This window comes from Hymenobacter sp. 15J16-1T3B (assembly GCF_020711235.1).
GTDB lineage: Bacteria > Bacteroidota > Bacteroidia > Cytophagales > Hymenobacteraceae > Solirubrum.
In genome coordinates this window covers 1-57,671 of record NZ_JAJFAV010000011.1, presented here as the reverse complement: position 1 = coordinate 57,671, position 57,671 = coordinate 1, and the positions used below count along the sequence as shown (strand labels likewise).

Below are 57,671 nucleotides of genomic sequence, written 5' to 3'. Positions count from 1 at the left end.
CTCGCTGCTCACTGACCCCACCACCGGCGGCGTGACGGCCTCCTACGCCATGCTCGGCGACTTCAACATCTCGGAGCCCGGTGCCCTCATCGGCTTTGCCGGTCCCCGCGTGATTAAAGAAACCATCGGCAAAGACCTGCCCAAGGGCTTCCAAAGCGCCGAGTTCGTGTTGGAGCACGGCTTCCTCGATTTCATCGTCGACCGCAAAGAGCTGAAACAGAAGCTCACCGACCTGCTGCACATGCTGCGCCCGGCCACCGTGCCGGCCGAGCCGGCGGCGCGCTAAGCCGGTTCGGCATACTTGTTGGATAACCCCGCTTGGCTGCTTCTCCGGCAGCCGGGCGGGGTTTGTCGTTTTCGGCCCTGCGCCGAGCGAACTGGAAAGGCTAGAGTATTAAGCGCTTTCTATGTTAGCCCAACCTTTTCGGCCCGGACCGGGTAAAGGCCAACTAAGTTCTCTCTCCAACCTCCCACTTTTCACTGACACCATGAAATCATTCAATTCATTGCTTGCCTTGCTCCTGATGTTCACGCTGGCCTTCAGCTCCTGCAAATCGTCGCAGACGGCGGGCGGAGGCAGCTTGCCGGACTCCAACGGCACGGGCCAGCGCAAAGACGGCATGAGCCGCACGGCCAAAGGCGGCGTCATCGGCGCCGGCGCCGGTGCTGCAGCGGGCGCCGTACTGGGCCGCGTCATCGGCGGCAAATCGGGTACGGCCATCGGGGCCATTACGGGCGCGGCCGTGGGCGGCGCCACCGGGGCCGTCATCGGCCGCAAAATGGACAAGCAGGCCGAAGAGCTGCAGCGCGACATGAAAAACGCTCGCGTGGAGCGCGTGGGTGAAGGCATCAAAATCACCTTCGACTCGGGCATTCTGTTCGACACCAACAAATCGGACCTGCGCCCGGCGTCGATGACCGAAATCCAGAACATGGCCGCCGTGCTCAAGAAGTACCCCGATACCAACGTACTGGTGGAAGGCCACACGGACAACACCGGTTCGGACGCCATCAACCAGCCGCTGTCGGAGCGTCGCGCCCAGGCCGTGGCCAACTACACCATTCAGCAGGGCGTGGAGTCCTCGCGCATCACCACGCAGGGCTACGGCTCGTCGCAGCCGGTAGCCGACAACGCTACGGCGGAGGGCAAGCAGGCCAACCGCCGCGTGGAAATTGCCATCTACGCCAACGAGAAAATGAAGAAAGCAGCCGAGAAGGGTCAGCTGTAAAGCGCCCGACATTCAGCTTCTTATGGCAAGAGCCGCCCCGCTGGGGCGGCTCTTTTGTTGTGGCGTTACTTGATGAAGCCGAAATACCGTTGGGGTTGTAACCCTGGCCCCGGTGCCTTGCGTTTTAAGTCCAAACAGCCCGCTATTTCCCCATTCGACGGCGGGCCCTAACTCTGAAACGCCATGAACTTGCATAAAGGAATCGTTGCTGCCGTGCTGTCGGTAGCCCTACTGGGCGGCGCCTCGTCGGCCCAGGCCCAATCGAAAGTAACCAAGCCCGGTACCTGGAGCGGCAAAGCCAAGGGTGCCGCCATCGGTGCCGGTGCCGGCGCGGCCACCGGCGCGGTGGTTGGCGGCGGCAAGGGCGCCTTGATCGGGGCCGCGGCAGGCACCGTGGGCGGGGCCGTTATTGGCCGCAAGCGCGACAAAAAGAAAGACCCGGTGCGCTACCAAGCGTACAAGAAATAAGCTGCTAGCGGGACGAAACCGCGTAAATCATAGCTGAGGGCATGATAATTGGATGCATCTCAGTTAGTTACTCCAGAAAAGGCCGTTCTGCAATCAGAACGGCCTTTTTTAGTTTCGCCCAATTAGTACAACATTTAGTAACGCCCCGGCGTTGAAGGGCACGCCTAACGGCTGGCGGCGGAGTCAATTCCGGTGTTATATTTGGCCGACTAAGGGCCGGCGAAACGCGCTGGATTGTCGAAAAACAGAAAATTATTGGCCAGATAATCAGCGTAATGCGCGCTTTCTGGCGTGGCGTCGTCCGCTTTGGCAAGGTGGTTGCAAAACCCCGGTCAGCGAGAGACGCTCCACACTTCCTTTTTCCACTTGCTTCTCTCACCTCACCAACCAGAAAACCACAATACAATGAACAAGCTTCGTTCCTCGCTCGCCTTCCTGCTGGCCTTCGTGCTGCTGCTGACCTCGGCCGTATCGGAAGCCCAGACGACGACCACCCAGAAGAAGGGTATGAGCAAAACCGCTAAGGGCGGTATCATCGGGGGCTTGGGCGGGGCCGCCGGCGGCGCCGTGTTGGGCCGCGTAATCGGTGGCAAGAAAGGCACGGCCGTAGGCGCCGTCATTGGGGCCGCCGTGGGCGGTGGCGCTGGTGCCCTCATCGGCCGCCGCATGGACAAGCAAGCCGAAGAGCTGCGCCGCGACATGGCCGGCGCCAAAGTAGAGCGCGTGGGTGAAGGCATCAAAATCACCTTCGCTTCGGGCATCCTGTTCGCCAAGAACTCCTCGGAGCTGACCGCTGCCGCCCAGGAAAACATCGGGACGCTGGCCACTACGCTGAAGAAGTACGGTGACACCAACGTGCTGATCGAAGGCCACACCGACAACACCGGCACCGACGCCATCAACGACCCGCTGTCGGTGCGCCGCGCCCAGGCCGTGGCCAACTACGCCATCAACCAAGGCGTGGAGTCCTCGCGCTTCGAAGTGAAAGGCTACGGCTCGAAGCAGCCGGTGGCTGACAACTCGACCGAAGCCGGCCGCTCGCAGAACCGCCGCGTGGAAGTAGCCATCTACGCCAACGAAAAGCTGAAGAAAGCTGCCGAGAAAGGCACCATCTAAGCCGGGCCGGCCAACGCCGTAGTCCCGCTGCTGTCCGGCGGCTCCCCATCAGGTGGAGCCGCCGGATTTTTTTTGGCCGGCCGCGCACCCTCGGCCCCGTGCAACCCCGGCCGCGCCGCGGCGGTACACCGGCGTATGCCCATCACCGCCCTCACCGCCGCCTATACCCTGCCGCCCGCCGCCAAAACACTAGAAGACCACCGCATCCTGCACGCCTTTTACGGGCCGGTGCCGCCCGGGCAGCGCCGCACGCCCATGCGCGAGCTAATCAGTACCGTTCTCTCGCACCGCACCACGCACCGCGACGAAGAGCTGGCCTACGACCGAATGCTGGAGGCTTTTGGCGACTGGCAGGGCGTGGTGGAGGCGCCCACCGCGGAGCTGGCTCGCGCCATCCGCACCACGCGCTGGCCCGACACGCAGGCGCCGCGCATCCAGGAAATTTTGCGCCGCATTCACGCCGAGTTCGGGGAATATTCCCTGGACGCGCTGGCCGGTTGGCCGGTGGAGCGCGGCCTGACTTGGCTGACCGACATGCCCGGCATCGGGCTGAAAACGGCGTCGTTGGTGCTGCTCTTCAATTTTCAGAAGCCGGTGTTGCCCGTCGATACGCACGTGCACCGCGTGGCCCAGCGCGTGGGCCTGATCGGGCCCAAAGTGTCGGTGGAAAAGGCGCATCAGGTGCTGCTGGCCCAGTTGCCGCCCGACGCCGAGGTGCTGCTGAACTTTCACAAGCACAACTACTGGCTGGGCCAACACATCTGCTTTTTCAGCAAACCCAACTGCTCGGCCTGCCCGCTCAAGGGCATCTGCAACTACTACCTGGAGCACTACGGCCCCGCCACGGCGGCTGACCTGGCCGCCGTGGCGCCGGAATGGACGGGGGAGAAGCTGCACTAAATGGGCAGGGCGCCGAGCGTAGTACCCTGCCGCAGCCGTCCACCTGGTAGTCATTGCGAGGCGTCACGACGAAGCAATCCTTCCTCTCGCGGCACGACGCCGCTACTGGCAGAAGTCGGAATGCCACCAGAACAAGAAGGCCCGAACCCCTTGCGTCTGCATATTTCGGGCGGTGCTGCTTTCGGGTAGCAAGTATTGTAACTACGGTGCTGCTGGAGGAAGGATTGCCGCGCTTCGCTCACAATGACGGCCGGTGCGGCCGTGGTTGGCAAACAAACGCGCGGGGAAAAGCTTGTAGCTTGCAAGTCCTGAAGCCGCCAATCAGCCCATGCGCCTCGTTCGTCACCCGGTTCTGTGCAACTACTACGTCACCTACCGGTGCAATGCGAAGTGCTCGTTCTGCGACATCTGGGAGAAACCCTCGCCCTACATTCAGCTGGCCGACGTCGAGCAGAACCTGCGCGACCTGAAGCGCCTGGGCGTATCGGTGGTGGATTTTACCGGGGGCGAGCCGCTGCTGCACCGGCAGTTGCCGGAGTTTTTGGGCCTGGCCCGCGAGCTGGGCTTTATCACCACCGTCACCACCAACGGCCTGCTGTACCCGAAATACGCCGAGCGGCTGCGCGGCAAGGTCGACATGCTGCACTTTTCGCTCGATTCGGCCGACCGGGAGCAGCACGACCGGGGCCGGGGCGTGGCCTGCTACGATTTCGTGCTCGAGAGCATCCGCGTGGCCAAGGAGCTGGGCGAGCGGCCGGACATTCTCTTCACCGTCTTTCGCCAGAACCTCGACCAGCTCGAAGCGGTGTACCGCGACATCACCCAGCCCAACGGCCTGATGCTGCTGCTCAACCCCGCCTTCGAGTACAACGCCGTGGACGCCGGGGAACGGCTGACCGAGGCCGAGCTGGATTACCTCTCGGCCTTCGGCAAGCGGCCGGGGGTGTACTTGAACGAAGCCTTCATCGAGCTGCGGCGCGACGGGGGCAACCACGTGGCCGCGCCGGTGTGCCGGGCCGCCAGCACCACCCTGGTTATTTCGCCCCAGAACGAGCTGGTGCTGCCGTGCTACCACCTCGGCGCCAAGAGCTTCCCCATCGAGGGCAAGCTGCACGAGCTGTACCGCTCCGAGCCGGTGCAGCAGCTGGCCGCGCTGGAAGGCCGTCTGCCCGAGTGCGAGGGCTGCACCATCAACTGCTACATGCAGCCCAGCTTCGCCGTGGAAACCAGCAAGTACTTCTGGCAGGCCCTGCCGAGTACGCTCAAATACAACTGGTACAAGGGGACCTGGAAACGAATGCTGACCCGTTAAGTGCCGGCCCGGTCGTACGGCTGGCGCAGAAGCCGGCCGACATTGTGGCTTGGCCCCGGCGCAACCCGCCACGTTCGGGTGGCCCGGAAACAACACCGCCGCACCGGCTTTCCGATGCGGCGGTGTTCTGTCAAGGCTCGATTACCAGGGGCTGATGCCGGTGTCCGGGGCGTTGTCGTCGCTGAAGAACTGGCCCGTCGGGCCGTCGGCGCCCAGCGTGGCGGCCTTCACCACCCGCGCCGCGGCGTCCGACACGGTGCCGGGGCCGGAGTGGTGGTTGAAGTCCGTGGCGGTGTAGCCCGGATCAACGGCGTTGACCTTGCAAGCCGTATCGCGCAGCTCGTGGGCCAGCACGATGGTGTAGGCGTTCAGGGCGGCTTTGGAGGCCACGTAGGCGGCGGGCTTCACGGCGTAGTACTTCCACGCCGGGTCGCTCTGAGCCGTGAGGGAGCCCAGGCCCGAGGTAACGTTGACGATGCGCGGGGCCGGCGCCGCCCGCAGCAGGTCGGCAAATGCCTGGGTAACTTCGATGACGCCGAAAAAATTGGTTTCGAACACCTGCTTAAATACGGCGGGGTCCGTACCCAGGGCCGGCTGCGGAGGCATGCCCCCGCTCATGCCGGCGTTGTTGATGAGCACGTCCAGCGTCTGGGTTTTGCGGCCCAGCGCGGCGCGGGCGGCGCGGACGGACGCCGGGTCGTCGACGTCAAGCAGCAGGGGTTCGACCTGAGCGAGGCCCTCGGCCCGGAGCTGCGCGGCGGCCTGCTCGCCTTTGCGCGCATCCCGGCAGCCCAGGTATACATAGTAGCCTTGCTGCAACAGCTGCTTGGCGGCTTCGAATCCGATGCTTTTGTTGGCGCCGGTAACTAGTGCGGTCTTCATGGAGGAGGGGTGTAAATGACCCTGCAAACCTAGAGCTGCCCCGCCGTCCAGGGCTTACACATTCGGCGGCATTACTGGTACATTTTCCGCACCTGGTCGCGGTACTCGGCGGGCGTGGCGCCGGTTTCGCGCTTGAAAAAGCGCGTGAAGTAGGAGGCATCCGAAAAGCCCAGGTCGAAGGCAATTTCCTTAAGCGAGTTGGAAGTGTGCACGAGCAGGCGCCGGGTTTCCAAGACCAGCCGCGCGTGGATGTGCTTGATGGCCGGGCGGCCGCTCTGCCGTTTCACCACTTCGCTCAGGTGTCCGGCCGACACGTGCAGCAGCGCGGCGTAGTCGCCGACTTCGTGCCGCTCCCGAAAGCACTCGTTGATTTTCGCCTGAAACGCCTTCAGCAGCGCTTGGTCGGCCGACACCGGCTGCGCCGGAAACTGCTGGGCGTAGAGGCGGCTCAGGTAGGTGAGCAGCACCGTGACGTGGGCCGCCAGCAGGCGCTGCTGCCATTCGCCGGGCGTACGGTATTCCGCCGCAATGCGGGCAAGGCTTTCCTCGACGAAGGCCACATCCGCGGGCGTGAGCAGCAGCTCGAAGCCGTTGTGCGGATTCAGCAGCAGCGGCAGCTGGCCCAAGGCCGCGTTTTCCTGCCAGGCGAGAAACTCGTCGGTAAACGCCAGGCCCGTGCTCCAGAGCTGCTTGAATTCCTCCTTGACGATAACCTGGCTGGGATTGGTGAAATAGACGGTGTTGTCTTGGAGCACGTACGGCGTCATATCGACCCATTGGCGGGTGCCCGCGCGCCGGATAAACACAATCAGGTAGTGGTCTTTGCGGTGCGGTACCAGCAATTCCGCTTGGTTCGGCAGCGTGCCCTCGTAGTGGTACAGCCGGAACTGGGCGTTGCCAACGACGGCGTCGGACTCCAGCGAATAAACCGGGACTTGTTGCATTTGGTGGGCGAGTTAGCGCGGGCGCGGGCCGTTGGGGCGCATATTTGTGGCCGGTACACCGGGATGGTCCGGCCGCGCCAGCCGCCGCAGCCGCCGCAAAAGTACGCTCATCCGGAAGCCGCCCCGGCGCGTTTCCTTTTTCCCATCCGCTTATGCCTGCGCTTATCCTGCCCGTCCGCGGCGTTCAGCCCGAAATCGGCCCCAACTGCTACGTGGCCGACAACGCCACCCTTATCGGCGACGTGGTGCTTGGCCCGGACTGCACCGTGTGGTTCAACGCCGTGGTGCGCGGCGACGTGAACCGCATCCGGATAGGGGAGAAGACCAACATTCAGGACGGGGCCATCATTCACTGTACCTACGAGCGGGCCGCCACCACCATCGGGGCGCGGGTGAGCATCGGGCACCGGGCCATCGTGCACGGCTGCACGGTAGACGACGACGTGCTGATTGGCATGGGCGCCATCGTGATGGACCACGCCGTCGTGGGCCGGGGCTGCATCATTGCGGCCGGGGCCGTGGTGCTCGAAAACACCCACTGCGAACCGGGTTACCTCTACGCCGGCGTACCCGCCAAAAAAGTCAAACCCGTCAGCGAGGCCCAGCTCGACACCATTGCCCGCACCGCCGACAACTACGTGATGTACGCCGGCTGGCTGCGCGAAAACCCGGCCTAAGGCCGGCAACGGGGCAAAATCATCGGGCGCCGAAACAACCTTTCCGCTGAGCCGCTACTCTCTCGGGCATGAACCACTTCTCCGCCCGTACGGCCGCTTTGCTACTGGCCGTAGCCACCTTCGCCTCGTGCAGCCGTGCGCAGTACGCCTTTACGCCCGCGCCTTCCGCTTATCACGCCGTAGCCGTCGAGGCTCCCGCACCGGCCACTATGGAGGCAATAGCGCCGCCGGCCCCCGCCGCCCCGGCCGCCGACCTCATGGCCTCTGCCGCCCCTGCTGCCCCCGCTGCACGCCCGGCCGCCGCGCCTAGCCGCCCGGCCGCTCCGGTGACGGTGCCAGGGGCCGCCAACGCCGTGGCGCCCGCCACCCGCAAGGCCCTGCACCGCGAGGTCCGGCAGGCTGTGAAGCAGGCGCGCCGCCAGGCGGCCGCGGCTCCGGCCGCCGAGGGCAAAAGCCAACTGACAGCCCTGCTGCTGGAAATCTTCCTGGGCATCTTCGGGGTGCACCGCTTCTACCTCGGCTACACCGGCCGCGGGTTGCTCTACATCGCCCTGCTGCTGACCAGCTGGCTGATTATTCCCTTCCTCGTGCTGGCCGTGCTGACCACCATCGACTTGGTGCTCATCATCACCGGCGACCTGAAGCCCAAGAACGGCGAGTACGCCAAGACCTTCGAGGACATGGGCAACAACAAAAAGAACAAGGAGTAACGCCTTGCCAACAAGCAAAACGCCCGCTTTAGCCTAGGCTAAAGCGGGCGTTTGTTGTTTCGGACCATTCCCGGGTTACTCTTCCAGGTCGGGCAGCTCGCCGGCGGCCTCGCGCTCGGCGGGCTCCAGCACGCGCAGCTGCACCAGCTCTACGGCCCGGCGCGAGCGGTTCAGGATGCGAAATTCGTAGTTCTCGAACACGGCCAGGTCGCCGATTTCGGGAATGGTGCCGTAAATCACGTTGACCAAGCCGCCCACGGTTTCGTAGTCGTCGCCTTCGGGCAGGGGGAAGGGCAGAAACTCGTTGGCGTCGGGAATGGCGGTGGAGGCGGCCACGCGGTACTCCAGCTCCGATACCTTTTCCACCACCGGCACCTCGTTGTCGTACTCGTCCTGGATTTCGCCCACCAGCTCCTCCATGATGTCCTCGATGGTGACAATGCCCGACACGCCGCCGAATTCGTCGGACACGATGGCCATGTGCAGGTGCTTGCGCTGGAACTGACGCAGCAGGCGGTTGATCTTCTTGGTTTCGGGTACGAAGAAGGCCGGGCGCATGATCTGAGCAATGTTGATTGGGTCGCCCCGCCGAATCAGGGCGAAGAGGTCCTTCACGTACAGAATGCCCACGATGTTGTCGATGTTGCTTTCGTAGACGGGAATGCGCGAGAAGCCCTCGTTGAAGGCCGCTTCCACAATTTCCTCTTCTGAGCAGCTCACGTCGATGGCCGAAATCCGGGTGCGCGGCACCATGATTTGCTTGACCATCCGGTCGTTGAACTGAAACACGTTTTCGATCAGCTCGTGCTGCGACTCCTGAATTTCGCCGCTTTGCTTGCTCTGGTCGATGAGCAGGCGCAGTTCCTCGGCCGTGTGCACCTCGTGCTCCGAAGCCGGCTGAATACCGAACAGGCGCAGGATGGCGTTGCTCAGCAGGTTCATTAGCCCAATGATGGGGGAGAAGACCTTGTAGAACACCTTCAGCGGCCCCGACACGACCATACTCACGGCCTCCGACCGCTGAATGGCCAGCGACTTGGGCACCAGCTCGCCCAGCACGATGTGCATAATGGTAATCAGGGCAAACGAAATCGGAATGGCAATGCGGTGGGCCAGCGCCTCGTTGAGGACGATGTCAAACTTGGCCAGCACGTGTTCCACGCCGAGGTAAGGCAGCACGGTCAGGACCAGCTCGGCCATGACTTCTTCGCCCACCCAGCCCAGGGCCAGCGAGGCCAGCGTGATGCCCAACTGCGTGGCCGATAAATAGGCGTCCAGCTTGTGGACGAGACCCAGCGTGAGCTTGGCCCAGCGGTTGCCCTCTTGCGCCCGCAGTTCTAGTTGAGACGTTCGAACCTTGACTAAGGCAAATTCGGCAGCAACGAAAAAACCGTTCGCGGCCACCAACAGAAGCGTCCAAAGTATGTTTAAGCCCATATAGTCAGCGGCGGCCGGCACCCGCGGGTCCGTCGCTGTATGCTACAAAAGTACGAGAATCCACCTAAGCGGTTCGGACAAGGTGTCCGGGGGCGGGATGCAACGGTTAGCGTAACTTTGTTTCTTCTGCGGAAATTCCGAATTCCCTATGTTTTTGCGAATCGTCTTGTGGCTGAGCTTGGTCCTACCGCTGCTGGTGGGCGGGCCCGCTACTGCCCAGGTGCTCACGCCCACCAAGCTGAGTACCACCGTCAGCCCCGCCACCGCCAACGTCGGCGACGAGGTGGAGCTCATTGTCAATGCCCGCATCGACCCGACCTGGCACCTCTACGCCACCGACTTCGACCCCGACCTCGGCCCCACGGTCTTTGCCTTCACCTGGGCCAAAAGTCCGGCCTACGAGGTCGTTGGCGCGCCCAAATCGGTGGGCACCAAGAAAAAGTACGACACCGTCTTCAAGGGCGACATTAGTTACTTCGAAACCACCGGCCAGATCCGCCAGCGCATCCGCGTGCTGCAGCCCGGCCCGCTGACCGTCAAGGCCACGGTGGAATACCAGACCTGCACCGACGTGGACGGCCGCTGCATCCCGGGCGAGGACGCGCTGAGCTTCGGCCCGGTAACGGTGAGTGGCAAGGCGGCCCCGGCCAAAGCAATTGCCGCGGCTCCGGGTGCGCCTGCGGCTACCACGGCCGCCCCCGTGGCTACCGCCGCCCCCGCCATGACTGCCGCCCCGGCCACCGCGCAGCCTGAAACGACGGCCGTGGCGGCGGCTCCCGCGGCCGCGACGACCAATTCAACCGATTCGACGGCGGCAGTGGCCGAGGCGGCACCGGTGGTAGTCGACCAGCCCGCACCGCCGGCCGCCGCGGCGGCGGTGCCGACCAGCGGCGGAAGCCTTTGGGGCTTTGCCCTGCTTGCGTTTATCTCGGGCTTGGGCGCGCTGCTCACGCCCTGCGTGTTCCCGCTGATTCCGATGACGGTGTCCATCTTCACCAAGGGTTCGGCCAGCCGGCAGCAGGGCATTCTGAAGGCGCTGTTCTACGGCTTCTCCATCATTTTCATTTACGTAGTGGTGGGCCTGCTGACCACCGTGCTGCTCGGCGCCGACGGGCTGAACCTCATCAGCACGCACTGGCTGCCCAACCTGATTTTCTTCGTGGTGTTCGTGGTGTTCGGACTGTCCTTCCTGGGCTTGTTCGAAATAACGCTGCCCCACGGCGTGGTCAACAAAATCGACGCGCAGGCCGACCGCGGCGGCTGGGCCGGTGTGTTCTTCATGGCCCTGACGCTGGTGGTGGTGTCGTTCAGCTGCACCGGGCCCATCGTGGCGTCCATTCTCACCATGGCGGCCCAAGGCGAACGGGTGCAGCCGGTGGTGGGCATGCTAGGCTTCTCCCTGGCCTTCGCGCTGCCGTTCATGCTGTTTGCCCTGTTCCCGACGTGGCTGAAAGGCCTGCCCAGCTCGGGCGGCTGGCTGAACACGGTGAAGGTGGTGCTAGGCTTCGTGGAGCTGATGCTGGCCCTGAAATTCCTGAGCATGGCCGACCTGGCCTACCACTGGCACCTGCTCCCCCGCGACCTGTACCTCGTGCTCTGGATTGCCTTATCCGGCCTGCTGGGGCTGTACCTGCTGGGCTTGTTCCGCCTGTCCCACGACTCCGACCTGACCCACCTAAGCGTGGGGCGCCTGCTGATGGCCGTGCTGGCTTTCGGCTTCATGACCTACCTGGTGCCCGGATTATTCGGGGCGCCGCTGCCGCTGCTGGCCGGCTACTTGCCGCCCCAGACGCGCCAGGACTTCACTCTGGCGGCCCCGGCTGCGCCCGTCGCTGCTACTGCTGCCCTGCCCACCGCCTGCGAGCCGGCCCGCTACGCCGACTTCCTGGAACTGCCGCACGGCCTACCCGGATACTTTGATTTGGCCCAGGCCCAGCGCTGCGCCCAGGCCCAGAACAAGCCCCTGTTCATCGACTTCACCGGCCACGCTTGCGTGAACTGCCGGAAGATGGAGGCCACCGTGTGGAGCGACCCGCAGGTACTGCAGCGCCTGCGCGACAATTTCGTGGTGGTAGCCCTGTACGTCGACGACAAAGCCGAACTGCCCCGGCCGGAGTGGTACACCTCCAAGTACGACGGCAAGCAGAAAACCACGCTCGGCAAGAAAAACGCCGACTTGCAGCTGGCCGGCTTCAACGTCAACGCCCAGCCCTACTACGTGCTGCTCGACCCCAGCGCCCCCGCCGACCTGGCCCACGTGCTGACGCCGCCCGTGGCCTACGAGCCCGACGTCGCCAGCTTCGTGAAGTTTCTCGACGCGGGCTTGGCCAATTACCGTCGGCAGCACCAGGCCGTGGCCAACCGCTAAGCCTGGGCGCTGGGCTCCCGGCTTCTGGGGCTTTCCTGTTATCTTTTGCCCGCCCCGCCTCCGGTTTGCCCGGTCGGCGGGGCGGACCTTTTTCGTTTCGCCATGCTCCACAAGCTCCTGCTGCTGGGTGCCGTCCTGCTCGCCCCCGTTTTGCCGGCCGCCGCCCAAACCTCTGCCGCGCCCGATCCGTCGCGCATTACTTTGGTCATTCACGGGGGGGCGGGCACCATCACGCGCCAAAACATGACCCCCGAGAAGGAAAAGGCCTACACCGAAGCCCTCAACCAAGCCCTGCAAACCGGGTATGCCGTGCTCAAACGAGGCGGTACCTCCCTCGACGCCGTCGAGGCGACGGTGCGGTTTATGGAAGATTCCCCGTTGTTCAATGCCGGCAAGGGCGCCGTGTTCACCCACGACGGCCGCAATGAGCTGGATGCCGCCATTATGGACGGCCAGACACTAAAGGCTGGGGCCGTGGCCGGCATCACGGTGGTGCGCAACCCCATTACGGCGGCGCGGACCGTAATGGAAAAGTCGGAACACGTGATGCTGATGGGCCCTGGGGCCGAGCAGTTTGCCCGCGAGAAGGGCCTGGACCTCGTGGATCCTAGCTACTTCCGCACCGAGGCCCGCTACCAGCAGCTGCAAAAAGCCTTGGCCGCAGAGAAAGGCGCAGTGCCCGACCAGTTGAACACGCCTACCCAGAAGCCGGCCGCGCCCGCGCCGGCCAAAAGCAAAGTGAAGCTAAAGGCCGGTAAGCCTGGCAGCTACGCCGAGCCGCCCATTTTTACCGAAGGCCGGAAGTACGGCACCGTCGGCGCCGTGGCCCTCGACCAGTACGGCAACCTCGCCGCCGCCACTAGCACCGGCGGCATGACCAACAAGCGCTACGGCCGCGTGGGCGACGCGCCCATTATAGGCGCGGGCACCTATGCCGACAACCAAACCTGCGCCGTTTCCTGCACCGGCTGGGGGGAGTATTTCATCCGCAGTACCGTGGCCCGTGACATCGCCGCCCGCATGGAGTACGGCCACGCGCCGCTGGCCGCGGCGGCGCAGGCAACCCTGGACAAAGTAGCCAAACTAGGCGGCGACGGCGGCCTCATCGGGCTGGACCGCCAAGGCAACTTTACGATGCCTTTCAACAGCGAAGGCATGTACCGCGGTTACATCAAAGCCGACGGCCAAACGCAAGTGCTGATCTATAAATGAGCCGGGCTGCCGCGGTAACAATTCCGTCATTTGAGCACCTCAAGTTGGGGTGCTCAATTTTTTTATTGGCGTCAGTAGGAAGTACTTACTGCTAAATTGATAGTCTTATAGGTATTTTAATATCAACCTAGGCAACGAAGGCCGGCTTTCAGCGTCATTACCGAAATGCTGCTGCTTGTGCCCCATTATCATTTTTGGTTGCGGACGTCCTTAAAATTGCCAACTTGCTGGCAAAAGGACACAAAAAAGGCGGCACCCACCCAGATGCCGCCTCTATTGAAGGACGCACCCACCCAGATACGTCCCGGTATTTCCCTCCTCACACGATCCACCCAAGTTGTAGATGAAGGAATCGAACCTCCCCAACCACTGGCCATCGGACGTCGCCTCCGAGTGCTGGTCAGCTGTCGAACCCAGTCCGGTAATCAGGTTACCGGATGTTCTACTACAAGTTTCGCAACGCCGACTGCGTTGTATTGAGACAAATGTAATAGCTTTATTTAAACGATAAAATATTTTCAGTGTAAATATCCGATAATTATAAACTTTCTTAAAACAGGCACTCCCTTTTGCAACTTCTCCAAGCAACGACTTCTAAAATGTCCCGGAATTACGAACTTGACGACACCGACCGGAAAATTCTGGCTTTGCTGCTCGACGACGCTAAGATGCCCTACACCGAAATAGCCCGGCGGGTGCACGTATCAGGTGGTACTGTACACGTGCGCATGGCGCGGCTGGAAGAACTCGGCATTGTCAAGGGCGCAACGCTGAAAATCGACTACGCCAAGCTCGGCTACGGGGTAAATGCGTTTCTGGGAATCTACTTGCTGAAAAGCTCCGTCTACGGCAGCGTAGCCGAGCAGTTGCGCGACATTCCGGAAGTGGTAAGCATTCACTTTACTACCGGCGCCTACGGGGTTTTCGCGCGGCTGGTGTGCCGCGACACCCAGCACCTGCGCGACGTGCTGCACGACCGCATTCAGCTCATCGAAGGCATTGAGCGTACTGAAACTCTCATTTCGCTGGAGGAAACGCTGAATCGGCCCATTCAGCTCATGTAGAGGTCCAAGCGAACTGCTGAATTTGAAAGCGCTGCCCTTCAAGGCAGCGCTTTTTGCATTTAGTTAATATGATTGAACATATAAAAATAATGTTATGATATTTAACTTTGTTTATTTGTTACGGAGAAATATGGTACTATTATTACATAGGATTGTTCTTTTGGGTATCGCCAATGCCCGCAATTCTTACTAGTGCCACATCTGACCTGCTGGCTGCTAGTTATCCTCCACCACTTTTTAAGGGTCATGTATTGCATTCTTACCTCCACTGGCTACCGGCGGCTGCGCTGGTGTGTCCACCTCAGTATGCTCTTGATGAGCCTAACCACTTACAAGCTCAGCGCCCAAGCCATCGGCGACTACCGGTCTACGGCGGGTGGCGTTGCCAATTTTAACAACCGTGGCAGCTGGGAACGATGGAACGGCAGCAACTGGGTGACCAACTCGAGTGCCCTCGACTACTCTAAAACGTTTACGGTGCTGCACAGCAAAAATATCCCGGCCGCCGGCGTCCCAACAACGGTGGGGCGCATTGTGCTGGCGGCCAATACCGCCGCTGGTACGGCCGGCGTGCTGAATGTCAATGGGCCGTTGGTATGCAGCCAGCTGGACGTCAGCGGGGTGGGGGCTTCCGCTGTGGTGAAGAACGACGACGTACTAGTGTACAACACGACCATTCGCAACCGGGGGGCGGTATCCCTGCTCAGCAACGCCAGCTTGCGCACCATTGCTGTTGATAGTAATGCGACGCTGGACTTGGGCACTGGCGTAAGCGCGGCCACCGCTATTGGACCGGTGACGGTGAGCAACGGGGGCGTGCTGAGCGTGACGGGCAACGGCGCCACCATCAAGGAACTAACCGTGCAGGCCAGCGGACAAGCGCTGATCAACGCCGTAGCCAAACTCATCAATTGCCGAGTAGAGCCCGGCGGCGTGCTGGTGCAACAAGCAGACGGGCAGATTCAAATTGTGCACGATGCAGCCCTCAGCGGGCCAGATCTGCTGATGCTCGGGCAACTGCGCAACGAAAGCAACAGCACCGGCTTGACCATGACCGGCGGCGCGCAGATGCAGGTGAAAGCCGGGGCGGTGTACACCCACACGGCCAACGGCGGCGTACTGCCCACGGGCACCTGGGACCCGGCCTCGACGCTGGAAATAACGGGCGTGGTGGATGCCTCGGGCTTTACCAACGACGCCCAAACGTTTGGCAACGTGGTGTGGGACACGCCGGACTACGGCACGTCCAGCACCGGCAGCAACGTGTTTTACCTCAACGGCAGCGGTAGCATGCAGATTGCGGGCAAGCTGACGGTGCGCAACACCGGCTTGGGCCGGCTGCAACTGACGCCCGCCACGAGCAGCGCCAGCAGCGTAGTAACGCAGGTAAGTGCCTACGAGCAACTGGGCGGACAGGTCTGCGTGGCCCGCTTTGGCTCGACCCTTACGCGTACCCTGAGCGTAACCGGTGACTTTACCTTAGGCAGCGGCCGCTTCGAGCTTAGCAACTCGTCGTCGGCGGGCCCCGGGGTGTTGAAGGTAGCGGGTACGCTGCAGCTGAGCGGGGGCACGCTGGTGCTGAGCGGCGGCGCTACTAACGGCACGGCCGACCTGAGCGGCAACCTGGTGCTGGACGCCGGCAGCGACCTGCGCCGCGAAGTGACGGGCGGCATCGGCTTGGTCAATTTCGTCGGGACGCAGCCCCAGTACTTCAGCCGGGCCAGCGGCACCAGCATTTCCGGCGCGGTTGACTTTCAAGTAATGAGCGGGGCCACGCTCGACGTGGGCAGCGCCGTGCTCGACGGAGAAGGGGACTTCACCTTGAATGCGGGCGCCACCTTGCGCATTGGGCACAGCCAAGGCATTGCGGCCAAAACCCCGGTGGGCACGGCTTACACCGGCAACGTGCAGGTCAGCGGAACGCGCAGCTTCAGCTCCGGCGGTATTTACTGGTACAACGGCGCCACCAGCCAAATCACCGGCTCCGGCTTGCCGACCTCGCTGGCAAGCGCCGGCGAACTGGTCATCGACAACTCCGGCGGCCCGGTGACGCTTAGCCGCGCCACCTCCTTGGCCGGCACGCTGCGCCTGCGCCGGGGACGCCTGCTCACGTCGTCGTTTTTGCTCACGCTGCAGCCCGCTGCCGCCTGGACCAATGCCAGCGACGCGAGCTACGTGGACGGGCCGCTGGCGCGGCAAACCAACAGCGCCACCCAGGTTTACACGTTTCCGGTGGGGGCTAACGGGCGACTAAAGGTGGGTGGCGTGCAGCCCAGCATTAGCAGCAGCGCCACGTTCCGCATGCTGGCGTACACCAACATTGCCCCAAACGCCACGACGTTGGCGCCGGGCTCGGGCCTCTTCACCGTGAGCCGCCGCGAGTATTGGGAGCTAACCCGGACCGCCGGCACGGCCAACGCCTATGTGCGCCTCTATTACACGCTGCCCTACAGCGACATTCAGGAAACCCCCGCCGGGCAGCAGGCCCTGCGCATCGCCGCGCTGGTGGGCGGGCAGTGGACTAACTACGGCCAGGCGTCCCTGCCCAACACTACCGACCGCTACCTCGACGCCGGGCAGGCACTGGCCCTCACCACCGGAACGGGCACTTTCGTAACCTTTGGCTCTTCCTCACCCGTCAATCCGTTGCCCGTGTCGCTGGTGGACTTTCGCGCCAAGGTGGTCGGCAAGGACGTGCAAATCACTTGGCGCACGGCCCAGGAAGTAAACTGTGCCGGGTTCGAGGTGCAGGCCTCGGTTAATGGGGTAGACTACCGGGTATTGGATTATTACAATGGCCAAGGTAGCGTAGGGGTGCCCACCAATTACGCCCACCTCGACGTTAACGCCTTTCTACACGGCGTCCCGGTCCGTTACTACCGGCTGCGCCAGCTCGACTTCGACGGCACCTTCACCATCTCGCCCGTGGTAGCCGTAGCCGCCCCGACGGGCAAAACCGAGCTCCTGCAGCTATGGCCTGTGCCGGCTATCGACTGGGTGAATATTAAGCTGACTGCCAACCCGCAAAGCGGCGTCAAGGTGCGGGTGCTCGACGCCCAAGGCAAAGTTTGCCGGGTGCAGCAGTTCAGTTCCGCGGAGGTGCCGGACGTAGTTCGCATCCCCATCAATCAATTGCACCGCGGCCTCTACTTCGTGCAGGTGGAGACGGAGTTGAGCCGTGTGCAGGTGCGCTTCCTAAAGGAGTGAGGCGCCCGACGCCGGCCGTGGGTGGCGCCACGGCCGGCGTTAATTTTTGTAAAAAACCGGGGAAGTTGACTTTCCTTTTTTTATCCTGACACGTATATTTCGGAACGGTTGTTATTCTCCGGCGCTCATGAAGGCTTGGCTGGCGGCATTTATAGTATTCGGCGGCGCACCGGCAGCGGTGGCCCAAAGCCTGCCGGCCGTGTACCTAAACGAGCAAAACCAAGCCACCGTACCCGATAGCGCCACGCATTACCGCGTGGTCGAACAACACCCGGAAGGCAGCTTGTACCCCATGCGCGAATACGCCATGAACGGTACGCTGCTGCTGCGCGGCTTTTTGACCAGCATCGACCCGCCGTTGCGCAGCGGCACGTTCGTCGGGTTTCACCCCAACGGGGCCAAAGCCAGCCAAGTGCATTTTCAAGACGACCGGCCCGAGGGCCTCTACGTGTCGTGGTACGAGGACGGGAAGGTGCAGGAGCGCGGCGAGTACCACCACGGGGAGCGAACCGGCCGCTGGCTGAGCGTGCACCGCAACGGGCAGCGCCGCTCGACCGGCAATTATACTTCCGACCGCCCAACCGGCGAGTGGCACTACTACTACAGCAACGGGCAACCCGCGGCCGTGGAAGTAATCCGGCCGGCCCAGCCCACGGCCCTGACGCTGTACAACGAAGACGGCAGCCGTTTCGACGGCCTGCCGCTGCGCCGACAGGCACCCGAGTTTCCGGGCGGTGAGCCAGCCTTGCTCGAATACCTGGCCCGGCACACCAACTACCCCCGCGAAGCCCGGCGCAAGGGCATCACCGGCAAGGTGTACGTGAGCTACACCGTAGGCGAAGACGGCCGGGTAGGGCAGGTGCGTGTGCTGCGCGGCCTCTCACCCGATGCCGACAACGAGGCCAAACGCGTGGTGGCCAGCCTGCCGCGCTTCCGCCCGGGCCGCGAGTACAACGTGCCGACGAGCTTCACCTACACCGTTCCAATCTATTTTGCCCCGCAGTTCAGCCTGTTTGGGGGGCCCAAGCCGCCCCCCTCGCCGCCGGTAGAGGCCCGGGCCAACTGGTAAGCCCCTAGACGCAATCGGCCCCGCTGTCTGGCTAGACAGCGGGGCCGATTGCGTTTGAAGCGTGGGCGGGTTAGACCGTCACCTGGGCGTCGAGCTTCTGGGCCAGTACGTGCTTGGGCACGGCACCCACTTGCTTGTCAACCACCTGGCCGTTCTTGAACACCAGCAGCGTGGGGATGCTGCGGATGCCGAACTTCATCGAGGTTTGCGGGTTGGCGTCCACGTCGACTTTGCCGATAACGGCCTTGCCTTCGTACTCGCCGGCCAGCTCTTCCACTACCGGGCCAACCATGCGGCACGGACCGCACCATTCGGCCCAAAAGTCCACCAGCACGGGCTTATCCGAGTTGATGATTTCGTCGAAGTTGGCGTCGGTGATTTCAATGGCTTTGTGTCCCATTGTCGTATGCAGTTTAAAGAAAGTGGGTGTCAGTGTTGAGTAACCTGCTTACGCAGATTGGTCGCGCAAGGTAGCAGATTGGATGTCAAACATGCACCGCACCGGAAAGTTCAAATATCTGGTTTGGGCTATGCAACAAGGCGATTCAGTAAGTCAAATCCGAGTCGTCTGCTGCGGTTGCGCCGATGGTTAATCAAGACGCGTACCGCAACCGCAAGCAAGACAAAACGGCAGCGCTACGCTTACGCGCAGAAACCAACGCAGCCCCCATTCCTCGATTGGAAGGAATAGGGGCTGCGTTATTTGGCTCGGATCAATTAGCACCTAGAAAGCTGCTTACGCCAGGATGGCAGATTCAGGGCGAATTAAATCAGCTGGCAGGCGTCGATTTCCATCTCGCGCATCTTGAAAATGAACGACTTGGGCTCGATGCGGTACTTGCGCGAGTAGGTATCCACGGTCAGATGTTCGTGGGGCTCGGCGAACTTGATTTCCAGCTTTTTCGAGCCCGCGCACTCCTCCACGGCCTCCATAAAGCGGTCCATGAAGGGCTCGGTGATGGTGCGCAAGTCGAGCTGCACGCGCACGCCGTTGGCCAGCTTTTCGGCCACGTTGATGAGCGGCTCCATGGTCATGATCTTAAACTCGAACTGGTCGGAGTCGCGGAAACGGGGGGCATACTTGCCGCGGATGAACATGGGCGGCACTTGCTCCTTGTCGTAGTTGCGCGGGTTGATCAGGGCCGAGAAACGGGTGTAGTCGTCGCGGAACAGCGCCAGGTTCAGCGAGGATTCGTAGTCTTCGATGTTGAAGGACACGAAGGGCTGCCCGGTCTTGGTGGTCTTGAACATCACGTTCGAGATGAGCCCGGCCACGTTGATGTCGCGGTTTTTGTACGTCTCGATTTTGTCGAGGGCACAAGTGCAGTACGAGTCGATTTCCAGCTTGAAGTCATCGAGCGGGTGACCCGAGAGGTAGAAGCCCACCACTTCCTTTTCGCGGCGCAGCTGCTCGGTGGCCGGCCAGGGCTCCATGTCGGGTACCTTGGGCAGGGGCATGGCCACGGCCCCGAACGCGCCGCCGCCGAACAGGCTCTGCTGGGCCGAGTCCTTGTCGGCCTGGTGCTGCTGGCCCAGCTTCACGGCCTTGTCGATGAGGTTCTGGTCGCCCGCGGGGGCCTCCACGAACTGCCGGCGGTGGTAGCGCTCAAACGAGTCGAAGGCGCCGGACAAAGCCAAGCTTTCGAAGGTCTTCTTGTTGACGGCGCGCAGGTTCACGCGCTTAGCGAAGTCGAAAATATCGGAGTAGTGGCCTTTTTTCTCCCGCTCGGCCACGATGTTCTCGATGGCCGCTTCGCCGGCGCCCTTCACGGCGGCCATACCGAAACGGATCTGGCCCTTCTCGTTCACGTTGAACTTCAAGACCGATTCGTTCACGTCGGGCCCGAGTACCTGCACGCCCTGCCGGCGCGCCTCCTCGATGAAGAAGGTCACCTTCTTGATGTCCGACATGTTGTTGGTCAGCACGGCGGCCATGTATTCGGCGGGGTAGTTAGCCTTCAGATAACCAGTCTGATACGCAACTACCGAGTAAGCGGCGGAGTGGGAGCGGTTGAAGCCGTAGGCCGCAAACTTCTCCATCACGTCGAAGACCTCGTTGGCCTTCTTTTCCTTGATGCCGTGCAGCTCCAGGGCGCCTTTGCAGAATTTTTCCCGCTCCAGCGCCATCTTCTTCATGTCCTTCTTGCCCATGGCGCGGCGCAGCAGGTCGGCGCCGCCGAGGGAGTAGCCGGCCAGGATCTGGGCCGTTTGCATGATCTGCTCCTGGTACACCATGATGCCCTGGGAGTAGTTCAGAATGGGCTCCAGCAACTCGTGCGGGTACTCGATTTCCTCCCGCCCGTGCTTGCGGTTGATGAAGTTCGGGATGAACTGCATCGGGCCCGGGCGGTAGAGGGCGTTCATGGCAATCAAGTCCTCGATGTTCGTCGGCTTGAGGTCCTTGAGGTACATGCGCATGCCCTCGGATTCGAACTGGAACGTGCCGATGGTGTCGCCGCGCTGGTACAGCTCGTAGGTCTTCGGGTCGTCGAGCGGAATGTCGTCGATGTTGATGTCGACGCCGTGGTTTTTCTTGATGAGCGTCAGCGCGTCCACGATAATGGTGAGCGTCTTCAGCCCCAGAAAGTCCATCTTCAGCATCCCGGCCGACTCGATGACCTTGCCGTCGAACTGCGTGACGAGCAGGTCCGAGTCCTTGGAGGTGCTGACCGGAATGTACTTCGTGATGTCGTCCGGGGCGATGATGACGCCGGCGGCGTGGATGCCGGTGTTGCGCACCGAGCCTTCGAGCTTGTGGGCCAGGCGCAGAATCTGCCCGCGCAAGTTGTCGGGCGCCTCGTCGCGCAGGATGTAGTCCAGTTCGGGGTTTTCGGCGAAGGCGTCGTTCAGGGTGGTGCCGGGCTTTTCGGGCACCATCTTGGTCAGCTCGTTGGTCTGCGGCAGGGGCAGTTCCATGGCCCGCGCCACGTCCTTGATCGAGGACTTCGCGGCCATCGTACCGAAGGTGATAATCTGGGCCACCTGGGTCTTGCCGTACTTGTCCACCACGTAGTCGATGACGCGCTGGCGGTTCACGTCGTCGAAGTCGATGTCGATATCGGGCATCGACACGCGTTCCGGGTTTAGGAAACGCTCGAAGAGCAGCGAGTACTTAATGGGGTCGATGTTGGTAATGCCCACGCAGTAGGCCACCGCCGAGCCGGCCGCCGAGCCGCGGCCCGGGCCCACGGCCACGCCCATGTCCCGGCCCTTGTTGATGAAGTCCTGGGTGATAAGGAAGTAGCCGGCAAAGCCCATTGTCTGGATGATGCGCAGCTCGTAGTTCAGGCGCTCCTCGATTTCGGGCGTGCGCTCTGAGTAACGGGGCGGCTTGGTCATCGTCACGATGCCCTTGCCCGCGCTCGGTCCGAAGGCCCCCACGAAAGTCAGCTCGCGCAGAAACTCATCGGCGTCGGCGAACGGCGCGGGGATGGGGAAGTTGGGCAGCAGGATGTCGCGCTGCAGCTTGGGCGGCGTGATTTTGTCGACGATTTCGTTCGTGTTGTCCAGCGACTCGGGCACATCGGCGAACAGGTTCGCCATTTCCGCCTGGGTCTTGAAGTAAAACTGGTCGTTGGGGAAGCCGAAGCGCGATTTGGGCTTGGGCATCTGCAGCTCCTCGTCGATGCGCATGAGCTGGCGGCGGATGGCGTCGTCCTTGGCTGCGAGCGGGCGCAGCTGGTCGAGGTGGTTGTAAATCACCTTGTTGTCGCCCGACACGAGGCGGAAGTACTTGGTCTGGAAGTCGCCCACCGGGATGCTGTGCTCCTCGCCGGTGTTCACGCACAAGAGCAGGTCATGCGGGGCGAAGTCGGTCTGGTCGACGTAGTGCGAGTCGTTGGTGGCAATGACCTTGACGTTGTACTTCTTGGCCCAGCGCAGCAGAATTTGGTTGAGGTCTTCCTGGCTTTTGCCGGTGTTGTCGATGTTCTCGATGCCGTGGCGCTGGATTTCGATGTAGTAATCCTCGCCGAACAGGTCGAGCCACCACTTCAGCTTTTCCTCGGCCTCGGCCTCCGTTTTCCACAGCAGCGCCTGCGGAATTTCCGCGCCGATGCAGCAGGACGTGGCAATCAGGCCCTCGTGGTACTGCAGCAGCAGCTCCTTGTCGATGCGCGGGTACTTCGAGTAGGTGCCCTCGATAAAGCTCATGGAGCAGAGCTTGGCCAAGTTGTGGTAGCCGGCCTGGTCCTTGGCCAGCAAGAGCTGGTGGAAGCGGTTGTCCCGCTCGCCTTTTTCCCGGCTAAAGGTTTTTTTGTGCCGGTCCTCCACCAAGTAAAACTCGCAGCCGACGATGGGCTTCACGTTGTACTTGTTGGCCTCGGCCACGAAGTTGAACGCCCCGAACATATTGCCGTGGTCGGTGAGGGCCACGGCAGGCATGCCGTCCTTCTGCGCTTTTTTCATCAGCGCCGAAATGCTGGCCTGGCCATCGAGCAGGGAGTATTGGGTGTGGCAGTGCAGGTGCGAGAACGTGGGCATCCGTCGGAGAATTAGGAATTCTGAATGCTGAATAATGAATGGGCGGACGCTGGCGACTTCCGCGTTCCGCATTCAAAATTCAGAATTTAACAGAGTAAAGTTACCGCCGGGGGAGGGGAAAGGAAACGTTGCGGCCGCGGTAGTTTTTGCGTATCGACGGCAACGACCCGGCCCCGCCGGCAGGGTGCTCCGCGGGGCAGCAACGCTTCCGGGTTGGGTAACCGTTCAAGTGCCGGGAGTCCGCCGGCGCCGCGCGCCCCCGCCAGTTCAGCTAGCCTCGGGCAGGGCTGCCTATATTGCTCTTCGATAACCGTGGCTGTAACATCTTATTCGTTCATGTTCTGATGAAATCAGTGACCATACGGCTGATGGCAGGCGGGCTGGTCCTGCTGGCCGGCTGCGTCGAGCCGTACGAGCCCAAAGTAGCGGCCAGCGACACCAACCTGCTGGTGGTCGACGGCTACATCAACCCCACGGGCGTCACCAGCATCCGCCTCTCGCGCACGGCGGCGCTGAGCAGCACGACCCTGCCGGCCGAAAAGCGCGCCCGTGTGTTCATTGAGGAAGAAGAGGGCACGCGCTACCCGCTCACGGAAACGACCACGGCCGGTACGTACGCCTCGGCGGCCTTGCAGCTGCCGGCCGGCCGTCGGGTGCGCCTGCGCCTGACCACGGCCGCCAACCGCGACTACGCCTCCGATTTTACGCCGGTGCAGCGCACGCCCGACATCGACTCCGTGTCGTGGCGGGTAGCCAACGATGAACTGCGGGTGTTCGTGAACACGCACAACACCGACGACGCGGCCCGCCACTACCGCTGGAGCTACGACGAAACGTGGGAATTTACCTCGCGGTACCCCTCGCTGCTGACCATTCGCAACGGGCAGTTCGTGACCCGGACCGACAACATTTACCGCTGCTGGGGCCGCGAGGCTCCCTCCACCATCCTGCTGGGGACGACCACGCGGCTGAGCCGGAACGTGGTGGCCGAGCAGGTCGTGACCAAGCTGCGGCCCGGATCCACCAAGTTGGTGCGCACATACAGCGTGCTGGTGCGGCAATACGCCGTCAGCCAAGACGAATACGAGTACTGGGAGAAGCTGCGCACCAACACCGAAAGCCTGGGCACCTTGTTTGATCCGTTGCCCTCGCAGCTCACGGGCAACGTGCACAGCCTGACCGACCCTGCCGAGCAGGTGCTGGGCTACGTCGGGGCGCAGTCGGTGACGGAAAAGCGGCTGTTTATCGACCGCACCCAGCTGCCCAGCGCGTGGCCCCTCGTCAGCGGCTACGAAGCTTGCATCCTCAAAATCATACCCGAGGGCGGCAACTTGATGCCACCGCTCAACGTGCTGGTGGAGTCGTTCCGCGACGGGAAGAACATTCCGCTCGAATTCGACCCCGGCACCGGACAGTTGTATTTTGCGACGGCTGAATGCGTAGATTGCCGGCTGCGCGGCACCAACGTCAAACCCAGTTTTTGGCCATAAGGCACAACCATCCCACCGGGCCGCGCCGCAAGGTCATTAGGTCGGCCGCCGCTTTATCTACCAGGATTCCCAATTACCCCGTTACCTAATGAAACTCTGGGCTACTCTATTGGTCGGTGCCGGTCTGCTGAGCACCACCGCTTGCGTCGACGCTTACCGCCCGGAAGCGGTATCCCAGCCCGTAAATTATTTGGTGGTGGACGGCTTCATCAACGCCGACGGCGTGACGACCATCCGCCTCTCGCGCACGGGCCTGCTCGACAGCAACAAGGAGTTGCCGGTAGAACGGCGGGCCACGCTCTACATCGAAGAGGACGGGGGCGCCCGGTACCCGCTCGCCGAGGCCAGCACGCCCGGCACCTACCGCTCGGCCAACCTGCGCCTGGCGGCGGGCCGGCGCGTGCGGCTGTACATCAAAACCAGCGGGCCCCAGGAATACGCCTCCGACTTCGTGCCCGTCAAGCTCACCCCGCCCATCGATTCCGTGTCGTGGCGGGCCAAGCCCGACGGCTTGCAAGTGTACGTAAGCACCCACGACGAAACGGACCAGGCCCGCTACTACCGCTGGGACTACGACCAGACCTGGGAGTTCACCTCGGCCTTGGTTTCCAACTACGAATACGTCAACCACCAAATGCTGCCGCGGCGGGACAACATCAACCGGTGCTGGCGCACGGAGCCGGCCGTCACGGTGAAGCTGGGCAACACGGCCCGCCTGAGCCACGACGTGCTGCGCGAAGCCCCGCTGCTGGCAGTGCCGCCGACCTCCGAGAAGCTGTTCATCAAGTATAGCGTGCTGGTGCGGCAATACGCCATTACCCCGGAGGAGTCGGCGTACTGGGAAATGCTCAACAAGAACACGGAAAGCATCGGCACCGTGTTCGGGCCGCTGCCCAGCCAGGAGCAAGGCAACGTGCACCGGCTCGGCGCCGACGAACCCGTGCTCGGCTACGTCGGCGCCTCGTCGGTTACCGAAAAACGTTTGTTTGTGCGGCGTTTGCAACTGCCCCATACCTGGTACCCGTCGGACGGCAACCCCGAATGCGTCTTTATTCAAACGGTGCCGGACCCGGAAGGCAAGGGGCCCACGATTGAGGAATACTTCGGCACCGGCATGCATTTGGCCCTGGATCAGCCGGCGATAGGCGTGTTTACCGGCGCCATGCGGGAGTGCGTGGATTGCCGCCTGCGCGGCAGCAACATCCGCCCCAGCTTCTGGCAGTAGGCGGCACGCAGGATAATTTTTTAATGCGGGCTACAACTTTTGCGGTGCATGAGTACTCAGCGCTACAAAGCAGCTCGGGATGCTGGTAGCGCCGGGTACGGAACCGAATTATGCCATGAAGAACTGGTTGATTGTTGCGCTTGGGCTCGGGCTTAGCTCGCTGGCCGGCTGCGTCGACACCTACAAGCCGGAGGCCATCAGCAAGCCCGTGAACTACCTGGTGGTAGACGGCTTCATCAACGCCAACGGTGTGACGACCATCCGCCTCTCGCGCACGGGCCTGCTCGACAGCAACAAGCCCATACCAGTTGAAACCCGCGCCAACGTATTCATTGAGGAGGAAGGCGGGGCCCGGTACCCGCTCGCCGAAGCCAGCACCGCGGGCACTTACCGCTCGGCCAGCCTGCGTCTAAGCCCGGGCCGGCGCGTGCGGCTGTACATCAAAACCAGCGGGCCCCAGGAATACGCCTCCGATTTTGTGCCTGTCAAGCTCACCCCGCCCATTGACTCGCTGACTTGGCGGGCCAAGCCCGACGGCGTGCAGCTGTACGTGAACACGCACGACGAAACGGACCAGGCCCGCTACTACCGCTGGGACTACGACCAGACCTGGGAGTTCACCTCGGCCTTGGTTTCCCGCTACGAATACGTGAACCACCAAATGCTGCCGCGCCGCGAAAACATCAACCGGTGCTGGCGGAGCGAGGTGGGCACCACGGTGAAGCTGGGCAACACAGCCCGCCTGAGCCACGACGTGCTGCGCGAAGCTTCGCTGTTTATGGTGCCGTCGACCTCCGAGAAATTGAATATCAAGTACAGTATTTTGGTGCGGCAGTATGCCATTACCCCGGAAGAGTCGGCGTACTGGGAAATGCTCAACAAGAACACGGAAAACATCGGCACCGTGTTCGGCCCGCTGCCCAGCCAGGAGCAAGGCAACGTGCACCGGCTCGGCGCCGACGAACCCGTGCTCGGCTACGTCGGCGCCTCGTCGGTTACCGAAAAGCGCTTGTTCGTCGCCCGCCCGCAGCTGCCTCGCACCTGGTACCCGTCGGCCGGCAACCCCGAATGCGTCTTCCTGCAAATTGTGCCGGACCCGGAAGGCAAGGGGCCCACGATTGAGGAATACTTCGGCACCGGCATGCACTTGCCGGTGGACGAGGTGGCGCCCGGGGTGTATTCTGGGGCCATGCGGGAGTGCGTGGATTGCCGCCTGCGCGGCAGCAACATCCGCCCCAGCTTCTGGCAGTAGAGGACATGCGGGCCCGCAGCAGCCGGGTGTTTGGGGGCGCGGGTACAACTTTGGCGGCGCTGATGTACTCTGGTTGGTAAAGCCCTTTGATGAACTAGCGCCATGCACGAAAAAAAATGAAGAACTGGCTAAAAGTTATTGTTTGTCTGTGGTTTGTCCCGCTGGCTGGCTGCGTCGAAACCTACAAGCCGGAGGCCATCAGCAAGCCCGTAAATTATTTGGTAGTAGACGGCTTCATCAACGCCAACGGCGTGACGACCATCCGTCTCTCGCGCACCACGGCGCTCGACAGCAACAAACCCGTGCCGGCCGAAACCCGCGCCAACGTATTCATTGAGGAGGAAGGCGGGGCCCGGTACCCGCTCAGCGAAGGCGTGGCCGGCACTTATACCTCGGCCGCGCTGCGCCTGGCGGCGGGCAGGCGCGTGCGGCTGTATATCAAAACCTCGGGTCCCAAGGAATACGCCTCCGATTTTGTGCCCGTCAAGCTCACCCCGCCCATCGATTCCGTGTCGTGGCGGACCGATGCGCGCGGCTTGCAGCTGTACGTAAACACGCACGACAACGCCGACCAGACGCGCTACTACCGCTGGGACTACGACGAAACTTGGGAGTTCACCTCGGCCCAAGGGGCGCTGTTTGAGTACCGCAACAACCAGATCCTGCCGCGCACCGAATCCATTTTCCGCTGCTGGCGCACCGAAAACTCGACCACCGTCAGAACCGGCAACACCCGGGGCTTGGCCCACGACGTGCTGGCCGAAGCGCCGCTGCTGCTCATTCCCAGCTCGGCGGAGCGGCTGCGCATCAAGTACAGCATTCTGGTGCGGCAGTACGCGCAGACGGAAGAAGAAAACGCGTACTGGGAAATGCTCAGCAAGAATTCCGAAAACCTGGGCACCGTGTTCGGCCCCCAACCGTCCGAGTTGAGCGGCAATCTGCACTGCCTCAGCAACGCCGCCGAGACGGTTATCGGCTATGTAAGCGCGCAGACGGTAACGCAGAAACGCATTTTCGTGGAGCGGCGCCAGCTGCCCAGCGCCTGGCAGGCCGTCACGCCCTACGACGACTGCACCGTTTTGGACACCATTCCGGACCCCAAGTCGGGGCTGCCGCGGCCGCTGGACCATTTCCGTTCGGGGCAATTTATTCCCGTCTCGCTCTTGTCAAACGGCTTTTCCTACCTCTCGTCCTCGGCCGAATGCGTGGACTGCCGCAAACGCGGCACCAACGTGCGCCCGAGCTTCTGGCAATAAACTTAGCGGGCGGCGGGCGGCTCCAGCACGGCTAGCTGGGCGTCGGTGAAGCGCTGAAAGGCCGTTTCCAGGGCCGGGTTGCGCCGGATGCGCTCGGTCAGCTTGGCGGCGGCCGGGCTGTTGAGCACGGCTTGCTGGGGCTGGGTCCAATCGGGGCGTTGCAAGCGGGCCGTCAGGGCTTGTCGTTCGGCTGGCTTGAGGGTGGTGCGCAGTTGCTGCAGCTCCTGGCGCAGGCCCCGGCGCCGGGCGCCAAATTCTTCGGTGGCGGTGCTCAGCAGCGTGATGGCGCGGCCGTCACTGGGCGCGAAGTAAATGTCGCGCAGGCGCTGGTTGAGGTCGGCGTAGTACTGCGCGAGGTGAGCCTCAAAAGCGCGCCCGGCCGCCGACGACGCCGCTGCTGGGGTGGTGGCTGGTGTTTGGGCCGGCAGCGGCGCTGCGGAAGGCGTGAGCAGCAGGCCGAGCACTAGCGGAACGTAGGTCATGGCAGAGGGCAGGTAGAAGCGGTGAAATAGTACAAACAAGCCGACAACTGCGCCGGGGCCGCGCGCAGCACGGGCCACCCGGCAGGCCGCAGCGCCCGGGCGGGCGTTTTATTATGGAGCAGGTCTGCACGAAAGCGGAGCCGCCGGCGTTGGCAACGGCAAGCAAGGGCCGCGCCGCCGTCCGTTGCAAAACGCGTACCTTGGGCGTAGGTTCCCCCTCCTATTGCTTTGCTTCAGGCGACGCCGGCTTACCTCACCTGCCTTTGCTTCGTGGTCCGTTTACTTGGGCACGAATCCGATGCACCTCCCCATCAGCTCATTGCTCACTGATGCCGGCTCGCTGATGCGTCCGAATTCTGCCCATGAAAACACTCCTTGCCCTCACGGACCCGACGTACCGGGAGCCGGCCCAGCGTTCCGCCGTCAACCAGTGGCTGCTGGGCCTTATCCAGGATAAGCGCGACCTGCCGTTCGTGCACCTCACCCTGCAAATCAGCGCCACGCTGCTGCCGCTGGCCGTGCTGCTGTTTGTACCGGGCCTGCCGAGCTGGGCGTGGTGGCCGGCCGCCGTGGCCTATCAGTTTCTGAACAACATCACCTTCAAAGGACCGTTCGGGCTGATGCTGCACTGCACCAGTCACCGCGCCTTATTCAAGAAGGAGTACGGCTTTCTGAACCACTACCTGCCGTGGGTTATCGGCCCGTTTTTCGGGCAGACGCCGGAAACCTACTACGCTCACCACCTCGGCATGCACCACGCCGAAAACAACCTGGAAGAAGACAAAAGCTCGACCATGCACTACCAGCGCGACTCGGTGCGCGGGTTTTTGCACTACCTCGGCACGTTCGTGATGCTGGGCATCTTCCACCTCGCGCACTACTTCATCAAGAAGCGCAAAATGAAGCTGCTGCTGCGCTCGGTGCGCGGCGAAGTGCTCTACGCGCTGTTGTGCGTAGGCCTGTGGCTCATCAACTGGCCCGCCACGCTGGTGGTGTTTGTGCTGCCCTTCCTGATTTCGCGCGTCATCATGATGCTCGGCAACTGGACCCAGCACGCCTTCATCGACGGCAACGACCCGGGCAACGACTACACCAACAGCATCACCTGCATCAACACCAAGTACAACCACAAGTGCTGGAACGACGGCTACCACGCCAGCCACCACATTCGGCCGGCCCGCCACTGGACCGAGCACCCAGCGGCGTTCCAGAAAGACCTGCCCAAGTACATCCAGAACGACGCCATCGTTTTCGACGGCATCCACTTCCTGCACGTGTTTGCCTGGCTGATGCTGAAGCGCTACGACCTGATGGCGAAGCATTTCGTGAACCTCGGCGACCGGTACCAGTCCGAGGCCGAGGTCATCGAGCTGCTCAAAAGCCGCACCCGCCGCATTGCCAAAGTGCAGCCGGAACTGGTGGCCGCCTAAGCCAATCCAGCCTACTCTGACCGGCGCTTCGGCCCGCCACGCAACGCGGCCGCCCTGGGAGGGCGGCCGCGTTGCGTGGCGGGCCGCTGGCTTAGCCGCCCACCCGGTCGAAGCCGAAGGTATCGTGGTAGCGGTGGCGGCGGCCGGTGAGGGCGTCGCGGATGATTTCGGCGGCCAGTAGGCTGTACGTGGTGCCGTTGCCGCCGTAGCCGAGGGCGAAGTAGGTGCGCGGGAAATCTTTGTGCGCCCCGATGTAGGGCAATCCGTCGCTGGTTTCGCCGTACACACCGGCCCACACAAAGTCGCGGGTAAAGGGTGTGGGCTGATCGAACAAGTCCTGAAACTGCTTTTCGAGCCGGTCGACTTTGTGTTCGAGCACGGTGTTCTGGAAGGCGGCGCTTTTCACGACTTCGTCGCGGCCGCCCACCATGATGCGGCCGTCGGCGGTGGTGCGGGTGTAGAGGTAGGGGCGGGCCGTTTCCCAGATTTGGGCGGTGCCGGTGGGCAGCGCGGTCATTTCGCCGGGCTGGCTGATAACCACGTAGGTGGAATGCAGGTTGACCAGGTCGCGGGGCACTAAGTTGTCGGCTTCGTAGCCGGTGCACACCACCACGTGCCGGGCCCGCACGCGGTGCGCGCCGGCGTACACGGTCACCGTCTCGCCGGCAGTTTCCGCCGCGCACTGCTGCACCGGGGTGCGCTCAAACACCTGCAGGCCCTGCTGACGGGCCTCGGCCAGCAGCGTGTGCGTGAGCCGGTACGGGTCGACCTGGGCCGTGTCGCCGGAGAGCAGGGCGGCGGGGGCCTGCAGGCGGTAGCGGCGCAACAGGTCGGCACGGTTCAGGTATTCCACGTCGATGCCGATGCCGCGGCGGGCTTCGCCTTCGTCGGCGAGGTGGCTCACGTCCCGCTCGCGGCTAGCCAGGTAAAAGCTGCGGCAGTCCTCGAAGCGGCAGGCGTCGGGCAGCTCTTCGCGGCAGAGGCGACCCAGCTCGTGCACGGCGTACACGTTGGCCAGGTAGGCATCGTTGGCGCGCTGCACGCCCAGCTTGTCGCGCAGGTCGATAAGGTCTTCGTCCAACTCGTACTGGCACATGGCGGTGCTGGCCGAGGTGCTGCCCCCGCCCACGTAGCGGCCTTCGAGCACGGCGGCGCGCAGCCCGGCGCGGGTGAGGTAGTAGCCCAGAAAAGCGCCGGTGATGCCGCCGCCGATGATGGCCACATCGCAGCTCAGGTCGTCGGCCAAGACGGGGTAACGGACAAGGCCTTGTTCGGTAAGCCAGAAAGGCTGGCCGGTAGTCAGAATCATGCAAGTAGAATAGCGAAGCGGGTGGCGGCGCGGCCGCGCCTGTGCTACCCTACGACGAAGCCGCCTCGGCCGTTGGCCGGCCGCGGAGGTGGGGCCCAACAAAAAAAGCCGCCCCTGGGGCGGCCTTTTTTGTTGGCGGGGCAATTACTTGGTGGCGGGCTGCACCGTAAGGACCTCGCCCAAGCGCACGGTCATGTCGGGTTTGGCGCTCCACTGCATGATCTGCTCGGGCTTCACGCCGTACTTGCGCGAGATGCTGTACATGGTTTCGCCGGCCACCACGGTGTGCTTGATGGTTGTTGCCGCGGCAGCCACCGGCGCGGCGGGTTTGGGAGCCGCCGCAGTAGGCTTAGCTGCCGGGGCGCTTGGTTTGGCCGCTGCAGTGGCCGGCTTGGCCGGGGCAGAGGCAGTGGCCGCAGCGCCGGAGGGCGGCGTCAGGCGCAGCACCTGTCCCAGCTTGAGGGAGGGGTTGGCCGGCAGCTCGTTCCACTGAATCAGGTCGGCCGGGCGCAGGTTGTAACGGCGGGCCACGGCGTAGAGGGTTTCTTTGGGTTGCACTGTGTGCAGGCCGTCGGCCGGCACGGGCCAGCCGGTGCCCGGCGTCATGGCCGGGTCGGCCGCGGCGGGTTTGGCGGCCGGAGCAGGGGCTGCGGCAACCGGAGTCGGGGTAGTGGGCTTGGGTCTGGCCGGAGCAGGTTTAGGCGCCGCGGCGGGCGTAGCCACCGGTGCCGTGGCTACGGGCTTAGGCTGGGCTGGGGCCGCCGAGGCCGGGGCTTTGGCCACCGGTTTCGGCGCGGCCGTCACGGGTTCCTCCTCGGCGTCGGCGCCGGAAGGCTCGTCGGCCAGGGGCGCCGAAGTCGGCAGCTTTTTCTGGGGCTCGGTGGCGCTGCCGTAGAGCGTGCGGCTAGGCTTGGGCGCGGGCGTCGGTACCGGGGCCGCGGCGGCGGGCTCGGCCGTGGTGGCCACTTCGTTGATGGTTTCCACGGCCACGTCGGCCGCGGCGCTGTCGGCGGGCTCGTCGGCCACGGCATCCGAGCTCGGGCGCTTGAGCTTGCCGAGCCAGCCGCCCACGCGGGTGCTGTCCTGGCCGGCTTCCGGCGCGTCGTCGATAACGCGCTGGGCCGCCGCGGTGCGGCCGGTGTACACTTCGGCTTCGGCTGGCTTGCGCTTGGCAGGGGCCGGGGCAGGCGTTGGAGCGGGCGCCGGTGTGCCGCTGGGGCGTTCCATGGCCGCGGCCACGGCACCGGTTTTATCCTGCACGTACTCCACGGCCACGGCGCGCGGGCGGGTGTGCTGCAGCCAGAGCACGCGGCCGGGCTGCAGGGGCTCGTTGCCGGCCATGCGGTTTTTGCTCCGGATAGCCTTGGCGCGCAGGCCGTACTTCTGCGACACCGTCACCACCGATTCGCCCGGCTGGGTCACGTGGTACTCCACGTCGGCCTTGTCGCGCTTTTTCTGGGTGAAGTAAGGCTGCCCGGCCACCACGTTGTCGAAGGGCATCAGGTCGTTGAACTGCATGAACTTGCGCAGCTTCACCCCGGCGCGGCGGGCCAGGTCCTCCTTGGTTTCGCCGGGCAGGGCCACCACGGCCCGCAGCCCGTTCACCGTCACGTAGGCGGCGTTGCGGGCGTCGGTCTGGGGCGCCACCACCAGCTTGGTGGCCGCCTGCCGCTGCTGCACCGACATGGCCAGCAGCTGCAAGGAATCCGTCACGGGCACCAGGGCAGTGTACACCTTGCCGGTGGCGGGCACGGCCGTGCCCAGCAGCCAGCGGTTGTACTTAGCCAGCTCGGCCGGCGAGGTCTGAATGGCCTGAGCCAGCACCGTTAGCGGCTGCCCGGCAATGGCCGGGTACTCGCGCAGCAACATAGCCGGCCGCGGGTTTGTGCCGATGGCCGGCTCGTAGGCGAGCTTGTGGGCCAGGAAGGTCAGTACGTAAGGGTGCGTCTGCTCGGTAATCTGCATTTCCGTCGCGTTGGCGTCGGTGGGCAGGGTGTAGGGCTTCACGCCCCCGGGGCCGAGGTTGTAGCTCAGCAGCGTGTGGAGCCAGTTTTGGTACATGCGCTGGCTGCGCAGCAGGTACTTGGCCGCGCCGTGCGTGGCCGCCACCAGGTGCTTCCGCTCGTCCACGTCGTCGCTGACTTCCAGCCCGAAATCGGTAGCGGCTTCGCGCTTGAACTGCCAGTAGCCGATGGCGTCGTGGATGCTCTGCGCGTCGCCCTGCAGGCCGCTTTCCTGGATGCACAGAAACCGGAAATCCAGCGGCACGCCTTCTTCCTGAAACACCCGCTCGATGATGGGAAACGCGGCGTCGGCGGCGGCTACGCGCTGCTGGTAGGAGCCCGGGTGGCGGCGCAAGGCATCGACTTTCTGCTGCACGGCGGCGCGGCCCCCGTCGGAGAGGCGCAGGCGCAGCCCGGCAAATTGCACTTCGGCGGGCACGGGCAAGGGCGGCAGCGAAGTCGGCGTGGCGGCGGGGGCGGGCTTGGCGGCAACGGGCGGCGCGGCGGGTTTGCGCTGGGCCGGGGCCACGAGCGGCAAGGCCACGAGCAGTACGGGCAGCAGTCGTTTCATAAGCAGGCGGAGCAGGTAAGGCCGGCCCGGCACTGCGCCGCTGCCAACCCCTCAGCCTACAAAGTAGGCGAAAAATTTGCGGCGTAAGGTGGTAAGTGGGATGAAATACAGGCCTTCGGGCGCTGCGTTGGTGCCGCCGTGGCGTGCCTGCAGCCGGCGCTTACCAATTCGGCCCCTGCCGCAAAACGTATGCTGAACCGCCCCGTCAACTGACTATTGAACTTTAGGCCGGGGGCTTTCACCCCACCTGCCGGCTTCCTCCGAGCTATGCTGCCGCTACCCGCTACCGCCGCAGCATTCTTAATGCGCCGGATAGGAAATAGCAACGCGTGACGCACGGTCGAGGCAAGGCCGTCGGGGTCAGGGCTGGTAAAACCGCGCGACGAAACGGCCGGTCGGCGTTTGCAGGCGCACCCAGTACCAGCCGGGGGCCAGGCCGGTAGCCGGCAATTCGCCGGCCGCGCTTACGCCCGTGGTGCGCAGCCACACCCGTTTGCCGTCGGCGCTGTGAAGCGACAGGGTAGCCGCCGGCCCGAGGGAGGCACCCGCGTAGGCGTAGCGCAGCGGCTGGGTGCCGGCTACGGTCGGGGCCACCGTCAGCAGCGGGGTGGTGGCCCGCGGCGAAAAAGTCGACGTCAGGGCGCCGGGGCCGTTCAGACGCACGCTGACGGTCCCGTTTTGGTTGTAATTGGCCGCGAGCAGGTCCAAGTCTCCGTCGCCGTCGACGTCGCCCAGGGCCAGGCGGCGGGAGTGCAGCCCGGCCACGGCTTCCAGCGTGCCGCTGAAGTTGCCGTTGCCGTCGTTCAGGCGGATGCTTACCGTGCTGACGCTGTTGAGCGCCCCGTTGGTGGTGAGCAAATCCAAGTCGCCGTCGGCATCGACGTCGCCCAGGGTCAAGGCCGCGTAATTGCTGCCCACGGCCACTTCCTGCGTGCCGCTGAAGACGCCCCGCCCGTTGTTGAGCCGCACGCTCACGCCCGTCGGATTGACGTTGGACGTGAGTACATCCAAGTCCCCGTCGCCGTCCACGTCGCCCACGGCTAGGCTGTTCGGACTGCCGCCCGCGCCCACGGGCACGCTCTGCAGGTTGCCGAAGTTGCCCGTGCCGTCGTTAAACAGCGTTTCCACTTTAGTACCCAGTGCTCCTTCCGTGGTCAGGAGCAGGTCCAGGTCGCCGTCGTTGTCCACGTCGCCCAGGCTCATGCCCATATGCGTGTACGACACGAAGGTCTGGCTGTACTGGGAAAACCCACCGCTGCCGTTGTTCAGGTCCACGCGCACCTCGCCGCCGTTAGCGGCCGCCATCACCAGGTCCAGGTCGCCGTCGGCGTCCACGTCGCCCACGGCCAGCAGGGGGCGCCAGTTGAACCGGATGTTTTGGCTCCCGCTGAACGTGCCGCTGCCGTCATTGAGCCGGATGCTCACCGAACTGTTGTCGTTGGCGGTGAGCAGGTCCAGGTCGCCGTCCGCGTCCACGTCGGCCAGCAGCACCTTGTTGGGCAGGTTGTCCACGCTCACGCTTTGGCCACCGCTGAACGTGCCGCTGCCGTCGTTGAGGCGGATGCTCACCGTGCCGGCCGTGGCGTTGTTGGCCGCGAGCAGGTCCAAGTCGCCGTCGCCGTCCACATCGCCCACGGCCACGTCGTAGGCAAAAGTGCCCACGGCCGGGTCGGCGCCGGGCTGGAAGTTGCCGTTGCCCGTTCCGCTCACGGCCGTCGTAAACTGCCCGACCCGGGGCCGAGCCAGCGCGCCGCTGCTGCTACTGGCTGCCGTCGTGATGGTGTAGTGCACCGTTTCGCCGGACTGAAAGGCGTACGGAGCCGGCGTAAAGCTAAGGGCATTGCCACTGACCGTCGCGGGGGTGGTGCCGCGCGTGCGCAGGCCGCCGCGCTGCCCGGAATAGACTTTCAGCGCGGCCGCCGAGGCGGCCGTCAGCGGCTGGCTGAACGTAGCCGTAACCGGGGCGGTGCGCGCCACCGACCGGGCGTTGGCCGCCGGCGTTATGGCGGTAATGGTTGGTTGAGCCTGCACCGGGCTGAGCCGGGCCATCAGGACCAGGAATAAGCTGCTGCCCAAGGCAAAAGGGCAGTTTGGGTACACGTATTTCATACGAAAACCATCGGCTATATAATTACGCTGTGCAGGAAGCAGCACTACGCAGCAAGCACTTGCTAAGCCGCGTTGCTTGCAATGTGCAAGGTAAATAGTCCAGCGAAGTTTGCTCGATGATTCCGGCACTCAGGCCCGAATGGCGGCGCTACACGGCTATGGCCAAAACCCAAGCGAGTCGGCAATACTGCCGACTCGCTTGAATTAGTAGGGTCCGCCACCGGGGCCGGGGCCACCGCCCGGAAAGCCACCGGGAGGGCCCCCGGGGTAGCCGCCCGGCCGGCCGCCGGGGAAGTTGCCGCGGCGCTCCTCCTGGGGCGCGTCCGGGGTGGGCGCCCCGCCGCTGCCGCCAAAGTTGCGGATGTTGTAGGTAAACATCAGCATCACGTAGCGCGTCAGGATGTTGGTGCGCACGTCCTCCACGTAGGCGGCCGTTTGGTTGGGCTGAATGCTGTTGTTCTGCTTCAGGATGTCGAAGGCGTAGAGCTTGATTTCGCCCTGCTGACGCGCAAACAGCTTCTTGCCCACCGAGGCGTTCCAGAGCACGTAGTTCTGGTTGTAGCCCGCCGAGAGGCCCGAGTACGCCACGTGGGCCACGTCCGACTGCACCGTCAGGCCCTTGATGATAATCCAGCTCAGGCGCAGGTTGGTGTTTTGGCGGAAGTACTGGCGGTTGGCCGTGGTCTGGGCCGTGTTGCGCACGTAGGTCTGCGAGGAGTTCGACGAGAGCGTGAAGTCCAGGTTCGGGCTGATGTTAGAACTGAGCACCGCCCCGAAGCCGAAGCTGGGCGTGCGGCTGTAGTTGAGCTGCTGCTCCTCGTCGCGGTTAATCGACACGAGGCCCGGCGTCTGCGCGAAGTTGGCGTTGGCGTTTAGGTTCAGGTTCGACTTGAGCAGGGTCAGCGGCACGGTGTAGTTGCCGAAGGTGCGCAAGGAGTACTGCCCGTCCAGGTTCACCGGCTCGGTCACCTGCCCGCCCGCCGGCACGATGACGCCCCGAAATTCCGTGGGCCGGCTGAAGATGCGGGTGCTGTTGGTGATGTTGTTGCTGGTGTAGGAGCCGCCGATGAGGGCGAAGAACGAGGTCGACTTCTCCACGTTGGCCGAGGAGTAGCGCACGAAGAGGTTGTGGGTGTTTTCCTGCCGCAGGTTGGCGTTGCCGGTCGTAATCTGCAGCGGGTTGGAGTTGTTGACCACCTCCTGCAGCTGGCTGATGCTCGGCGCCTGGGTGCGCATGCGGTAGTTCAGGCGCAGGTTCTGCTGCTTGGAGAAGTTGTAGCGTACCTGCGCACTGGGCAGCACGTTCAGGAAGTTGCGGCGCGTGGTGGTGGCCAGCGGGTACTCTTGTTCATTGCGCAGCTGCGCGTGCTGCACCTGCGCGCCCACCGACCACTGCAGTTCCCGGTCGTTGTAGCGGTAGCTCACCTCGCCCGAGTTGGTGAGGTAGCGGCTGGTAAACACGTTGCTCAGCGCCGGGTTGAAGACGGTGTACTCCCCGGTCGGGCCGTTGAGGTTGTAGGTCTTCTTGTCCGAGTCGTTGGGCGTGTAGTTGGTGTTGTAGGTCAGCTGCAGCTGGCTTTTGGGGCTCAGCGGCTCGGTGTAGTTGGCGTTGGCGCTCCAGGTCCAGCCCGTCTGGTCCGTCTCCGATTTCTGGTCGGTGCTGCTGCGCACGGGCACGCCCGGGGTAGCGGAGCGGGTGTAATCGTCGTTGAGCGAGTTGAGGAAATTTTCCGCGTCGCGGGTGTTGTAGCTCATGTTCAGCCCCAGCGAGAAAGTGCGCCCGCGCTTCTGAAAGCGGTGGCGGTAGAGCAGGCTCTGGCCGAAGTTGATGCCCTGGTTTTTGGCCTTGTAGTCGCTCACGTTGCTGCTGCGCAGCTCCCCGATGGTTTCCGAGTTGGGTTGCCCGCGGTAGGTGGCCCCGTCGAGGTGGTTGCGGCTGTCGTTTTGCTGCACCGAGAGGCGCGGCTGCCACAGCACCGAGTTGACCGAGTCGAACTTGTGCTCCAGGCGCAGGTTCACGCGGTGGTTGATATTGGTGCTCTGCGTGAGCGAGTTTTCCTGGTAGCGCAAGGCCCGCCCCAGCGAATCCTGCGCCGTGAAGCGCCGGTCGGTCTGGCTGCTGAGCGTATTCACGCTGCGGTTAAAGAAGTAACTCGACTGCACGTCGGTTTTCTTGCCCCAGCTGTCGGAGTAGTTTAGGCCCAGGGCGTTGGTCTTCGAGATGCCCCCGCTCTGGCCCACCAGGAAGTTGCCCGAGGCGTTGTTGCCCCCGCCGCCCTGATTGCCGCCCCCGCCGTTGCGGCCCCCGCCGCCCCCACGCGCCGACGAGCCCACCACGCCCAACAGGTCGTCGGTGCCGAAGTTCTGCTCGTTCACGTTGTTGCTCTGCGCAATGAGCGAGAGGCGCTGCTTGCCGCGGAAGGAGTTGATGTTGCCCGAAGCGCGGTAGCGCGTCTGGTTGTCGCCGCCCTGGCCCACGCCGGCCAGCACCCGCCCAAACTGCCCGTTGCGAAACTGCGGCCGCGTGACGATGTTGATGGTTTTCTGCTGATTGCCGTCGTCGAAGCCGGTGAATTGCGACTGGTCCGAGGCCCGGTCATACACCTGAATCTTGTCGATGGCCTCGGCCGGCAGGTTTTTGAGCACCGCGTCGGGGTCGTTGCCGAAGAATTCCTTGCCGTCGACGAGCACGCGCTGCACCTGCTCGCCCTGGGCCTGAATCTTGCCCGAGCTCGGGTCCACCGTCACGCCCGGCATCTTGGTGATGAGGTCCTGGGCGTTGGCGTCGGGGTTAGTTTTGAAGGCGCGGGCGTCGTACTGAGCCGTGTCGCCCTTCTGCACCGCCGCGGCGGCCCGCCCGGTTACTTCCACGCCCTTCAGGGTTACCCCGCCGGCGGTTAGGGCCAGGGTCCCCAAATCCAGAGGCTGCCCGCTTACCGTTACAGCCCGCTTGATGGTTTGGTAGCCCAGGAACGACACCGTGAGGCGGTAGCGGCCCGGCTCCACGCCCGGCACGGTGAAGGCCCCTGTCGGCTCCACGGCCGCGCCGGTGCGGGCTGAGTCGGCCGCGAGGCGGGTAAGCAGCACATTGGCCCCGATCAGCGGCGCCTGGTCCTTGGCATCGAGCACCCGGCCCGTTACGGGCGCGGTCTGCGCCAGGGCCGGAGCCGTGACAACCACAAGCGGAAAAAGTAACCCTAAAGCGTGTTTCATATCAACAAAGCGTGGCCCTCGTGCGGGCCTTGGACCGGCCAACGACACCGGTGTTTAACCGGGAGTCGTATACGCAAGCCGGATTTTTTAAGGCGGTTCTAAGTAAGCGGTTGACTTATTAGCGCTTACGCACCAGCAGTAGTCCGTCGCGCAGGGCGAGGAAGACGTTTTCCACCCGCTCGTCCTGCTGCACGAAGTCGTTGAAGGCGCGCACGGCGTGCGCGTCCTTGTCGGCGGCCTTGAGCGGGTAGTCGGGCAGGGCCTTACCGCTCCACAGCACATTGTCGATGAGCAGAAAACCGCCCGGGCGCACCCGTGGCAGCACCAGTTCGTAGTACACCTGGTTGCGGATTTTGTCGGCGTCGATGAACACCAAGTCCCAGGTTTCTTCGAGCGTCGGAATGAGCTGCTCCGCGTCGCCGATGTGCAGGTGCACGCGGCCGGCGAGGCCAGCTTCCTGCACGTAGCGCTCCACGCGGCGGCGCAGCTCGGGGTTTTGCTCCACGGTGTACAGCTCGCCGTCGGGGGCCAGGCCCTCGGCCATGCACAGGGCGGAGTAGCCGGTGAAGGTGCCTAGCTCCAGCACCCGCCGGGGCCGAATCATGTGGCTGAGCATGCTCAGCAGTCGCCCTTGGTAGTGGCCCGAGAGCATGCGCGGCATGAGCGTCTGCAGGTGGGTTTCGCGCACCAGGCGGCCGAGCAGCGCGGGCTCGGGCGAGGTGTGCGCGTCGGCGTACTGCTGAATCTGGGATTCAGACGGATTCATTGGGTTCCGCGGATTGGGTGAACGATGGAGTGGGCGTGGGGAATGCAGAACGGCGGCAGGCCCGTTTCGTCGTTCAGGACTAGCGGCAGCCTAAATATTCACGGCCGGCGCCGCCCTGCTCTCCTGTGCTCTTCTGGTTAGCCGTTACGCCGAATTACGCCCGGCGGTCATTCGGCGCCGGCCGCAGCCGAAATTTCCACACGCCGAAACCCGACTTGCCGGTTTCGAACGCGTGCCCGACCACCCGGTACAGCCCCTCGTAGCGAAACACCAGTTCCTGACTTTCCTCGTCGAGCACCTTGCGCAGCACGCGCACCGGCCGGCCGGTTTCCTGGCTTTTGAGCAGGGCCAGGTTCCGGTCGTTGAGCGTCTGGTCGGTGGTTTGGTGGCCGGTTTTCGGGTCGCGCCCGCCCTGCCCGGTGTAGATGATTTCGTCCTCGGTGAACACGTCGTCCTCGTACACCTGCGACAACACGATGCTTTCGGCCCCGGTGTGCTGCGAGCCGGCAATGCCCGCCCGCACCGGGCGGTGCATCCCGCTCAGGCGCAGCTCTAGGCGGGAGCGAAACGCGTCGCCGGGCAGGTAGGAGCCGACGTGACCGAAGTGCGGGACGGACATAGGTGAAGGAAATCAAGCCGGGCCGTCGGCGCCGTAGCACGAGACCTCACTGCCGCGTATCCGGAACGACAAGCATTCGGGTTACGCGAAACAGGGCCTCGCGCCACGGCGCAGCGGCGCCGTTAGGGCTTAGCGGCGCTTGCCCGATTCGGGCACGTACTGCAGGGTACTCAGGTTGTCCTCGGCGAAGACTTCGTTGGCCAGCTCCTGCAGCTGCGGGGCCGTCACCGCCCGGATCTGCTCGAAGATTTCGTTGAGCGACTCCACCCGGCCCAGGTCCAGGGTGCTCTTGCCCAGCAGCTGCATCATGCCGCCGTTGCTTTCCTCGGCCATGGCCAGCTGGCCCATGAGCTGCTCCTTGGCCACGTGCAGCTGCGAAGTGCTCAGGGCCTTTTCGCGCAGCAGGCGTAGCTCCTTAAGTACGAGCTGGGTGGTACGGTCCAGCCGCGCCTTTTCGGTGGCGAAGTAGATGCCGAACAGGCCCGTGTCGGTGTAGGGCGCGTAGTTGGCGTCGATGCTGTAAACGAAGCCATACTTCTCGCGCACGGCCAGGTTCAGCCGCGAGTTCATGCCCGGGCCGCCCAGAATGTTAGTGAGCATGAAGAAGGGCAGGCGGCGTTGGTCGGTGAGGGCGTAGGCCGGGCAGCCAATGAGGCTGTGGGCCTGGGTGATGGGCCTGGCTTCCGTCTGCTGCCGGGCCTCGTAGGCGCCGAAGGGCTGGCGCGGGCGGGCGCCGAGCTGGGCCGGCAGCGGAGCCAGATACTTGTCGGCCAGGCGCTTCACCTGGGCGAAGGGCAGGTTGCTCACCGAGCTGAATACCAACTGGTCGGTGCGCAGGTTTTCCTTCAAAAATTGAAAAAAATCGGCCTGCGTGAAGCCCGATACGCTCTCGCGGGTGCCCAGAATGTTGTGGCCCAGGGCGTGCTCCCCGAACACTACCCCGTCGAAGTCGTCGATGATGGCGTCCTCGGGCGCGTCGACGTACATGGCCATTTCCTCCAGAATCACCCCGCGCTCCTTCTCGATTTCCTTGGTCGGGAAGGTGGAGTGGAAGGTCAAATCGGTCAGCAGCTCAAAGGCCCGCTCGAAGTGGGTGCTCAGTAGCGAGGCGTAAAAGCAGATTTTCTCCTTGGTGGTGTAGGCGTTCAGCTCGCCGCCTACGGTTTCCAACCGGTTCAGAATGTGGATGGAACGGCGCTTTTCGGTGCCCTTGAAAGCCATGTGCTCCCAGAAGTGGGCCAGGCCGTACTGCTCGGGCCGCTCGTCGCGCGAGCCGATGTCGAGCAGGAAGCCGCAGTGGGCCACTTTGGTGTGGGGCACTTGCTTGTGCAGCAGCCGGATGCCGTTGGGGTATTCGTGAAAATCGTAGTCGAGCATGGGTATAGGCGACAACGCCGCGGCGCCCCGGCCAGGGGCTGCCAACGCGTGTGGGGTCAGTAGAAAAAGCGGAACGCGCCGCGGGCGTCCGGGCCCGCCGCGCAAAGGGTGCAAAGATAACCCGCCAGCCCCATCAACGGTTTGGCCGCCCCACGGTTGGGGGCCGCTTGCGCCCCCGCCGTCATTGCGAGCAGAGCGAAGCAATGACGGCGGGTGGGGCCGTCGGTTTGGGACCGTAATCCTGCGTTAGCGCCTCGTACGCATCATTTCAACACCGCGCGTTGCTCGGCTTCGGCCAGCACGGCCAGGAGCTGGCTGGTGCGGATGCCGTGGGCGCAGTGGAAATGGCCCAGCGGACACTTGCGGTAGCCGTGCAGCCCGCAGGGGCGGCACGCCAGCTCCTCGGGCAGCTCCACAATGCGGGCAAACGAGCTGAGCGGGCCGAAGCCGAAGTAGGGCACCGTGGAGCAAAACACGGCGCAGGTGGGCGCGTCGACTGCCGAAGCCAGGTGCATGGGCGCCGAGTCGTTGACGAAGTTGAGCACCGCCCCGCGCATCAACGCCGCCGAGGCCAGCAAGGAGAGCGTGCCGCTGAGGTTGAACACCCGGGGGCGCTGGGCTTCTTGCAGCAGCGCCTCGCACTCGGCCGTGTCGGGCGGACCGCCGAGCAGCATCACGGTGTAGTGCGCGGGCAGCGCCCGCAGCAGCTTGACCCACTGCTCGCGCGGAAACTGCTTGGTAAACCACACCGAGGTGGGCGCAATGCAGACGTAGGGGCCGCCCGCAGCGTGGCTGGCGGCTTGCTCGGCCACGGCTTCGTCGGCGGCGGAAGGGTAGAGGCGGGGGCGGGTCAGCGGGCCTTCGGGCTGGGGCTCCAGCAGGGCCAAGTTGCGCGCCACTTCGTGCAGACCCGGAGCGAAGCCGTGCGGCACCCGGCGCGTGAAGGCCCAGCTCAGCGGGTTTTTGTCGAAGCCCACGCGCTCGGCGGCCCCGGAAAACGCGGTGAGCAGGCCAGTGGAGGCGAAGCGCTGCAAGTTGTAGACGCGGCCGTAACCCGTGGCCCGAATTTCCTGGAGCAGACGCCAGAGGCCGCTGTACTTGCCCGCTTTTTTGTCCCAGATGAGCACCCGGCGCACGTGCGGGTGGCCCTGCAGCAGCCCTTCGTTGCCGCGGCGCACCAGCACGTCCACCGGAGTAGCGGGCTCGGTCTGGTGCAGGCGCTCCAGCAGGGCCGTGGCCAGGATAACGTCGCCGATGAAGGCGGTCTGAATCAGCAGAATGGGCGCGGCGTCGGTGGGCTGAGGCATGGGGCAGGCGGGCGGACGGCAAAGATACCGCGCCGGCCACGTTTCCTCACCAGCGGGCCGCACGGTTTGCCCCGGGCCCGCCGGCGGCCTTAGGGGCGGGTGCGCCGCAGCCGCCAGAACGCGACGAAGCTGGCGGCCGCGCTGAGCCCCACGCCCAGGGCCAGCAGCGCCGTGCGGGTGGTAGTGGCTTCGCCCAGGGTGCGCAGCAGCCCGAACACGCCCACCAGCACCAAACACGCGGTGAGCCAGAGCAAGCCCGCCAGCCACAGCAGCCAACGGCCGCGCCGCAGCACGTTGCTGGCGCAAAAGCAGATGGCGCCGCTGGCCGGCAGCAGCAAGGCCACCGCTCGGGTGTAGCGCACCGTATCGGCCGCGGCACGGCCGGGCGCCGACAAATCGGCCTTGCTCAGCCAATGCACGCACCACAGCCAGGCCGCCACGCTCACCGCCAGGCCCAGCAGGTGCAGGCTCCAGTGCCCGGCGCGGGGGGGCGGGGCCGCGGCGGGTGCCGGGGCGGATGGCGAATTGGCAAGCTCGTTCATGGTGGTAGGCGGCCGGCGCCGGCAAAACCCGCCCGCACCGGGTGGCAAGGTAGACCGCCCGGCGGCAATTGCCATCCATCCAATCCGCCTAACTTGCAGCCGGCGGCCCCGGCGGCCGTCCTTCCCGCGTTTTCCCACTCCCGACTTATGCGCTACGGCTCCATCTCCCCGGACCTCTTCACCCAAAACCGCCGCAACTTCGAGCGGCAGCTGCTGCCCGGCTCCCTGGCCATCTTCCATTCCAACGACGTGATGCCGACCAACGCCGACGGCACCATGGCGTTTCGCCAGAACAACGACCTGTTCTACCTCTCGGGCGTGGATCAGGAGGAAAGCATCCTGGTCATCTTCCCCGACGCCAAGCTGCCTCAGTACCGCGAAATCCTGTTTTTGAAGGAAACCAGCGAGCATATTCTCATCTGGGAAGGCTACAAGCTCACCAAGCAGCAGGCCCGCGAGCAGTCCGGCATTCAGACCATCATGTGGCTTGATTCCTTTAAGTCGGTGCTGCCGGCGCTGATGAACGAGGCCGAGCACGTGTACCTGAACTCGAACGAGCACATCCGCGCGGTGGTGGAAGTAGAAACCCGCGACGCCCGCTTCGGCAAGGAAATCCGGGCCCAGTACCCGCTGCACGACTACAAGCGCGCCGCTCCCATCATGCACCATTTGCGCGCCATCAAGCACCCGGAGGAAATTCGGCTGATGCGCCGCGCCTGCGAAATCACCGGCAACGCCTTCCGCCGCCTGCTGGGCTTCGTGAAGCCGGGCGTGATGGAGTACGAAATCGAGGCCGAAATCGTGCACGAGTTTATCCGCAGCGGCTCGCGCGGGCCGGCCTACGGCAGCATCATCGCCTCGGGCGAAAACGCCAACATCCTGCACTACGTCTCGAACGACCGGGAGTGCAAGGACGGCGACGTCATCCTGCTCGACTTCGGCGCCGAGTACGCCAACTACGCCGCCGACCTCTCGCGCAGCATTCCGGTGAACGGCAAGTTCACCCCGCGCCAGCGCGAGGTGTACGACGCGGTGCTGCGCGTGATGCAGTACGCCAAGTCGCAGCTGGTGGCCGGCGGCAACATCGAGGAATACCACGCCGGCGTGGGCCGCTTTATGGAGCAGCAGCTCATCGGCCTCGGGCTGCTAAGCCAAGGCGACGTGAACAACCAGGACCCCGCCGCCCCGCTCTACAAAAAGTACTTTATGCACGGCACCTCGCACTACCTCGGCCTCGACGTGCACGACGTGGGCGCCAAGTACCGCACCTTCGAGCCGGGCATGGTCTACACCGTCGAGCCGGGCATTTACATCCGCGAGGAAGGCCTGGGCATCCGCCTGGAAAACGACGTGGTCATTACCCGCTCGCAGTGCGAAGACCTGATGGCCGACATTCCGCTGGAAGCCGACGACATCGAGCGGCTGATGGCCCGCTAGAGCGCGCGGGGGCCGGCCTAGCGCCCGGCCACCCGCCGCCGGATGGCTGGTAGCAACTACCCGTGGTGGTGCCCCGACGCGTAGTGGGGGCACCACTTGTTTTTGCGCCCGGCCTCAGTCTAGAGCTCTGCAGGAGTACCGTTGATTCTACTCTCCTCAGATGATTGCGTTTTGGCTTGTTTTACTGCTGTTTATGTTCAGAGCGAGGTGAGAAAACTGCGTTTTAATACAACTTGAGGGCGGCACCGGGGGTATAGGCAGGCATTAATGCGTGGTGCGCGGCGGGTTGCCGCCCGCGCCATTCTGCTCTGTTCAACCTAACCGTTTCGTCTATGAAACACCTCGTAACCACCGCTGTCCTGGGTCTGGCGCTGTTGGCGGCCACCCCACGCGGACACGCTCAAACTGCCGACAAAAAATGGGGCATTGGCCTGAATGGCAGCGCCTTTCAGTACAAGGGCAACTTGGGCTCGACCTACTGGAAGCTCGGCGACAGTCAGTTCGGCCCCGGCATCTCCATCAACCGCTACCTCACGCCCGGCCTCGACCTGGGCCTGCACGGCAACTACGTGGAGTTGAAAAGCGAGGACCTCGGCAACGGCACCACCCGTTTCTTCCAAACCAACGTGGTGAACGTGAACCTGGGCCTCAAGCTCAAGCTCAACAACGGCTGGGCCCTGAAGGAAGACGCCGTGGTGCAGCCCTACCTGCTGGCCGCGCCCGGCTGGAGCTTTACCTCGCGCGAAGGCCGCTTCAACAATGCGGTGACGGATGAGGACAAGAGCTACTTTGACCTGTTTGGAGCCGCCGGCATCAACTTCCGCCTCGGCGAAACGGTGGGCCTGTTCATCCAGACCGGCCAGCACATTCCGCTCAACGCGAACATCGACGGCGACCCGACCCGCGACGACAACAAGTGGGACGACCGGTTCTTGCAGCATACCGTGGGCCTGAACATCAGCCTCGGCAAAGCCAAGGACACCGACGGCGACGGCGTGCCCGACCGCAAAGACAAGTGCCCGAACACGCCCTCGGGCGTGCAGGTCGACGCCAACGGCTGCCCACTCGACGGTGACAAGGACGGCGTGGCCGACTACCAGGACAAGTGCCCCACCGAAGCCGGCAAACCCGAGCTGCAGGGCTGCCCCGACCGTGACAACGACGGCGTGGCCGACGGCGAAGACGACTGCCCCGACCAGCCCGGCACCACCGCCCTGCGCGGCTGCCCCGACGCCGACGGTGACGGCGTGGCCGACAAGTTCGACAAGTGCCCCGACACCCCGCGCGGCACCCAGGTAGATGCCAACGGCTGCCCGCTCGACTCGGACGGTGACGGCGTGCCCGACGCGCAGGACCGCTGCCCCAATACCCCGGCCGGCGCCAAAGTCAATGCCCTCGGCTGCCCGGAAATCCCGGCTGAAATCCGCAAACTGGAGCAGCCCGTGCGCTTCCGCACCAACAGCACCCAGATTCTGCCCTCCTCGTACCCGGCCCTCGACAAGATGGTGAAAGCCTTGCAGGAGCACCCCGAGTACGGCCTGCGCATCGTCGGCCACGCCGACGCCCGCGGCACGGAGGAGTACAACCAAGGGCTGTCGGAGCGCCGCGCCGCCTCGGCCAAGCAGTACTTCACCGGCAAGGGCATCGATGCGGCCCGCATCCCGACGCTGGGCATGGGCGAATCGGCTCCGGCCGCGCCCAACACCTCGTCGGCCAACATGGCCAAGAACCGCCGCGTCGAGTTCCGCTTCGAGTTCTACATCCCCGGCCAGGAAGGTGGCACCACGCCGCAGCCCTAATCCGGTAGTCTGCGCCTAGCGTGACAAGCGGCGTCCCGAGCTTCGGGGCGCCGCTTTTTTTGTTGGCGTTTACCCAAGTGGCAGGATACCCAGCCGTGTCATCCTGAGCAACACGAAGGACCCTGCTCGGACCCTGGACCAACTAAATAACGCAGCTACCAACGCCCAATCGTGAGGGCATGGAGACTGCGCTACTAGTGGTTCAATAAAGAGCCAGCCCGTTGCTCGTAGCGGCGGTGCTGGGTGCGAGGAAGGTTCTTCGCCTGCAGCTCAGGATGACGATCTATTATTGCTTGCCTCCCCAGAAAAAACGACGAAGCCCCAGCCGCAACTTGCAGCCGGGGCTTCGTCGATGAAAGCAGAAACGCTACTTGGTGATTTCGCCGCTCAGTCCTGGCAGAATCTTTTGCAGCTGCTCCAGCTGACTCTGGGTGAAGTCGCCGCTGATGGCCAGCATGATAAACGAGTCGGGGGCGTCGGTCTGGCGGCCGGTGGCCACGACTTCCTTTATTTTGTCGCCGGAGCGGCGCACGGCGTAGCGGTAGGCGGCGTTGCCGGCGCTGGCGTCCTTGGTGGGCAGCGGCTCGTAGCGCTCATTGCGCAGCAGCCCGTCCACCTCGTTGAGCAAGCCGCGCTCGGTCAGGTCGCGCGAGGAGGCGGAAGTGGGCGCAAAGGTCAGGGCCCGGATGCTGCGCACGTTGGTCAGGGCCTGCACGGCGCTGGCGTCGGTCAGGTTGCCCAGGCGGCCCAGCAGGATGCGGGTCAGCAGATCGGGCTGGAAGGTGGTGGCCCGGAAGCCGGAGCGGCCTTCGTATTTGCTGAAAAATTCGGCCACGGTGCGGGCGGGTTTTTCGGGGCCGGCGGCGCGGCAGGCGCCCAGCCACAGCAGCACCAGCAGGGGCCAGAAACGAAGCAGTCGGAGGTTCATAGGCGGGAAGCTAGGGTTGGAAGCCCTGCTTACGCGCGCCCGGCGGCCCGGGATGTGGCCGGGCCTACTCAAACGCCAGCACGTTCAGGAAATACACCTGCCGCGGGCTGCCGTGCTCGGCGCGCACGCGCTGGTAGCCGTAGGCCAGGAATCGGCTGCCGTACCAGGGTAGCACGCCCTGCTGCTCGGTTTCCAGCGTTTTTTCGTGCTTGCCCTCGGTGTTGGTCTGAATGGGCACTTCCAGGTCGTTGGGCGAGGCCGCGGTGCCGTCCACGATTTTGTAGCGGAACTTCTCCTCGTCGAGGTAGGCCAGCACCAAGCGTTTGCCGTCGGCGAGCGGGCGCAGGCGCACGGTTTCGGTCAGCGTGCTCTGCTCCACGTTTTTAAGCACGAAGGTGTTGTCCCAGAGCAAGGTGCCGTAGCGGTCGAAGCCGCAGACCAGGGCGTGGGTGGAGCGGTAGCCCTCCAGATTGCGCGGGCTCATGTAGGAGCGGTAGCCGTCGTAGTAGCGCGGCCCCATGTAGCTGGCCCAGCCGGTGTAGCTGTTGCCGTTGCGGTATTGCGGATAATATACCTCGCCCACGAGCACGTAGCCGTCCTGAAACGGAATCATGCGGTGGGTGAGGATGCGGTAGCGCAGGCGCAGCTCGCGGCCCGCGGCGCGCAGCTGGGCGCTGCGGGCCCGCAGCCGCTCGGCCCGGCGCGGCTTCATGAAGTCGAAAAAGTGCTTGAGCACCGCAAAATCATAGAAGCGCAGCGGCGGGCGCAGGGCCGGGTCGCCGGACAGGTTGGAGGCAAACAGGCCCTGGGAGTAGCGCGGGTCGCGCAGGGTGTAAGTGCCCGCCACCAGGCGCTGGGTGCTGTCGCCGGGGCTGAGCTGGGCCGTGATGAGCCCGCGCCCGCTTTCGGCCTGGATAAAGCGCGAGGCCAGCAGCTGCCCCTGGGCCGACAGGTGCTTGACCTGCAAGCGCGACAAAAAGCCGTTCGATTGGCTTACCACGTAGCCCGCGCTCTGGGTCGTCGAATCGGGCAGGAAGGTGACTTCCGTCGGAATGGATTCGTAGAGGGCCGGCAGCAGGCGAAACTCCTCCTGGTCGATGTCGATGTGGAGCACCGTGAGGTGGCGCTGCACCTGCACCGTGGCGAAGAGCTTGCCGTCGAGCACCTCCAGGTCGTAGAGGTCCTCCACCTTTTTGGTGTCGAAGGCGAAGCCCTGCACTTCGCCCGACCGCAAATCCAGCCGAAACACCTGGAAGCGGGCCGCCACGTAATCCGACTGAAACAGCGCAAAGGCGTAGGGCAGGGCCGCGGTGGCCTGTAGCAGCCGGAATTCGCGGTCCACTTTCACCGGCACGGTGCGCACGGCCTGCAGGTTGCGGTCGAAATGCTGAAAGGTGTATTCGGGGTGAAACGAGCCGTTGGCGGTGTTTTCGATGAACACGGCCACGGTGGTGTCGGCCAGCGGCAGCACGCGCACGTCGCTGGTGGCCGGGTCGAGGGGCAACTCCAGGCGGCGGGGCTGGGTGGGCGTGAGCTGGGCCCGCAACGCCCACGGGCTCAGCAGAAGCAGTAGCAGCAGAAACGAGCGAAACATGGCGGTGGGAAAGACGCGGGGCGCGGATAGCTAAAATACGGCAAATCGGGCCAAAAGCCGCACGACCGGCGCGGCGCAGTACCTACTAGATGCCGCCACCGGGCAGAGTGCACAAGCGGCCCGCTGAATACGAGCAAAGTAGCCCCCGAAGCTGCGTCTTTATCCAGCAAAAGGCGCCCATTTTCGCCGCTTGGCGCCTCCCGGAAAAAAAACGGCCGGCCTGCGGGCTGCAGGCCGGCCGTCGAAGCCAAGTGCCGGGCGGCTAGTGCCCCAAGGCCAGCACCAGGTCGAATTCCTCCGGCGTGAGCGACATCACCGACAGCCGCGACTGGCGCAGCAACCCGATCTGCTGCAGGCGCGCATCGGCCTTGATGGCGGCCAGGGATACGGGGCGCGGCAGGCGCTGGTGCGGCGCCAGGTCCACGGCTACCCAAGGCGTGCCGGGCTCCGCGGTGCGGTCGGGGGCGGGGGCGCCCACCACCCGGGCCACGCCCACCACTTCCTTATCGGTCACGCTGTGGTACACGAGCACCAGGTCGTCGGGCTGCATGCGGGCCAGGCAGGCGCGGGCTTGGTGGTTGCGTACGCCGGTCCAGTCGGTGCGGCCGTCCCGTTCGAGGTCGGCAAAGGAGTAGGCGGAAGGTTCGGATTTGACGAGCCAGAAGTTCACTTGTTCTCGGGAATTAAGAGAAAACAGAAGTGCAAAAGAACGTCATTCCGAGCGCAGTCGAGGAATGACGTTCTTTTGCACTTCTACTGATCCTGCCTGATTACTTGCGCCGCACCTTCAGCATTTTGTCGTCGAGCGAGACAATTTCGAGCAGGTAGGGCGGGTCTTGCTTGTCGTCGAGGGTGATGCGCAGCGTGTGCTCGTCCATCACCATCCACTGGCCCTTGCGGCCTTGCACGCCGTCGGTGGGCGCAATGTCGTACTGCGTAAACAAGCCGTTCTGGTCGAACCCGATGCCGGTGCGTCCGCGCGAGGGCGGAAAGTTGTAGGTGTTGGGCCGGTACACCAGCACGTCGGCCTGGTCTTCCTCGTGGGAGTGCAGCCAGGTGCGCGTGAGCAGGTTCAGCTGCTGTTGTTGCACGCTGGTTTTGGTGTCGGTGCGGCAGGTGCTGGCCAGCAGCAGCAGGCTGCTGAGCACGAAGAGGAGAACGGGGTAACGCATGGCTGCTAACTTACGCAAGCGGCGCGGCTTCGGGCAGAACTTGAGCCGCGGGCCGCCGCGGCCGCCGCGTTTTGCGTAGTAGCTTTACCGCCCCAAACCCCGCATTACCTTGGACAACCGCGCCCTGATTCGTGCCTTCCGGCTGATGGCCCAACTGCTGGAGCTGCACGACGAAAACCCGTTCAAAGTGCGCGCCTACGAAGGCGCCGCCGCCGCCGTCGACCGCCTCGACGTCCCCCTTGCCGACCTCGACCCGAGCGAATTCACCACCACCGGCGGCCTCGGCAAAAGCGCCGCGCAGGCCGCCCAGGCCCTGCTGAGCACCGGCACCTTCCCCGAGCTGGACCGCCTGCAGCGTGCCACTCCGCCCGGCGTGGTCGACATGCTCAATATCAAAGGCATCGGCCCGAAGAAAATCCGCGCGCTGTGGCGGGAGCTGGGCATCGAGTCGGTGGACGCGCTGCGCGAAGCGGCCGAGCAAAACCGCGTCAGCGCGCTGAAGGGCTTCGGCGCCAAAACCCAGGACGCCATCCTGGCCGCGCTGGAATTCACCGCCCAAAGCCGCGGCAAGGTGCTCATCAACCAGGGCCAGGAGCTGGGCCGCCAACTAGTGGAGTTGCTGCAACAGGGGCTGCGCACCGAGCAGGTGGCCGTGGCCGGCGAAGTGCGCCGCGCCCTGCCGGTGGTCGAGACGGTGCGCGTGGTGGTGGGCACGAACCAGCCCTGGCAGGCCCACGAAATCCTGGCGGGCATCGACGGGCTGGCCGCCGATGAAGCTGCTTCGGGCCCCTTTGCCTGGCGCGGCACGGCCACGCAGTCGGGCGTGAAAGTAGAAGTGCAGCTGGCCAAGCCGGAGGACTTCATCGGCTGCCTGTTTCTGCAGACCGGTGCCGAAGCGCACCTGACGGCCCCGCTGCCGGCCAAGGCCCCTGCGCCCACGCTGCGGCGGCTGGTGCGCACCACGCGCTTTTTCTCGGAGCAGGCCATTTACGAAACCGCCGGGCTGCAGTACGTGGAGCCCGAAATGCGCGAAGGCCAGGGCGAAATCGAGGAAGCAGCGGCCGGCAAGTTGCCCACCTTGCTCACCGAGCAGGATTTGCGCGGCTCCCTGCACAACCACAGCACCTACTCCGACGGCGCCCACTCCCTGCGCCAGATGGCCGAGTTCCTGCGCGACCACGGCTACCAGTACCTCGGCATCTGCGACCATTCCCGCGCCGCGCACTACGCCGGAGGCCTCAGCATCGAGCGGGTGCGCGAGCAGCACCGCGAAATCGAGCAGCTGAACCGGGAGTTGGGCCCGTTCCGCATTTTCAAGGGCATCGAGTCCGACATCCTGGCCGACGGCTCGCTCGACTACCCCGACGAGGTGCTGGCCGAGTTTGACTTCATCGTGGCCTCGGTGCACTCGGGGCTGAAAATGGACCAGGAGCGCGCCACCGAGCGGCTGCTGCGCGCCATTCAGAACCCGTACTGCACCATGCTGGGCCACCCCACCGGCCGCCTGCTGCTGCGCCGCGAAGGCTACCCCATCGACTACGAAGCCGTCATCGACGCCTGCGCCGAGCACCAGGTGGCCATCGAAATCAACGCCAACCCCTGGCGCCTCGACATCGACTGGCAGTGGGTGCGCCGCTGCATGGAAAAGGGCGTGCGCATGAGCATCAACCCCGACGCCCACCACACCGATGGCTACGCCGACATGGCCTACGGCGTGCTGCAGGGCCGCAAAGGCGGCCTGACGGCAGCCATGACGCTCAACGCCCTGACCGTGGGCGAGCTGGACGAATACTTCCGCCAGCGCCGCGAAAAGGCAGTGAAATTCGGTAGCCCCAAAGGCGGCGGTGGCAAAAAAGCCACTGACTACGGGCCACTGTTTGGCTAGCCCCGACGTTATGCGGTTGGGGCCGACGCGCCCAGCGACAGTTACTCAACCGGGCCGGCTGCATTGGCCGCAACACGCCGTGGCAACGGCCCCGTGCAGGCTGAACACCTGCTTTATACCCGGCGCCGGCCTCACCGCGGAAGCGGCTATGCCGGCGCCAGCCACTGAACTGCAATGAAGATTCTCGTCCTGCGCTTTTCGTCCATCGGCGACATCGTGCTGACCACGCCGGTGGTGCGGGCCCTGAAGCAGCAGGTGCCGGGCGCCGTGGTGCACTACTGCACCAAGCCCGCCTACCGCGGCCTGCTCGAAGCCAACCCCTACGTCGACAAAGTGCATACGCTCACCGGCAAGCTGAGCGAGCTGGTGAAGGAGCTGCGCGCCGAGCGGTTTGATTTCGTCGTCGACCTGCACCACAACCTGCGCACCCTGCTCATCAAGCTGCAGCTGGGCGTGCCCGGCGCCTCCTTCGATAAGTTGAACTGGCGCAAGTGGCTGCTGGTAAACTGGAAGTGGGACGTGCTGCCGCGGGTGCACATCGTGCAGCGCTACCTGGAGGCGGCCGCCCCGCTAGGCGTGCACGACGACGGCCGCGGCCTCGACTACTTCATTCCGGCCGGGCAGGAGGTAAGCGTGGCCGACACGCTGCCCCCGGCGTTTCAGCGCGGCTACGTGGCCTTTGCCATCGGGGCGCAGCACGCCACCAAGCGCCTGCCGGTGGAGCGCATTATTGAGCTGTGCGCGCAGCTGCGGCGGCCGGTGGTGCTGCTCGGCGGCCCTGAAGACGAAAGCACCGGTCACGTAGTGGAGCTGCACTTCGAACACGCCGAGCAAGCGGCCGAACCCATGGGCATTACCCCGCACGGCCTCTCGCCGCGGGCGCATTACTTCGACAAGAACGCACTGCCGGTTACGCAAACCCTGATTTACAACGCCTGCGGGCGGTTCTCGCTGCACCAGTCCGCCTCGTTGGTGCGGCAGGCGCAGCTCGTCGTCAGCCACGACACGGGGCTGATGCACATTGCGGCGGCGTTCAACAAGGAAATCTTCAGCGTGTGGGGCAACACGGTGCCGGAGTTTGGCATGTACCCCTTCCGCACCGAGTTTCGGGTGCTGGAAGTAGAAGGGCTGAGTTGCCGGCCCTGTTCGAAAATCGGCTACGACAAGTGCCCGCAAGGCCACTTTCGCTGCATGCGCGACATCCGCTTCGACCTGGACCTGCCGCCCTGGCGCGACGCGCGCTAGCCCGGAGCAGTTAGAGAATGGCGGCGTAGCGGGCCTCCACGGCAGTCAGCACGGCGCAGTCGCAGGTGCCGCCGTGGCGCCCCAGAAACTGGCGCAGCGCCTCGAAGCGCAGGCCGTGCGCCGCGGCAAAGCAGCGGGTGTGGCCCAGGGTATGGTCGCAGCCCTGCAGGGCCAGGCGCGGGGCCAGGTAGCCGAACAGCTCGGCCAGTTGCTCGGTGGTCAGAGGCAGGTTGGTGAGCAGGGCGGCGCGCTGCTGCAGGAGCTGGGAAAGCGGCGGGCGGCGGGCTGAGTCGGTAGCGGTGAGCATCGGCAACGGGCGTTGGTGGTCGTATCAAGATAGGAAACCTGGGCGTAACAGTCCAGCTTTTGAGGGCGCTGCGCCAAAAGTTGGGCCGCAATACCGCCGTAGCCGGGCCAATGGCTACCTTTTGGGCGTCAATCTTTTTCTGCCTTGCCGCCCATGGAAACTGCCCTCACCTCAGCCGAGCCGCACACCGTCGTGGTGCGCGTCGGCGCCGATGCCCTGCTGGCCGACGTGCAGGCCGGCCGCCACACCTTCGTCCTCGACGAGCCCGAAAACGTGGGCGGCCAGGACCGCGGCCCCACGCCCTACGACATGCTGCTCTCGGCCCTGGGCGCCTGCACTGCCATTACCCTGCGCCTCTACGCCACCCAGAAAAAGTGGCCGCTCACCGGCATCGAAGTGCGCCTGCGCCACCGGCGCGTGCACGTGGTCGACTGCGAAGCCTGCGAATCCGGCGACGCCCGCATGGACGAAGTGCACAAGGAGCTGCGCCTGCTCGGGGAGTTGAGCGAGGAGCAGCGCCAGCGCCTGGAGCAGATTTCGCATAAGTGCCCGGTGCAGAAAACCCTCATGGCCGGCGTGCGCATCAGCACCACACTGCTGCCCGCCGAAGCCTCCTTTCCCGCCTAATTCACGACTCGCCATGGAACCCAAACTTTGCGCCCACCTCCGCGCCCTCGACCACATCACGCCCGCTGCCACCCACGCCTGCGCCGAGTGCCTGGCCATGGGCGACACCTGGGTGCACCTGCGCGTGTGCCAGGAGTGCGGCCACGTCGGCTGCTGCGACGACTCCAAGAACAAGCACGCAACCAAGCACTTCCACGCCACGCAGCACCCCGTCGTGGCGTCGGCCGAGCCCGGGGAACGGTGGCTCTGGTGCTTTGCCGACCAGTCGTTTGCTGAGTACTAAGTGCTAAAGGCGCAAAACGAAACAATTAGCCCGTCATGTCGAGCTTGTCGAGACATCTCGCGTGCTGACGGCAGGTAGTAATCAACCTGAGGAAAGGAACTTACTATCCACCGAAATGTCTCGGCTGCGCTCGACATGAGCTTCAATCAACAAAAAAGGCCCGTCAGATTAGCTGACGGGCCTTTTTTGCGCAAACCAAGGTCTTAGCCCAGCTGCTGGAAGCCGCAGTAGCGGTGCAGCACCTCGGGCAGCTTGATGGTGCCGTCGGGTTGCTGGTTGTTTTCCAGCAAGGCGGCCACGATGCGCGGCAGGGCCAGGGCCGAGCCGTTCAAGGTGTGCAGCAGCTGCGTTTTGTTGTTTTCGTCGCGGTAGCGCAGCTTCAGGCGGTTGGCCTGGTAGGTTTCAAAGTTCGAGGCCGAGCTGACCTCCAGCCAGCGCTGCTGCGCCGCCGACCACACTTCCAGGTCGAAGGTCAGGGCCGAGGTGAAGCCCATGTCGCCGCCGCAGAGGCGCAGCACGCGGTAGGGCAGGCCCAGCTGTTGCAGCAGGCCTTCGATGTGGGCCACCATGCCGTCGAGGGCCGCGTAGCTGTCCTCGGGCCGGGTAATCTGCACGATTTCCACCTTGTCGAATTGGTGCAGGCGGTTCAGGCCGCGCACGTGGGCACCCCAGGAGCCGGCTTCGCGGCGGAAGCAGGGCGTGTAGCCGGTGTTGCGAATGGGCAGGCGCTCCGTCGGGATGATTTCGTCGCGGTACAGGTTGGTGATGGGCACCTCCGCCGTCGGAATCAAGTACAGGTCGTCGGCGGTGGCGTGGTACATCTGGCCTTCCTTGTCGGGCAGCTGGCCGGTGCCGTAGCCCGAGGCCTCGTTGATGAGGATGGGCGGCTGGATTTCGGTGTAGCCCGCGTCGAGGGCCTGCTCCAGGAAGAAATTGATGAGCGCGCGCTGCAGGCGGGCGCCCTGGCCCTTGTACACCGGGAAGCCCGCGCCGGTAATCTTGTTGCCCAGCTCGAAGTCGATGATGTCGAGCTTTTTGATCAGTTCCCAGTGCGGCTGCGCGTCGGCGGGCAGCTCGGGCTTTTGGCCTACTTCGCGCACCACCTCGTTGTCGTCGGCCGAGCGGCCGGCGGGCACGCTCTGGTGCGGCACGTTCGGAATGCGGTAGAGCGCATCCTGCAGCTCCTTTTCGACCTGCGTCAGCTCCTCGGCGGCGGTTTTGGTTTGGCCTTTCAGCTCGGCGGTGCGGGCTTTCAAAGTTTCGGCGCCGGCTTTGTCGCCGCTCTTCATCAGGCCCCCGATCTGCTGGGCCAGCTTGTTGGCTTCGGCCTGGGCCGAGTCGTGCTCGGTTTGCAGCTGGCGGCGGCGCTGGTCGAGGCCCAGGATGCGCTGCACCTCGGCGTCGGCGTTGGGGAAATTCCTTTTCGCTAAGCCGGCCAGCACGCGGTCGGTTTGCTCCTTCAGAACGGAAACTTGCAGCATAACGCAGTCAAAACACAATGAGTCGGGGCAAAAGTAGCGGTTTTCGGCGGCGCAGGCTTGCGGGCTCTTTTCACCATTGCCGGGCAGTATTCGGCCCTGGCAGCGCCGATTAGCGCGTTTGCAGAGGGAAGCACGGCCCGCAGCGCCCTAACCCGGAGGGCTGCTTCGGTGCTGGAAATCAGTCCGCTAGCCCGGGCTGAACTTTCCCCGGCGGCGCAAAGTTGAATTTCTACCAGCCGCTCAGAAAAATGCTGCATCCTGTTGGGGCATTTGGGCGTATTGCGTAACATTGCAGAAGCAAGCCGGCGCCAACTGCCGGGCCGCTCCTTCCCGGGAGCCGCGCCCCGAACCCGCTTCGCTGTCGTCCCGGCGCCCGCAAACTCCCGCTGTTTCCTGCCACCTCTGCCCGCGCGTTTGGCGCTGCTGCTCCGTTGGGTTTTGTGCCGTAGTGAATCATTCCAGCTAGTTCCGCGGCCGTCGCCGGGCGTTTCCACCCCGATTTCTCTTCTCCCCGTACCGTTATATGTACACTATTGATGAGCTCAAGGACCGGTTGTTGTCCGAGCTGAAGGAAATTGCCGAATCCCTGAACGTGGGCAATTTTCGCCGCCTGAGCAAGCAGGACCTGATTTATAAGATTCTGGATCAACAGGCCGTAACGCCCCTCGACAAACTGCCCGCCAAACTCGCCACCGACGGCGAGCCGGCCCCCGCGCCCGCCGCGGCCGCTCCCCCAGCCGCCCCCGCCCGCCGCGGCCGCAACGGCGTGCAATCGGCCGTGAAGGCCTCGGCCGCCGCGGTAGCCGCGCCCGAAGCCCCCGCCGCCGAGCCCGTGGCGGCGCCGGCTGAAGCCGCGCCCGCCGAAGCTGCCGCGCCGGCCCCAGC

The 57,671-nt window shown here is 64.2% G+C and carries 46 protein-coding genes (1 of these 46 running past the window's edge); 25 read left to right on the top strand and 21 right to left on the bottom strand.

Features of this window, described 5'->3' with window-relative positions:
• From accD to LJ737_RS17945, 6 genes are all read left to right on the top strand, one after another.
• Positions 1-286, top strand: partial view of an acetyl-CoA carboxylase, carboxyltransferase subunit beta gene (gene accD, locus LJ737_RS17970; RefSeq protein WP_227768129.1) — the 3' portion only. 590 nt of this gene lie to the left of the window's left edge; the window shows 286 of its 876 coding nt (coding positions 591-876); its start codon lies off the left edge, out of view; the stop codon is at positions 284-286.
• Between the two features lie 202 nt (positions 287-488).
• Positions 489-1,229 (top strand): YiaD family glycine zipper/OmpA-like lipoprotein, encoded by a 741-nt coding sequence (locus LJ737_RS17965; RefSeq protein ID WP_227768128.1) that lies wholly within the window; start codon positions 489-491, stop codon positions 1,227-1,229.
• Between the two features lie 183 nt (positions 1,230-1,412).
• Positions 1,413-1,697, top strand: coding sequence for a YMGG-like glycine zipper-containing protein (locus LJ737_RS17960; RefSeq protein ID WP_227768127.1), 285 nt, complete (start codon positions 1,413-1,415; stop codon positions 1,695-1,697).
• A gap of 405 nt (positions 1,698-2,102) precedes the next feature.
• Complete coding sequence (locus tag LJ737_RS17955; RefSeq protein ID WP_227768126.1) at positions 2,103-2,813, top strand: YiaD family glycine zipper/OmpA-like lipoprotein; 711 nt, start codon at positions 2,103-2,105, stop codon at positions 2,811-2,813.
• Positions 2,814-2,948: 135 nt separating this feature from the next.
• On the top strand, positions 2,949-3,713 hold the full coding sequence (locus LJ737_RS17950; RefSeq protein ID WP_227768125.1) for an endonuclease III domain-containing protein: 765 nt from the start codon (positions 2,949-2,951) through the stop codon (positions 3,711-3,713).
• Positions 3,714-4,041: 328 nt separating this feature from the next.
• Positions 4,042-5,025 (top strand): radical SAM protein, encoded by a 984-nt coding sequence (locus LJ737_RS17945; protein ID WP_227768124.1) that lies wholly within the window; start codon positions 4,042-4,044, stop codon positions 5,023-5,025.
• A gap of 141 nt (positions 5,026-5,166) precedes the next feature.
• Here LJ737_RS17945 and LJ737_RS17940 read toward each other — a convergent pair whose 3' ends face one another.
• Positions 5,167-5,907, bottom strand: a complete 741-nt coding sequence (locus tag LJ737_RS17940; RefSeq protein ID WP_227768123.1) for an SDR family oxidoreductase — start codon at positions 5,905-5,907, stop codon at positions 5,167-5,169.
• Positions 5,908-5,978: 71 nt separating this feature from the next.
• Positions 5,979-6,851, bottom strand: coding sequence for an AraC family transcriptional regulator (locus LJ737_RS17935; protein WP_227768122.1), 873 nt, complete (start codon positions 6,849-6,851; stop codon positions 5,979-5,981).
• Between the two features lie 152 nt (positions 6,852-7,003).
• Here LJ737_RS17935 and LJ737_RS17930 point away from each other — a divergent pair, with 152 nt between their 5' ends.
• A complete protein-coding gene (locus tag LJ737_RS17930) occupies positions 7,004-7,528 on the top strand; it encodes a gamma carbonic anhydrase family protein (RefSeq protein ID WP_227768121.1) in 525 nt (174 codons plus the stop codon).
• Between the two features lie 68 nt (positions 7,529-7,596).
• A complete protein-coding gene (locus LJ737_RS17925; RefSeq protein ID WP_227768120.1) occupies positions 7,597-8,238 on the top strand; it encodes a TM2 domain-containing protein in 642 nt (213 codons plus the stop codon).
• Positions 8,239-8,313: 75 nt separating this feature from the next.
• On the opposite strand, the gene LJ737_RS17920 is transcribed toward LJ737_RS17925, so the two are convergent.
• Positions 8,314-9,642, bottom strand: coding sequence for a hemolysin family protein (locus tag LJ737_RS17920; protein ID WP_317206661.1), 1,329 nt, complete (start codon positions 9,640-9,642; stop codon positions 8,314-8,316).
• A gap of 181 nt (positions 9,643-9,823) precedes the next feature.
• Between LJ737_RS17920 and LJ737_RS17915 the strand changes: the two genes are divergently transcribed.
• The 5 genes from LJ737_RS17915 (at position 9,824) to LJ737_RS17895 (ending at position 18,595) form a co-directional block, all read left to right on the top strand.
• Entirely contained in the window at positions 9,824-12,043 is a 2,220-nt protein-coding gene (locus tag LJ737_RS17915) for a protein-disulfide reductase DsbD family protein (protein WP_227768118.1), read from the top strand.
• Between the two features lie 102 nt (positions 12,044-12,145).
• The gene (locus tag LJ737_RS17910) at positions 12,146-13,255 is read left to right on the top strand and encodes an isoaspartyl peptidase/L-asparaginase family protein (RefSeq protein WP_227768117.1); all 1,110 of its coding nucleotides are present in this window, start codon (positions 12,146-12,148) and stop codon (positions 13,253-13,255) included.
• A 599-nt stretch (positions 13,256-13,854) separates the two neighbouring features.
• On the top strand, positions 13,855-14,319 hold the full coding sequence (locus LJ737_RS17905; RefSeq protein ID WP_111478459.1) for an Lrp/AsnC ligand binding domain-containing protein: 465 nt from the start codon (positions 13,855-13,857) through the stop codon (positions 14,317-14,319).
• Between the two features lie 315 nt (positions 14,320-14,634).
• Positions 14,635-17,526 carry a T9SS type A sorting domain-containing protein gene (locus LJ737_RS17900; protein ID WP_227768116.1) on the top strand — a complete coding sequence of 964 codons (2,892 nt, stop codon included), beginning with the start codon at positions 14,635-14,637 and terminating at the stop codon, positions 17,524-17,526.
• Between the two features lie 127 nt (positions 17,527-17,653).
• On the top strand, positions 17,654-18,595 hold the full coding sequence (locus LJ737_RS17895; protein ID WP_227768115.1) for an energy transducer TonB: 942 nt from the start codon (positions 17,654-17,656) through the stop codon (positions 18,593-18,595).
• Between the two features lie 70 nt (positions 18,596-18,665).
• On the opposite strand, the gene trxA is transcribed toward LJ737_RS17895, so the two are convergent.
• Together trxA and dnaE are read right to left on the bottom strand one after the other, a co-directional pair.
• Positions 18,666-18,995, bottom strand: coding sequence for a thioredoxin (gene trxA, locus LJ737_RS17890; RefSeq protein WP_227768114.1), 330 nt, complete (start codon positions 18,993-18,995; stop codon positions 18,666-18,668).
• A 365-nt stretch (positions 18,996-19,360) separates the two neighbouring features.
• A complete protein-coding gene (dnaE, locus tag LJ737_RS17885) occupies positions 19,361-23,077 on the bottom strand; it encodes a DNA polymerase III subunit alpha (RefSeq protein ID WP_227768113.1) in 3,717 nt (1,238 codons plus the stop codon).
• A 344-nt stretch (positions 23,078-23,421) separates the two neighbouring features.
• Here dnaE and LJ737_RS17880 point away from each other — a divergent pair, with 344 nt between their 5' ends.
• The 4 genes from LJ737_RS17880 (at position 23,422) to LJ737_RS17865 (ending at position 28,300) form a co-directional block, all read left to right on the top strand.
• The gene (locus LJ737_RS17880; protein ID WP_227768112.1) at positions 23,422-24,567 is read left to right on the top strand and encodes a DUF4249 domain-containing protein; all 1,146 of its coding nucleotides are present in this window, start codon (positions 23,422-23,424) and stop codon (positions 24,565-24,567) included.
• 88 nt (positions 24,568-24,655) lie between these two features.
• Positions 24,656-25,792: a DUF4249 domain-containing protein gene (locus tag LJ737_RS17875; RefSeq protein ID WP_227768111.1), complete on the top strand. Its 1,137-nt coding sequence runs from the start codon at positions 24,656-24,658 to the stop codon at positions 25,790-25,792.
• A 115-nt stretch (positions 25,793-25,907) separates the two neighbouring features.
• On the top strand, positions 25,908-27,044 hold the full coding sequence (locus LJ737_RS17870; protein ID WP_227768110.1) for a DUF4249 domain-containing protein: 1,137 nt from the start codon (positions 25,908-25,910) through the stop codon (positions 27,042-27,044).
• Positions 27,045-27,160: 116 nt separating this feature from the next.
• On the top strand, positions 27,161-28,300 hold the full coding sequence (locus tag LJ737_RS17865) for a DUF4249 domain-containing protein (RefSeq protein ID WP_227768109.1): 1,140 nt from the start codon (positions 27,161-27,163) through the stop codon (positions 28,298-28,300).
• A 2-nt stretch (positions 28,301-28,302) separates the two neighbouring features.
• Here LJ737_RS17865 and LJ737_RS17860 read toward each other — a convergent pair whose 3' ends face one another.
• Entirely contained in the window at positions 28,303-28,782 is a 480-nt protein-coding gene (locus LJ737_RS17860; RefSeq protein ID WP_227768108.1) for a hypothetical protein, read from the bottom strand.
• Positions 28,783-29,144: 362 nt separating this feature from the next.
• Here LJ737_RS17860 and LJ737_RS17855 point away from each other — a divergent pair, with 362 nt between their 5' ends.
• A complete protein-coding gene (locus LJ737_RS17855; RefSeq protein WP_227768107.1) occupies positions 29,145-30,212 on the top strand; it encodes a fatty acid desaturase family protein in 1,068 nt (355 codons plus the stop codon).
• 91 nt (positions 30,213-30,303) lie between these two features.
• Here the strand turns inward: LJ737_RS17855 and LJ737_RS17850 are convergent, their stop codons facing one another.
• The 9 genes from LJ737_RS17850 to LJ737_RS17810 form a co-directional block, all read right to left on the bottom strand.
• Complete coding sequence (locus LJ737_RS17850) at positions 30,304-31,521, bottom strand: NAD(P)/FAD-dependent oxidoreductase (RefSeq protein ID WP_227768106.1); 1,218 nt, start codon at positions 31,519-31,521, stop codon at positions 30,304-30,306.
• 144 nt (positions 31,522-31,665) lie between these two features.
• Complete coding sequence (locus LJ737_RS17845; protein ID WP_227768105.1) at positions 31,666-34,095, bottom strand: LysM peptidoglycan-binding domain-containing protein; 2,430 nt, start codon at positions 34,093-34,095, stop codon at positions 31,666-31,668.
• A gap of 360 nt (positions 34,096-34,455) precedes the next feature.
• The gene (locus LJ737_RS17840; protein ID WP_227768104.1) at positions 34,456-36,171 is read right to left on the bottom strand and encodes an FG-GAP-like repeat-containing protein; all 1,716 of its coding nucleotides are present in this window, start codon (positions 36,169-36,171) and stop codon (positions 34,456-34,458) included.
• A 237-nt stretch (positions 36,172-36,408) separates the two neighbouring features.
• Positions 36,409-39,417: a TonB-dependent receptor gene (locus LJ737_RS17835; RefSeq protein WP_227768103.1), complete on the bottom strand. Its 3,009-nt coding sequence runs from the start codon at positions 39,415-39,417 to the stop codon at positions 36,409-36,411.
• A 118-nt stretch (positions 39,418-39,535) separates the two neighbouring features.
• On the bottom strand, positions 39,536-40,183 hold the full coding sequence (locus LJ737_RS17830; protein ID WP_227768102.1) for an O-methyltransferase: 648 nt from the start codon (positions 40,181-40,183) through the stop codon (positions 39,536-39,538).
• Between the two features lie 154 nt (positions 40,184-40,337).
• Entirely contained in the window at positions 40,338-40,802 is a 465-nt protein-coding gene (locus LJ737_RS17825) for a YDG/SRA domain-containing protein (RefSeq protein ID WP_227768101.1), read from the bottom strand.
• 129 nt (positions 40,803-40,931) lie between these two features.
• Positions 40,932-42,179, bottom strand: a complete 1,248-nt coding sequence (locus LJ737_RS17820; protein ID WP_227768100.1) for a M16 family metallopeptidase — start codon at positions 42,177-42,179, stop codon at positions 40,932-40,934.
• A gap of 263 nt (positions 42,180-42,442) precedes the next feature.
• Positions 42,443-43,486: a glycosyltransferase family 9 protein gene (locus LJ737_RS17815; protein ID WP_227768099.1), complete on the bottom strand. Its 1,044-nt coding sequence runs from the start codon at positions 43,484-43,486 to the stop codon at positions 42,443-42,445.
• An 89-nt stretch (positions 43,487-43,575) separates the two neighbouring features.
• Positions 43,576-44,028: a hypothetical protein gene (locus LJ737_RS17810; protein WP_227768098.1), complete on the bottom strand. Its 453-nt coding sequence runs from the start codon at positions 44,026-44,028 to the stop codon at positions 43,576-43,578.
• Between the two features lie 147 nt (positions 44,029-44,175).
• Here LJ737_RS17810 and LJ737_RS17805 point away from each other — a divergent pair, with 147 nt between their 5' ends.
• Both LJ737_RS17805 and LJ737_RS27175 read left to right on the top strand, forming a co-directional pair.
• Complete coding sequence (locus LJ737_RS17805) at positions 44,176-45,465, top strand: aminopeptidase P N-terminal domain-containing protein (protein WP_227768097.1); 1,290 nt, start codon at positions 44,176-44,178, stop codon at positions 45,463-45,465.
• A 332-nt stretch (positions 45,466-45,797) separates the two neighbouring features.
• Positions 45,798-47,264: an OmpA family protein gene (locus LJ737_RS27175; RefSeq protein WP_317206660.1), complete on the top strand. Its 1,467-nt coding sequence runs from the start codon at positions 45,798-45,800 to the stop codon at positions 47,262-47,264.
• 367 nt (positions 47,265-47,631) lie between these two features.
• On the opposite strand, the gene LJ737_RS17785 is transcribed toward LJ737_RS27175, so the two are convergent.
• From LJ737_RS17785 to LJ737_RS17770, 4 genes are all read right to left on the bottom strand, one after another.
• Positions 47,632-48,192, bottom strand: coding sequence for a DUF4252 domain-containing protein (locus tag LJ737_RS17785; protein ID WP_227768096.1), 561 nt, complete (start codon positions 48,190-48,192; stop codon positions 47,632-47,634).
• A gap of 64 nt (positions 48,193-48,256) precedes the next feature.
• The gene (locus LJ737_RS17780; RefSeq protein ID WP_227768095.1) at positions 48,257-49,786 is read right to left on the bottom strand and encodes a hypothetical protein; all 1,530 of its coding nucleotides are present in this window, start codon (positions 49,784-49,786) and stop codon (positions 48,257-48,259) included.
• Positions 49,787-50,048: 262 nt separating this feature from the next.
• Positions 50,049-50,456 (bottom strand): EVE domain-containing protein, encoded by a 408-nt coding sequence (locus tag LJ737_RS17775; RefSeq protein WP_227768094.1) that lies wholly within the window; start codon positions 50,454-50,456, stop codon positions 50,049-50,051.
• 100 nt (positions 50,457-50,556) lie between these two features.
• A complete protein-coding gene (locus LJ737_RS17770) occupies positions 50,557-50,958 on the bottom strand; it encodes a hypothetical protein (protein ID WP_227768093.1) in 402 nt (133 codons plus the stop codon).
• Positions 50,959-51,067: 109 nt separating this feature from the next.
• Between LJ737_RS17770 and polX the strand changes: the two genes are divergently transcribed.
• Both polX and LJ737_RS17760 read left to right on the top strand, forming a co-directional pair.
• The gene (gene polX / locus LJ737_RS17765) at positions 51,068-52,843 is read left to right on the top strand and encodes a DNA polymerase/3'-5' exonuclease PolX (protein WP_227768092.1); all 1,776 of its coding nucleotides are present in this window, start codon (positions 51,068-51,070) and stop codon (positions 52,841-52,843) included.
• 174 nt (positions 52,844-53,017) lie between these two features.
• A complete protein-coding gene (locus LJ737_RS17760) occupies positions 53,018-54,088 on the top strand; it encodes a glycosyltransferase family 9 protein (protein WP_227768091.1) in 1,071 nt (356 codons plus the stop codon).
• Between the two features lie 10 nt (positions 54,089-54,098).
• On the opposite strand, the gene LJ737_RS17755 is transcribed toward LJ737_RS17760, so the two are convergent.
• Positions 54,099-54,395 carry a DUF2695 domain-containing protein gene (locus tag LJ737_RS17755; RefSeq protein WP_227768090.1) on the bottom strand — a complete coding sequence of 99 codons (297 nt, stop codon included), beginning with the start codon at positions 54,393-54,395 and terminating at the stop codon, positions 54,099-54,101.
• Positions 54,396-54,548: 153 nt separating this feature from the next.
• Here LJ737_RS17755 and LJ737_RS17750 point away from each other — a divergent pair, with 153 nt between their 5' ends.
• Both LJ737_RS17750 and LJ737_RS17745 read left to right on the top strand, forming a co-directional pair.
• Positions 54,549-55,022, top strand: coding sequence for an OsmC family protein (locus tag LJ737_RS17750; RefSeq protein WP_227768089.1), 474 nt, complete (start codon positions 54,549-54,551; stop codon positions 55,020-55,022).
• A 13-nt stretch (positions 55,023-55,035) separates the two neighbouring features.
• Positions 55,036-55,305, top strand: coding sequence for a UBP-type zinc finger domain-containing protein (locus LJ737_RS17745; RefSeq protein WP_227768088.1), 270 nt, complete (start codon positions 55,036-55,038; stop codon positions 55,303-55,305).
• 203 nt (positions 55,306-55,508) lie between these two features.
• On the opposite strand, the gene serS is transcribed toward LJ737_RS17745, so the two are convergent.
• Positions 55,509-56,786 (bottom strand): serine--tRNA ligase, encoded by a 1,278-nt coding sequence (gene serS, locus LJ737_RS17740; protein ID WP_227768087.1) that lies wholly within the window; start codon positions 56,784-56,786, stop codon positions 55,509-55,511.
• A gap of 523 nt (positions 56,787-57,309) precedes the next feature.
• Between serS and LJ737_RS17735 the strand changes: the two genes are divergently transcribed.
• Positions 57,310-57,671 (top strand): Rho termination factor N-terminal domain-containing protein (locus LJ737_RS17735; protein ID WP_227768086.1); only part of this gene is annotated, 362 nt, incomplete at its 3' end.

What these genes read in the sequence shown, in the direction of transcription:
- LJ737_RS17965 (WP_227768128.1), top strand. Translation starts at nt 489, where the DNA reads ATGAAATCATTCAATTCATTGCTTGCCTTGCTCCTGATGTTCACGCTG.
- LJ737_RS17760 (WP_227768091.1), top strand. Translation starts at nt 53,018, where the DNA reads ATGAAGATTCTCGTCCTGCGCTTTTCGTCCATCGGCGACATCGTGCTG.
- LJ737_RS17960 (WP_227768127.1), top strand. Translation starts at nt 1,413, where the DNA reads ATGAACTTGCATAAAGGAATCGTTGCTGCCGTGCTGTCGGTAGCCCTA.
- LJ737_RS17855 (WP_227768107.1), top strand. Translation starts at nt 29,145, where the DNA reads ATGAAAACACTCCTTGCCCTCACGGACCCGACGTACCGGGAGCCGGCC.
- LJ737_RS17805 (WP_227768097.1), top strand. Translation starts at nt 44,176, where the DNA reads ATGCGCTACGGCTCCATCTCCCCGGACCTCTTCACCCAAAACCGCCGC.
- LJ737_RS17925 (WP_227768120.1), top strand. Translation starts at nt 7,597, where the DNA reads ATGAACCACTTCTCCGCCCGTACGGCCGCTTTGCTACTGGCCGTAGCC.
- LJ737_RS17935 (WP_227768122.1), bottom strand. Translation starts at nt 6,851, where the DNA reads ATGCAACAAGTCCCGGTTTATTCGCTGGAGTCCGACGCCGTCGTTGGC.
- LJ737_RS17785 (WP_227768096.1), bottom strand. Translation starts at nt 48,192, where the DNA reads ATGAACCTCCGACTGCTTCGTTTCTGGCCCCTGCTGGTGCTGCTGTGG.
- LJ737_RS17745 (WP_227768088.1), top strand. Translation starts at nt 55,036, where the DNA reads ATGGAACCCAAACTTTGCGCCCACCTCCGCGCCCTCGACCACATCACG.
- LJ737_RS17835 (WP_227768103.1), bottom strand. Translation starts at nt 39,417, where the DNA reads ATGAAACACGCTTTAGGGTTACTTTTTCCGCTTGTGGTTGTCACGGCT.
- LJ737_RS17880 (WP_227768112.1), top strand. Translation starts at nt 23,422, where the DNA reads ATGAAATCAGTGACCATACGGCTGATGGCAGGCGGGCTGGTCCTGCTG.
- LJ737_RS17755 (WP_227768090.1), bottom strand. Translation starts at nt 54,395, where the DNA reads ATGCTCACCGCTACCGACTCAGCCCGCCGCCCGCCGCTTTCCCAGCTC.
- LJ737_RS17815 (WP_227768099.1), bottom strand. Translation starts at nt 43,486, where the DNA reads ATGCCTCAGCCCACCGACGCCGCGCCCATTCTGCTGATTCAGACCGCC.
- LJ737_RS17750 (WP_227768089.1), top strand. Translation starts at nt 54,549, where the DNA reads ATGGAAACTGCCCTCACCTCAGCCGAGCCGCACACCGTCGTGGTGCGC.
- LJ737_RS17770 (WP_227768093.1), bottom strand. Translation starts at nt 50,958, where the DNA reads ATGCGTTACCCCGTTCTCCTCTTCGTGCTCAGCAGCCTGCTGCTGCTG.
- LJ737_RS17915 (WP_227768118.1), top strand. Translation starts at nt 9,824, where the DNA reads ATGTTTTTGCGAATCGTCTTGTGGCTGAGCTTGGTCCTACCGCTGCTG.
- LJ737_RS17865 (WP_227768109.1), top strand. Translation starts at nt 27,161, where the DNA reads ATGAAGAACTGGCTAAAAGTTATTGTTTGTCTGTGGTTTGTCCCGCTG.
- LJ737_RS17940 (WP_227768123.1), bottom strand. Translation starts at nt 5,907, where the DNA reads ATGAAGACCGCACTAGTTACCGGCGCCAACAAAAGCATCGGATTCGAA.
- serS (WP_227768087.1), bottom strand. Translation starts at nt 56,786, where the DNA reads ATGCTGCAAGTTTCCGTTCTGAAGGAGCAAACCGACCGCGTGCTGGCC.
- LJ737_RS17810 (WP_227768098.1), bottom strand. Translation starts at nt 44,028, where the DNA reads ATGAACGAGCTTGCCAATTCGCCATCCGCCCCGGCACCCGCCGCGGCC.
- LJ737_RS17900 (WP_227768116.1), top strand. Translation starts at nt 14,635, where the DNA reads ATGAGCCTAACCACTTACAAGCTCAGCGCCCAAGCCATCGGCGACTAC.
- LJ737_RS17895 (WP_227768115.1), top strand. Translation starts at nt 17,654, where the DNA reads ATGAAGGCTTGGCTGGCGGCATTTATAGTATTCGGCGGCGCACCGGCA.
- LJ737_RS17905 (WP_111478459.1), top strand. Translation starts at nt 13,855, where the DNA reads ATGTCCCGGAATTACGAACTTGACGACACCGACCGGAAAATTCTGGCT.
- LJ737_RS17850 (WP_227768106.1), bottom strand. Translation starts at nt 31,521, where the DNA reads ATGATTCTGACTACCGGCCAGCCTTTCTGGCTTACCGAACAAGGCCTT.
- LJ737_RS17845 (WP_227768105.1), bottom strand. Translation starts at nt 34,095, where the DNA reads ATGAAACGACTGCTGCCCGTACTGCTCGTGGCCTTGCCGCTCGTGGCC.
- trxA (WP_227768114.1), bottom strand. Translation starts at nt 18,995, where the DNA reads ATGGGACACAAAGCCATTGAAATCACCGACGCCAACTTCGACGAAATC.
- LJ737_RS17825 (WP_227768101.1), bottom strand. Translation starts at nt 40,802, where the DNA reads ATGTCCGTCCCGCACTTCGGTCACGTCGGCTCCTACCTGCCCGGCGAC.
- LJ737_RS17875 (WP_227768111.1), top strand. Translation starts at nt 24,656, where the DNA reads ATGAAACTCTGGGCTACTCTATTGGTCGGTGCCGGTCTGCTGAGCACC.
- LJ737_RS17955 (WP_227768126.1), top strand. Translation starts at nt 2,103, where the DNA reads ATGAACAAGCTTCGTTCCTCGCTCGCCTTCCTGCTGGCCTTCGTGCTG.
- LJ737_RS17860 (WP_227768108.1), bottom strand. Translation starts at nt 28,782, where the DNA reads ATGACCTACGTTCCGCTAGTGCTCGGCCTGCTGCTCACGCCTTCCGCA.
- LJ737_RS17830 (WP_227768102.1), bottom strand. Translation starts at nt 40,183, where the DNA reads ATGAATCCGTCTGAATCCCAGATTCAGCAGTACGCCGACGCGCACACC.
- LJ737_RS27175 (WP_317206660.1), top strand. Translation starts at nt 45,798, where the DNA reads ATGAAACACCTCGTAACCACCGCTGTCCTGGGTCTGGCGCTGTTGGCG.
- LJ737_RS17930 (WP_227768121.1), top strand. Translation starts at nt 7,004, where the DNA reads ATGCCTGCGCTTATCCTGCCCGTCCGCGGCGTTCAGCCCGAAATCGGC.
- LJ737_RS17870 (WP_227768110.1), top strand. Translation starts at nt 25,908, where the DNA reads ATGAAGAACTGGTTGATTGTTGCGCTTGGGCTCGGGCTTAGCTCGCTG.
- LJ737_RS17950 (WP_227768125.1), top strand. Translation starts at nt 2,949, where the DNA reads ATGCCCATCACCGCCCTCACCGCCGCCTATACCCTGCCGCCCGCCGCC.
- dnaE (WP_227768113.1), bottom strand. Translation starts at nt 23,077, where the DNA reads ATGCCCACGTTCTCGCACCTGCACTGCCACACCCAATACTCCCTGCTC.
- LJ737_RS17820 (WP_227768100.1), bottom strand. Translation starts at nt 42,179, where the DNA reads ATGCTCGACTACGATTTTCACGAATACCCCAACGGCATCCGGCTGCTG.
- LJ737_RS17945 (WP_227768124.1), top strand. Translation starts at nt 4,042, where the DNA reads ATGCGCCTCGTTCGTCACCCGGTTCTGTGCAACTACTACGTCACCTAC.
- LJ737_RS17780 (WP_227768095.1), bottom strand. Translation starts at nt 49,786, where the DNA reads ATGTTTCGCTCGTTTCTGCTGCTACTGCTTCTGCTGAGCCCGTGGGCG.
- LJ737_RS17910 (WP_227768117.1), top strand. Translation starts at nt 12,146, where the DNA reads ATGCTCCACAAGCTCCTGCTGCTGGGTGCCGTCCTGCTCGCCCCCGTT.